Below are 57,671 nucleotides of genomic sequence, written 5' to 3'. Positions count from 1 at the left end.
CCAGCAGAACGCGAGCTCTCTGAACTAATTGGCGTTACTCGCACAACATTACGAGAAGTCTTACAGCGTTTAGCCCGTGATGGTTGGCTGACAATCCAACATGGTAAACCAACGCGCGTAAACCAGTTTATGGAGACGTCGGGCCTGCATATCCTTGATACGTTGATGACACTCGATGCAGACAATGCGACATCTATTGTTGAAGATTTACTTGCAGCACGCACTAACATCAGCCCGATTTTTATGCGCTATGCATTCAAAGCGAATAAAGAAAACTCTGAGAAAACCATTACTAATGTGATTAGTTCATGTGAATCCTTGATTACAGCAGATTCATGGGATGTGTTTATGGAGTCTTCTCCTTATGCAGAGAAGATTCGTCAACATATTAAAGATGACGGTGAGAAAGACGAGATCAAACGTCAATCGATCTTGATCGCAAAAACGTTCAACTTCTATGACTACATGTTGTTCCAACGTCTTGCATTCCACTCAGGCAACCAAATCTACGGTTTGATCTTTAATGGTCTGAAGAAACTTTATGATCGCGTAGGTAGTTACTACTTCTCTAACCCAGAAGCTCGTGAGTTAGCGCTGCAGTTTTACCGTGACTTACTTGAAGTGTGCGAGACTGGAAATCGCGAACAGATCCTGATTGTTGTTCGTCATTACGGTCTGCAGAGTGCGCAAATCTGGAACCAGATGAAAACCACGCTGCCAACCAACTTTACTGAAGACGACAGCTAATAAGCAGACATCTTTAATAAAAAAACCGCCATTTGGCGGTTTTTTTAGGTTTGCTGATCACGTTTAGTTTAGCAATCGGCAATTTCTTCTTCGCGACCACCGGCTTCTGCAAACCACTCGGCTAAGTGAGATTTGAGGTCTTTCAGCTCGTCAGGGCCAATCAGAGCGAGGCCAAGGTCTTCTGCGCGGGTAATATCATTGTGACGCAATGGGCGGAAGCTAACCAGCATAGCGCGCGCTTGTAGGCCACCTAGAAGGTCGCGTAGAGATTCCAGCTTGTAAAGCGTATCATCTCCGTCGTCACGCATCCCTTTCGTCTTACATTCGATGATATGCAGCTTATTGTTTACCACTGAAGCGACGTCTAGTTCATTACGCACTTCTCTATCACCCAGTTGACGGTAGACTTGAACGTTGAGCGAACGGTCTTGAATGGTTGGCATATCTTGTTGGATCTGCCTTACTGTGCTGTGCACTAGAGTCTCTAGCCACTCACCATTAGAAAAACGGCGCGCGTCTTCGTTGGCAAAGGTCAGTACTCCATTCTCGTAGGTTGCGATGTCCGCTTCGACTAAGTCGGTCAGCAGCATATTCAACTCACGATAGCCTTGCTGTTTCTCAGAAAGCTCCACATCGAGTCTTTGCTCTTTACGGCAAGTGGTCGCAAGATAGTTTAGCGTTGCCAGACCAGGGCCAAGTTCCAATGCATTACTTGCCCAGCGTTCCCCAAGCTCATATAGTTTTTGGTCAAGTTGCGGTGGTAATTCGTGTTCGTTAAATTCACCACGAGCCCCAAACACAGTGAGATAATCATCGATAGTGATACGGTCTTCGACTTGAGTATCTTCTTTGCCATCTGGGTAGAGCCAGCACAAACGGTCACTATTGGGCTCGACAACGAAAATCGGCCAGTGATAAGTACGAAATACTTCGTAAACGGACAGCAGTCGATGACGCAGACCACAACTGGCGTTGAGTTTTACCTCTTCACCTCTAGCGGTGAGGTCTTCAGCCAATGTGATAATTGCTTGTTTAATTTTTGAAGTATTCGCGACATTCGGGATTTGAAAAAATTCTGAAGTGATGTTTCTTTTGCTCAATACACTATGAAGGCGAAGGTACATACCTTCTTGGGATTCCACCCCGATGAAAACGATATGATCGCTAATCGTGCGATTATCTAATAATGGGGTAACTAGGCGTATTGGGTCTTGATCAATAATGCCAACATGAACGGCCATAACAATTCCTCATGTTCGGCTTGCAAAAAAAGAGTAAGAAAAGTGGGGGCAAGCCTATTAAATCATATAATGACACGGACCTTAAAAAACAAGGGCGACTATAGAAAATAGTCGCCCAAACTCAATTAATTACCGTTTTCTGACTTAACTACAACTTAAAGCGATGCACTAAATCACCTTGTTGATTAGCAAGAGAAGAGAGGTTAGAGCTGGTTTGAGCTATCTGTGCCATCGCTTGATAACTGGCATCGGCAATCAGGTTAATTTCTTCAATATTTCGTGCAATCTCACTGGTTGTTTCGCTTTGTTCAGCAGCGGCTTGAGAAATGTAACCACTCATTTGGCTGATTTCCATGATTAGCCCCTGAATCTCTTCCATAGCGCTGTTGGCACTTGACGCTTGCGAAACTGACAGCTCCATATCGTCCTTACAGCTTTGGATGACCTTGTTGGCCGAGCTCGAACTGCTCTGAAGATTACTGATCATATTTTCAATTTCTGACGTTGACTCAGTAGTGCGTTGTGCAAGTACGCGGACTTCATCAGCAACGACCGCGAATCCTCGACCTTGTTCACCAGCGCGCGCTGCCTCAATTGCGGCGTTAAGTGCTAGAAGGTTGGTCTGTTCAGCAATATTACGGATAACGTCTAAGATACTGCCGATTTGACTGCTCATCGCTTGGAGGTCTTTTACTGCATCTACCGATTGATTTAGTCGCGTTTCGAGCTGATTGATGGTCGAAATGTTGGTGCCCATGATCTGTCGACCCGACTCCGATGCAATTTCGACTTTCTCTACCATAGTCTGAGAATTCTGCGCACTTTGCGCGACTTCTTGTACTGAGTGAGCCATTTCGGTCATCGCCGTCGCTACGTTAGCGGTCTGCTCACGTTGTTGGCTTAATTGCGATTGAGCCTGCGATGAGGTGGACTGGTTGGTTGTCGCAGTATTGGTCAGATTGTCTGAGGCATCGTTGAGCTCAACCAAAATTCCGTGCAAGTTGTCGGCCAGTGAGTTGATATGATGACTCACACGGCTGAATTCGTTGTTGTAACGAATGTCGATACGCTGCGTCATATCCCCTTCAGTGAGCGATTCAAGAGTACGAAGAATACGAGTTAAAGGTTCACGTACACTTTGAGCAATATGGTAACCGATCGCGAGCGCCATAAAGATCACAATCGCACCAATAGAAACAGAGCGAATGACACCTTGCTCGTACACTTCGCCGGCTTCGCTTAGCGAGGCGTTGAGACCTTGCTGAGCAAAAGCACTGAATGACGCGAGCAGTTCGCTGGTCGCGTCAACTTGCTGGGTTAGGTTCGCGATATTGGCATAGAGTGCGTCTTTTGCTTGTAGGTAGGCGCTATGTTGGTCTAGCACGCCGCCTTTTTTACCAACGTCTATCGTAAACTGTTGAACTGATTCATCGAACGCCTTTTTGATCTCAGGCATCTGGCTGGTTAAGCCGCGGTAAGCATAGTTGAGGTGAGTCACCGCTTTCTTGTTTTTGGCCACAGCTTTAGCGACGAACTCAGTGTCACTGCTTGCTAGTGCATCAGAGGTGATCATTTCAGCATCTTTTAGCTTAATGAAATAGCTTTTTGCCATTACTTTCACAGAAATGCTGCTTTGATCATCGACATACTCTTTCATGCCTAAGCTCAATTCAGAGTGCAGTCGCTGGAATTGACGAGTGGATTTTTGCACTTGAGCCTGTGCGACAAACATCGCGCGGTAGTTGTCCATCGCTTGCGTTGCTTCAGTGAAGTAATTTACTTCCATCTCTTTAAGCTGAACAATCGACTCGGCTAGCTCAGGTTGACTTGTACTGACTTGCTCTAACTTTAATAGCTGTTGATTATAGGCTTGTTTAACTTCTTCAAATTGGCCAGACAGTTGGTCCATGCGTTCGAAGCTTTGTGTAGTCAAAAAGTCTTTAAATAGTTTATCGGCAGAAAGTAGCGCTACACTCGTTTGGTTAGATTGTGAAACCAGTGGTAGTGAAGTGTTAGATACACCTTCGAAGTTTTGGTGTATCTGCTGCATTCCTCGCATCATCATCAACGTAGTGATGACGAACATTATTATGATCAATGCAAAGCCAGCGTACATACGCTTAATCACTGAGCCCTTCATGGATCTCTCCCTTATATTTATCATTTCTTAGAAAATTAACAAAAAGATGCCCATTGTATTGACAACGAGACACGCATTTTATGACGCACAATACATATTTAGCTAACCGCCTATGACCGTATGCTGTTTAAATTAAACGAACACTGTTTTTTATTGTGATTTTGCGAAGCTTGGCGCATACTCGAATCAATTCAACTAATAAAACCGTATCGATGGAGCGCTTCATGGCTGAAGAAACCATTTTCAGTAAAATCATTCGTAAAGAAATTCCGGCAGATGTTGTTTATCAAGATGACCTAGTTACTGCATTTCGAGATATCAACCCACGCGCGCCAAGTCACATTTTGATCATCCCAAATAAGCTTATCCCGACGGTTAATGAGATCGAAGAAGAAGACGAGCTAGTTATGGGACGCATGTTTACGGTCGCACGAAAGCTAGCGAAAGAAGAGGGTATCGACGAAGATGGCTACCGTCTGATCGTGAACTGTAACTCTCACGGTGGCCAAGAGGTTTACCATATTCATATGCACCTTGTTGGCGGCCGTCCATTAGGTCCAATGTTAATGAGCTAGCTCTTAGCTAAGACATATCGAACAAATTCGCTCTCGTGTTGTCTTAAGCAAGGATAAATTTAGAGCGTAGCGAGTCTAACTGCGCTCTTACTGACAACTATGGAATACCAAGTGCATAAACACATTCGACTGGCATTCGTCATCGGCAGTTCATTCGTGCTTTCTGCATGCGCCAACTTATCTGCAGGCAATCTGTTTAGCCACTACAGCGCACAAAATAACGAGCTGCATCAAAAGGTGAGAAGCGGAGATTATCAACAAGCAGAGACATTACTACCTGAACAAGTTGCGGGAGATATTCTAGATAACTTTGAAAAAGGTCGAGTCTATTTACTCAATCAGCAATACGCTGAGAGTAAATCTGCGTTTGACGATAGTGACCGAGCTGTGCGAATTCAGCAAGACCAAGCAACGGTCTCGCTTTCTGAAAGTGCGATGAGCGTGGGTGCTTTAGCCGTTAATGACAATTTAAAAAACTATCACCCTGCTGATTATGAACTGGGCTTCTTGCATCTTTACCTAGGGCTTAATTACCTTAAAGACAACGATCTTGAAGGCGCGTTAATTGAGATGCGTAGAGCAAACCAAGTTCAAGAACAAGCACGTAAAGATAGAGAGAAAGAGCTAGAGTCCGCTCAAAACCAAATGGAGCAGCAGGGTCTGACGCCAAATTTAGGTAGCATCTTGTCGAACTATCCAGATGCGGGTCAAAAATTGCAGGCCGTTCAAAATGGTTACTTACTCTATTTGTCGGCGTTGCTATATGAAGCGGATAGGGATTTAAACAGTGCTTATGTGGATTATCGACGCGCGTTAGCGGTCATGCCTGATAACCAACAAGTTATCGAAGGCACTAAGCGTGTTGCTAAGCGTTTAGGTATGCGAGAAGACCTAGCAAAACTGGAAAAACGTTACGGCAAAGCCAGCTATCTTACGCAAGGCAAAAGCCGCGTTATTGTGATCGATGAGCGTGGTGTTGTTGAAGCGATGCAAGGGTGGAAACAAGCTTTACCTCTATATGACAGTAGAGGAAATGGGGCTTGGTACAGTATTTCGTTACCCTACTATCCAGAAAAGCGTGAGCAGAGTTTTGGCGCATTGTCTCTTAATAGCCAATCGCTTTCTGCGGATATGTTGAGTGATGTGAATTTAATGGCGAAACAAGATCTCTCTGAGCGAATGCCTAACATCATCATTAGACAAGGCTTAAGAGTCTGGGCTAAAGACCGATTGAGAAAAGAAGCTGCGCAGGGCGATGATGTCGGCAATTTGCTTTTCAACGTTTGGAATACATTGACCGAACAACCGGATACACGCAGTTGGCTGACGCTCCCAAGCGAGATTTACAGTTCGAGCGAGGTTGTTAAACCGGGTGAGCAGAGCATATTGCTCAACGGACAACCATATACATTTAACGTGGAGGCCGGGCGAACAGTGTTAGTTTGGCTCTCACGGCAAGGAAACAATGCCACGATTTGGCATAAACAGTTAGGAAACATACGATGAAAAAATGGCTTATTTCATTAGTGACAGTATTGGCCATCGTTGGCTGTGCAGACAATACCGCAGGGCTACGTATTGATGGCGCATCTCAAACGGTCATTTTTGGTGACAACGTATTAGCCGGGCGTTTGAAGATCGACGACATTTCTACGACTGAAGTTGATGGCAGAGCGCGTGGTGTAGTAAGACTTGTGAGCCAATATACGGGTGATCAGCACGTACAATATCGTTTCTATTGGTATGACGACCAAGGCTTAGAAGTGAACAACAAGCTAAGTCCATGGAGACAAGCGATTGTTCGAGGTACCGAAGAAATCTCAATTTCAGAAGTGTCGATCAATCCAAATGGAACTCAGTTCCGTGTTCAGATTCGTCAGCTAGATAACTAATTAAGTAGTAACAAAGGATAATTTTAAGGAACCGACAATGAAAAAAAGTGTAATTGCATTACTTGGTTTAGCGGTTGTATTGGGTGGTTGTTCAAACCAAGTGAGCTACGGGGACGCTCAAGCCGTTGAAACAACGACAATCGACTTTGGTTCAACAGACTTGCAAAAAATTGCCGGTGAAATGGTTGATAGCATGATGATGTCTGGCTCTGTAGCGGCCATCACGCGCGATTCTCGTCCAATTGTGTTTGTAGAACGAATCAAGAACAAGACCAGTGAGCACATTGATACTGAATCTATTACCGACAGTATCAGCACTAAAATGCTGAACTCTGGTAAGTTCCGTTTTGTAGATATGGACCGTGTCGAGTCTGTTCGTGAACAACTGAACTTCCAAAACAATGACGAGCTTGTAAATCAGAGCACAGCAATTCAGTTTGGTAAGATGGTTGGTGCGCAGTACATGCTTTACGGCAACCTATCAAGCATTGCCAAGAACGCAGGTAGTGACAAAGACGTTTACTACAAGATGACAATGCGCTTAATGGATCTAGAAACAGGTCTTATTGAGTGGGCGGACGAGACTGAAATTCGCAAGCAAGAGTCTAAGAGCTTCTTAGGCCTATAATGAGTTAGAGAAGGAGTGAGTTATGGCGAGGATGTCTTGGAACGAAGCTTGTCATCTTGATCGTTCGTTATTGTCGTTAGACCACTTTTTCTCTATTCCTCCGGATTATGCACAGACGCTGACCGGAGGGCTCACAAATCGTTGCTGGAAAATCGTCACGACAGACAATAAGTCTTATGTGTGGCGCCCAGCAACGCACATCACCAAAGCGTTTTCCATTTCACGCTTTCAAGAATATCAAATCCTTTCGGCTATTGAGCCAAGTCATCTCGCTCCCACAGCTATTCATATTAATGACCAAGGTCTACTTGTCGACTGGATAGAAGGAACACCCCTGACGGATAGTTTGAGTTTTGATTCGTTACTTAACACCATGATTAGAATTCATGATTTAGATACTCAGCGTCTTCCTCTTGCGCCATTTAACTATACGGCCCGAGTGGATCATTATTGGATGTTATTATCTGATGAACTCAAAGTGGCTGAATACGCAGAAATCTATAATCGTTGGCGTACCGCTCCTAATTTGGCCGACGTGGGTTTATCTCTATGCCACTTTGACTTAGCAGGCTATAACATGGTGAAGACTGAGCAGGGCAACAAAGTCATCGATTGGGAATACGCTGCATTGGCTGACCCACGCCTAGATCTCACTCTTAGCATCGATGTGATGGATGAGAAACCTTTGGAATCCGTATATCGATACTGTCAATTACGTGGTATTGAAGGCGTTGATGATTGGGTCGAGGGTGTGCTGGCTTGGAAACCAAGAGCGACCATGATGGCGATGTTATGGTACTTACTGGCCTATCAGCTATGGGGAGATGAACAATATTTAACCCAAGCCGAAAAGCTTCAACAAGCATTTTGTAGCTAAGATCACTGTTTGATGCATCGGTAGAGGTTATCTCTAGTCCGTTGCTTTTAAACCTTATTTTTCGTGGTAGATTAAGCTCACAAGGATCGGGGGATTATACGATGATTATTTATTTACACGGTTTTGATTCAACCAGCCCAGGCAATCACGAAAAAGTGCTTCAACTGCAGTTTATTGATGATGATGTGCGTTTTATCAACTACAGCACACTTCATCCTAAGCACGATATGCAGCACCTACTTAAAGAAGTGCATAAAGTGATTGAGCAATCAGACGACAAAGCGCCGATCATCTGTGGGGTAGGGCTTGGCGGTTACTGGTCCGAAAGAATTGGTTTTTTATGCGGTATTAAGCAGGTTGTCTTCAACCCTAACTTGCACCCAGCGCGTAATATGGAAGGTCGTATTGACCGTCCAGAAGAGTACGAAGATATCGCGACCAAATGTGTTTCTGAGTTCCGCATCAAAAATAAAGGCCGCTGTTTAGTGATCCTTTCCAAAGACGATGAGATTCACGATAACAGCAAAACAGCCGCTGAATTAGAAGATTACTACGACATCATTTGGGATGAGACCCAGACTCACAAGTTTAAAAAAATCTCCCAACATCTTCAGACAATGAAGGCATTCAAAAACGCGTAGTGGGTGTTATCTCCGAATAGAATAGTGAAAGCGACGTTATTTATTAACGTCGCTTTTTTATTGTTCAATCCAGTCAAAATCCTTACAACTTTAAATGAGATTGGCGCATTCTTTAGTTGCGAAGCGCATTTTGCCCTATATAATGAGTTCACTATAAATTTTTTGATAAATATCAAAAAAAATTGAGAGTGAGTGAAAAGCTTACCCATTATTAACTGATCTTGTTGCAGATTAGTGCTTAGCCATAAGGCTTTATTATCCAATAAGCGTGTCGTATTTCGAACAACACCTCTACCAGTGTGTGCTCTCTATAGATAGAAGCTGACTGAATAAAAAAGAACCAAATTTTATCGATGTGGTTTAGACCATGTCGAAACACATTTATTAACTTTTTTGAGGAATGTAGCTGTGACACGAATTATCGTAGTAGGCGGCGGCGCAGGCGGCCTTGAGCTTGTGACTAAACTTGGCCGTACTTTGGGCCGTAAAGGTCGTGCAAAGGTGACTTTGGTTGACCGCAAGGCGAGTCACCTTTGGAAGCCACTTTTGCACGAAGTAGCAACAGGTTCACTTGATGAAGGTGTGGATGCTTTAAGCTACCGCGCTCATGCTAAAAACCACCACTTCGACTTCCAAATGGGTAGCCTTGAAGACATCGACCGTGAGCGCAAAGTGATTAAGCTGCGTGAACTGAAAGATGAACATGGCGAGCTGCTCATGCCTAGTCGTGAACTCGATTACGACATTTTGGTGATGTCTATCGGTTCCACGTCAAATGACTTTAATACTCCAGGTGTTCGCGAGAACTGTATCTTCCTAGATAGCCCTGAGCAGGCTCATCGCTTCCGCACTGAAATGAACAATCAGTTCCTTAAACTGCACGCTAAAAATGGTAATGGTACAGTAGATATCGCTATTGTGGGTGCTGGTGCGACTGGTGTAGAGCTTTCCGCTGAACTGCACAATGCGGTGAAAGAGCTGCGTACCTATGGCTTTGGCGATCTTGATTCAAGCAAACTAAACGTAAACCTTGTTGAAGCGGGTGAACGTATTCTTCCAGCACTGCCACCACGTATTTCTGGTGCAGCGCACCAAGAGCTAACTAAGCTTGGCGTTAATGTTCGCACAGCCACTATGGTGACACAGGCGGATAAAGATGGCTTGGTGACTAAAGATGGTGAGAAGATCCCTGCACAAATAATGGTGTGGGCAGCGGGCATCAAGGCTCCAGACTTTATTAAAGATATTGCCGGCCTTGAGACTAACCGCATTAACCAGTTGGTCGTGAAAGATACGCTGCAAACCACTCGTGATGACGATATTTTCGTGATTGGTGATTTGGCTCAGTGTACTCAAGCAGACGGCTCATTCGTACCACCACGCGCTCAAGCGGCACACCAGATGTCTAGCTGCGCATTTTCGAATATCGTTGCTAAGCTAAACGGTCGTGACATGAAACCTTATGTCTACAAGGATAAGGGTTCATTGGTCTCTCTAAGCCGTTTCTCTACGGTAGGTAGCCTAATGGGTAACCTAACTAAGGGGTCAATGATGGTTGAAGGTCGTATCGCACGCGTGGTGTATATCTCGCTGTACCGCCTACACCAGATGGCTTTGCATGGTATGTTCAAAACGGGTTTGATTATCCTGATGGGACGCATCAACCGTGTACTTCGTCCTAACCTAAAGTTGCACTAATACTGGTTTGAATCGAAGACAAAAAAGAGCGCTAAGGCGCTCTTTTTTATTGTGGCTCTTTTCATTTAGGAATGATGGAGTAAACCAAGCCTGTTTTGGGTTTACCATTGTAGAGAAAGCGGTTTTCCGCGCGTGATTCAAACTTTCCTCCACATCGTTCAATCAATTTCTGGCTCGCCTGATTATTGGGATCGCAGACAATCTCGATGCGGGTAAGTTTTAGCACGTCAAAGCAAAACTCAACTAAGGCGTTAACGGCTTTACTGCCGTGTCCCTGTCCTTGGAAGGCATCACCTATCCAGTAGCCAATACTTGCCATGTTGAAGGTGTGGTATATCTCATTAATCGCAACCATTCCGAGCAATTGACCTGAATGACGGCAAAACACGCCAAAACCGTACGCTTGCGCTTTAACCCAATTAAGTCGGGTAGCAAGGATGAACCGTTCCGCATCGTCGGTTGAGAAGTCAGGTTGGCACCAATCAATCCATTGGTGGAGGCTAGGTGAGTTGCACACGCAATCGCGTAAGACCTCTGCCTCTTCGCTATCAATTAAGCGTAAGTTAAGATCTTTTGTGATGATTTGATAGTTAGGCGTCATAAAAAGAGAGCCCTCAAATGAGGGCTCAGGCCTTTATTGATTAACTCGGCGTACTTGAATGATCATGCCAAGAAGTGGGTGATCTAAGTAGTGAGTTTCTGTACTGCGCATACGACGCTTTTGGTCTAGGCGGTAGCTTTTTAGGAACTCTTCTGCACGCACAGTTGGTGTGACATCTTCCATTAAGCCGACTTGTACCACTTGGTCGTCGCCGCTGAGTTCTTGATCAAGTACTTCCGGTTTGTTTTCCTCGATAATTACCTCACGAACGCTCGGTGCTTTAAGGTCTAGCTCAACGTCTGCATACAAATAATGCTCAACGTAGATCTGCAATTTACCATCTAGCTGGTAAAGCGCCTTAGGAATCGACTCTTCTTGAATCCCTTCTAGTGCTTGAGTACCGCTGTTGCTGCCAATCATTGAGCCGTCTTGATTAAATTTGTTTGAAAAATCTTTGCCTGCTTGGATATGAAACGTTGGTGCACTAAAGCGGCCTTGATCGCCTTGACGCCAAGCTTTGTGCATTAAAACTTGAAAGCCAGCATGACGTCTTAGCTTTTCAACCTCACCATTTAGCTTATACGCAGAGTAAGGCAGCATTTGGACTCCCTTCTTCGAACGGTAATTGGTGTCCGAAAAAGAGCCAGCTCGTTCAAGATCGATTTTAGGTAAGTCATTTGGCCATGACTCAGCTGTTTTCTCTGCGTCGACGGCACGCTTAAAAATGATCACTTCGATATCGAATTGGCGCTGCGCCATAGAGGGCATGGCAACTAACATTAGCAACAGCGGGATCAGTTTTTTCATTACAACTCCATCAAGAGGCACTTGGTGCCTCAAATTAAATATTTTGAACAATCAGGCTTTTGGTAATAGATTTTGCTGGAACTCGCCCAGTATGTCATTAACAAATTGTATGCGTTTGCGTCTATCAACCAATGGTATCGTAAACTTGAACTTAGTTGGTCCATCCATTGCGAATTTTTGTGGCTGAGATTGCAATAGTTTAACCAAATACATAGGGTTAATGTCAGCATCTGGATAGAATTCGATAAAGCCACCCTTGTCATGCGCTTCAATCTTTTTCACTTTCAGTGCAGCGGCTTCTAATTTTAACTGAGCGACGGAAAGCAAATTCTTCGTAGCGTCAGGTAACAAGCCGAATCGGTCAATCAGCTCAATCTTCAGCTCACCCAGCTCTTGTTCACTGCTGACGCTAGCAATCTGTTTATACATAGATAAGCGCGTATTGATATCTGGGATATAGTCATCAGGTAATAGAGCAGGTAGGCGCATCTCGACTTCGGTTTGGTCACGCAGTAGCTCATCCAGTGAAGGCTCTTTACCTTCTTTCAGTGCTTCTACTGCTTGCTCTAACATTTCCATATATAGAGTAAAGCCGACCGATTGAATCTGACCACTTTGCTCGTCACCCAACAATTCACCTGCACCACGAATCTCTAAATCATGGGTTGCCAAGGTAAAGCCCGCGCCTAAGTCCTCTAATGAGGCGATTGCATCGAGACGTTTAATCGCATCTTTAGTCATAGCCTTTGGATGCGGTGTCATCAAGTAAGCGTATGCTTGGTGGTGTGAACGACCCACGCGGCCACGAAGTTGGTGCAACTGCGCCAAGCCTAAGTTATCCGCGCGATCCATGATGATGGTGTTAGCGGTTGGAACGTCGATACCCGTTTCGATAATAGTGGTACAAACCAATAGATTAAATCGCTGGTGGTAGAAATCGTTCATGATGCGTTCAAGCTCACGCTCACGCATTTGACCATGGGCGACGGTAACGCGGGCTTCAGGCACGAGCTTTTCCAGATCCGCCGCGACTTTTTCGATGGTCTCAACTTGGTTGTGCAGGAAGTAGACCTGACCACCACGCATGATTTCACGCAATACCGCTTCGCGAACTACAGCGTCATCACTCTGGCGAACAAAAGTCTTAATGGCTAAGCGTCTTGCTGGTGGCGTTGCGATAATCGATAAGTCTCGCATACCACTCATCGCCATATTCAAGGTTCTAGGAATAGGCGTTGCGGTTAAAGTTAAGATATCGACGTCGGCGCGCATGGCTTTCATCTTCTCTTTTTGACGAACTCCGAAGCGGTGTTCTTCATCGACAATCAGTAGACCCAAATCTTTGAACTTGATGTCATTCGACAGTAGCTTGTGGGTACCAACGACTAAATCGACTTTACCTTCTTCGATATCTTGTAAGACTTGCTTTTGTTCTTTGGCGGTTTTAAAGCGTGACAGTACTTCGACTCGGATAGGTAAGTTAGCGAATCTATCACGGAAGTTTTCAAAGTGTTGTTGGGCCAGCAGGGTTGTCGGTACTAACACAGCCACTTGCTTACCGTTGTCGGTGGCAACAAACGCAGCGCGCATTGCCACTTCGGTTTTACCAAAGCCCACATCACCACATACCAGACGATCCATTGCTTTCGCTTGGCACATATCCGACATAACAGCGTTGATCGCCATCGATTGATCATCAGTTTCTTCGAATGGGAAGCCCGCTTTGAACGTCGCGTATTGGCCACGATCCAACTCGAATTTGTAACCGGGCTTGAGCTCTCTCTTGGCATACACGTCAAGCAGCTCTGCCGCGACATCTCGCACTTTTTCCGCAGCTTTACGGCGCGCTTTAGCCCAAGCTTCACCGCCAAGTTTATGGATCGGAGCGCCATCTTCAGCGCCGCCAGAGTAACGGCTGATAAGGTTTAAAGAGGCAACAGGTACATACAGTTTGGCTTCATTTTGATACTCAAGCGTCACGTATTCTGTGATCATGCCGCCTGCTTCTAGCGTTTGCAGACCAGTATAGCGACCAATGCCGTGGTCGATATGCACCACAGGCTGACCTGGCTGAAGTTCGGCAAGGTTGCGAATAACGGCATCGCTATTGGTTGCTTTGCGATCTTTTCGTCTGCGCTGGATGACGCGGTCACCAAGGATATCGCTTTCACAGATAAAGGCGACTTGATCGCTGCCAAAGATAAAACCATGTTCTGCTGCGCCAAGCACGAGACTAAACTTATTGGCGCTATTTAAGGCTTGATCCAAACAGCCAAATTCTTCTGGGCGTAATTTGATTCTTTGCAGTAGTTCAAGAAGCGCTTCACGGCGTCCCTCAGATTCTACGGAAAAGACAATTTTGCCAGAGAATGATTCACTGAATTGGCGCAGTGCCGCCATCGGCTCTTTGTTTTGATGCTGGACGGCCAAATCAGGTAGCGGCGATAAGTCAGGGTTACTGCGACCTTGCTTTTCTGTTACTGGTTCAACAAACAACTGCACCTGAGGTAGGTGTTTAAAGTAGCTGAATAGTTGATCTTTCTTTAGCCATAGCTCTTCTGGCGGTAACAGCGGACGTAAAGGATCGACCTTACGCTGGTCGTAGCGGTAGTCGACGTCCGTTAAGAAGGTATCGATAGACTCTTCGATATTCCCAACCGTCAGCAACTGGCTGTCTTCAGGAATGTAATCAAATAAGGTTTCTGTTTGTTCAAAAAACAGCGGCTGCCAGTATTCAATACCCGCTGGCCATGTGCCTTTAGATACTTGCATGTATACTGATTCTGGCTCTCTACGTGCTTCGAAGCGCTGACGCCAACGGATGCGGAAGTCTTCAATAGCACTTTCTGACGTCGGGAATTCGTGTGCAGGAAGCAGTCGAATTTCTTTCGTGTCCTCAATAGAGCGCTGATTCTCAGGGTCAAACGTGCGGATGGTATCAATCTCGTCATCGAAGAAATCAATACGGAATGGGTCTTTCGAGCCCATTGGGAACAAATCAAGAATCGAGCCGCGGCTTGCATACTCACCGGGACCAAATACTTGATCAACATGACGATAGCCTGACTTTTCAAGTTGAATGCGCAGCTTCTCAAGTGAGAAAAGGTCGCCCACTTTAACCATCAGCGTATGCTGCATTAAGTAGTCACGCGGGGATTGACGCTGAAGTAGCGTGCCCACTGGAACGATAGTAATGCCACTGGTTTGCGTTGGCAGTTGATACAGGCGTGAAATACGGTCAGAGATAATCTCTTGGTGTGGAGAAAAACTGTCGTAAGGCAGCGTTTCCCAATCAGGAAACAGTGACACTTCTTGAGTGGTAAACTGTTCGATTTCCTGTAATAGCTTTAAGGCTGTTTGAGGGTCGGGAACTGCGAGTAGAGTGTGTGCACCATGGTTTGCAGCAAGCTCTGAAATAGCGATAGCTAAGCTGGACCCATGCAGGTTTCCGATCTGTTTCTTGTCTCCAGCACCTTGGGCACCGGCGAGATTAAATAAAGATGTGTTAGGCATAGTATTTGATTATTTCTCGCGGTTAAGCGAACGCTGACGTAATAACTTTTGTTGCTGGAAAAGAGCGGCTTTGATAAGTAGGTCTTGGTCGAGATCTCTGAGTAAATCGTATTTAACCGTAATTAGCTTTTTATCGCTTTGGTCTTCGATGTGGGCAATGTGCCCGTAGCAATAAATTGCCGCCGCAGGGTGCTCCAAAAACAGTTTAACTCGAACTTTTGTCTCAATATCGATAGCGATAGCGTGCTGGCTGTAGTAACTGAATTGGCTTGCACCAAACGAATGAGTCTGGTGGCGCAGTGATGGATCATCTTGCTGCGAAAGCATAAATGTTAGCAGTAGGTTGAGCTTAGAGTTTTGCGTATCAAGCAGTTGAATTACGTGCTTGAAATCGTTGTTTTTCAGCTCGGCGCGCGCACTATCATTAAGCATGTCTAAGTGGCTAAATTCACTTGCGACGATGAACGGCGCAGGGATTTCACCTTCAAAATTGTCGTAGCTTGGAAAGTGTTCACCTTCCGCTAATGGCTCAACATTCACCGTCATCGTGTGGTTCACGGTGAAAAATTCTTGGTCTGACATGCTCGATTCCTTCTTTATATAGTTTTGATTATCGTTATACCTGACAAGGAATCAAGGTATCCCTTTGTTTATTACATAATTTAACGACTAATTGGCAATTAAACACTACACCCAAGGCGATTTAATCGGTAGAGTAACCTCATTAATTAGGTCTTAAGACTCTAACTTTGGTTTCTACTATGTTTCATCCAGTCTCTACCTTTATTGGGTTGCGCTACTTGCGAGGGCGATCCGGTGATAGGTTTAGTCGTTTTGTCTCTTATATGTCGACAGCGGGTATCACGATCGGTGTGATGTCTTTAGTTACTGTTTTGTCCGTCATGAATGGCTTTGAAGCTCAGCTTAAAGGCCGAATCTTGGGTGTTCTGCCACAAGCGATTGTGTCTCAAATCGATGGCAAGACAGAGCGCTTAGAACAAGCCCCAGAGTTTATTCGCCAACTGTCTGATGCAGCGCACCCTGAACCGATAGTTCAAAGCGAAGCGGTATTACAAAGCGCAAGTCAATTAAGTGCAGGGTTACTAATTGGCATTAAACCGTCAGAACATGATCCTATTGAACAGCACCTCATTGCTGGTAGGTTAGAGAATCTACAAGCGGGCAAGTACCAGATTTTCATTGGTCACACCTTGGCGCGTTCTTTGGATGTCTCTATTGGAGATAAAGTCCGTCTAATGGTGACCAGTGCGAGTCAGTTTACCCCTCTTGGTCGTATACCAAGTCAGCGATTATTTACCGTTGCAGGCATCTACAATACCGGTTCGGATGTCGATGGACAGTTAATGCTGACGCACATTCAAGACGCTGGAAAACTGATGCGATTGAAGCCAGACACCATGACAGGTTGGCGCTTGTTCTTTAATGACCCATTTGTGGTGGCTGATTTAAGTGAACAACCTTTACCTCAGGGTTGGAAGTGGCAAGATTGGCGCGACCAACGCGGCGAGCTGTTTCAAGCTGTGCGAATGGAAAAGAACATGATGGGCCTTATGCTTGGTCTGATCATTGGCGTTGCGGCTTTCAACATCATCTCGGCACTGATTATGGTGGTGATGGAAAAACAGTCGGAAGTCGCTATCTTGAAAACGCAGGGTATGAGTGACAGACAAGTGCTGGCTATTTTTATGGTGCAAGGTGCCAGCAGCGGAGTGATCGGTGCTTTTATTGGTGGGGCCCTTGGCGTAGCTCTAGCAAGTAACTTAAATGCCATTTTAGAAGCAGCTGGTGTCGCGCTGTTTTCTGTGGGTGGAGAACTGCCCGTGTTGATTAACCCAATTCAAATTACGATTGTTGTGGTTATGGCGATTGCGCTGAGCCTGATTGCAACGCTACTCCCGTCTTACCGCGCATCTTCTGTAAAACCAGCCGAGGCTTTGAGATATGAGTAACCTTCTACAGTGTTATAACGTTTGTAAAACGTATCGAGAGGGTGCGTTTGATACTCAAGTATTAAAGGGTGTGAGTTTTGGACTTCAGCGTGCTGAGCTGGCCTCAATTATTGGTAGCTCTGGCTCAGGTAAAAGTACTTTATTGCATATTCTTGGGGCGCTCGATGAAGCGACAGAAGGGCATGTGACGTTTCTCGATCAAGACTTATCTAAATTGAGTTCAAACAAGCAAGCCAAATTACGCAATCAGCATTTAGGCTTCGTTTATCAGTTCCACCATTTGTTATCTGACTTTAGTGCAGTTGAAAACGTGGCGATGCCGCTTCTGATTGGTGGCACCAAAGTCGCGGCGGCGAAACAGGCTGCAAAGGCACTGCTTGATAAAGTCGGGCTGACTCATCGTTTGGACCACCGTCCATCAGAGTTGTCTGGTGGTGAACGTCAACGTGTGGCGATCGCGCGTGCGTTAGTGAATAACCCGGCACTGGTACTGGCCGATGAGCCGACAGGTAATTTGGACCATAAGACAGCATTGGCGATTTATGACCTGATGCGTGAATTAAACCAAGAATCGCAAACTGCCTTTCTTGTCGTAACGCATGATGGTGAGTTGGCAGCGAAAATGGATCGCCAACTGCACATGCAAGATGGCTTACTGCTGAATATTGAGGGGGCATAAGTGTTCTCTTCACTATCTCACTTTATTGCTCGCCGCTTTAGCCGTGGCAAACAGCGCAACAAAATGGTGTCGTTTATTTCGATGTCATCAACCATTGGTATTGCTGTAGGTGTCGCGGTGATCATTATTGGCTTATCAGCAATGAATGGTTTCGAGCGCGAACTGAATAATCGAGTATTGTCGGTCATCTCCCATGGTGAGTTCGAAGGTGTGAGAGGGCCACTTGTTGAATGGCAACAGGTTGTCACACAAGCGGAAAAACACCCTAAGATCGAAGCGGCTGCCCCATACGTTAAGCTCACGGCTTTGGCTGAAAAAGGCGCGCAACTTAAAGCGATTGAAGTTCGAGGCATCGACCCTGATCAAGAAGGGCGTGTATCGAGTTTAAGTGACTTTATTGACCCAAGTGTATGGGCATCCTTTAAGCCAGGTGATCAGCAAGCTATTTTAGGTAAAGGTGTTGCTGACTTGCTTGGTGTAAAAAAAGGCGATTACCTGACGCTGATGATTCCTACTGGCGGTGCGACAACAAAAGTTCAAGCGCCTAAGCGTGTACGAGTAAAAGTTGCGGGCTTATTAACATTGAATGGGCAGATTGATCATAACTTAGCCTTGATTCCTCTGGCTGATGCGCAGAACTATGCCAAGTTAGGGCAAGGCGTAAGTGGCGTAGCAGTTAAAGTCACGGACGTATTAGAAGCAACACAGATTGTAAGGGAAGCAGGCAATACCCTAAGTGTGTATGTCTACTTGCGCAGTTGGCAGCAGAAGTATGGCTTCCTTTATCGTGATATTCAGCTAGTGCGAACCATTATGTATTTAGTGATGGTACTGGTAATTGGTGTTGCGAGCTTTAATATCGTTTCTACGCTTATGATGGCGGTAAAAGATCGCGCAGCTGAGATCGCCATTCTGCGTACGATGGGGGCAAGCGATGGTCTTGTTAAGCGTATCTTTGTTTGGCAAGGCGTCTTCTCTGGTGCTTTCGGTAGTATTGCCGGCAGTATCATTGGTGTGCTTGTTGCGCTTAATTTGACCCCGATGATTTCTGCACTAGAAAACCTTATAGGTCATAAGTTTCTATCCGGTGATATCTACTTTGTCGATTTTTTACCGTCGCAAATTGAGCCATTAGATGTCGTGGTGGTGTCAATCACAGCCATTGTGCTTAGCTTGTTAGCAACCTGGTACCCTGCTTCTCGTGCGAGTAAGCTCAACCCAGCAGCGGTGTTAAGTTCTAAATAACACGGGCTTACAAATACAAAAAAAGGACCGGCAGGTCCTTTTTTCATTTCTGTCTTACAGTGTTGTTTCATCAATGCGTTAGTTTCGCTGTGACAACACCATCGCCATTTTACTTCTTCAGTAGGCCTCTTATTCTGATCTGACGTTTTTGCCAGCTACGCACAACGGAATAACGCCACAGAGCTTTTATTCCAAAGTAACCAAGCATTGCCGATACTACGCCGCAGATTAAGCATCCCAATAGGAATGGAGGCCCAATAGCACTCATCTGATGCAGGATAAATTCCCAAGATAGCTCAAAGTGGAAATGCTGCGGCGGGACATTCATTGCCCAAGCTCCCACTTTGTAGGCGAAATAGAAAAGGACAGGCATGGTCACAGGGTTACTCACCCACACTAGGGCAACAGATAGCGGCAAGTTAACCCCACAGGCAATTGCAAGCCCTGCGGACATGATCATCTGGCTAGGCAGTGGAACAAAAGCCATGAATAGGCCTACGGCGAAAGCACCCGCTGCTGAGCGTCGGTTAAGGCACCACAAGTTTGGGTTATAAAGCACGTTGCCAAAAATCTTTAGTGCCTTTTGACGCTTAATCACTTCGTGGTCAGGCATAAAGCGTTGGATGAATTTTCTTGGCATAAGGAAATATGACTCTCTACTTAAATTATTGGTCGCTGATTTCGTTTTCGTTGTTGATCGTCACTAGCCCATATTGGCCAATCATGCCCGATTGGAAATATCTAATCATTCCTTGCATCTTGATAGCCGTATCCATCAAGTATAGGCAAGTGAGATATTGTGTTGGAGCAGCATTCGCGTGCATTGTCATATTTATGCATGGCAACTTGCTGCAACAGCAAACAGAAAAACTTTTTAAAGCAGGTCAGGATATTACCATAATCGCTGACGTTGACAGCCTTTTTAAACCAATAAACCGAGGCTTTCAAGGCAGAGTTATAGTTAGATCAATCAATGGCCAATCCTTGAGCACTTTTCTACAACCTAAGATTACGCTCAAAGCCCCGATATTATTTCAACTAGGTGATACCGTAACGGCTAAAGTATCACTCAAACCAATCACAGGTTTACTCAATGGGGTCGGTTTTGACGCTGAAACCTACGCTTTATCGCAATCTGTAGTGGGTCATGGCACCATCAAAAGCCGTGAGAGTTTTTACCTAGTCAGTAACGGCTCGGTTAGAGGGGCGGCACTAGATAAATTTAACCGCCACATCGTCCAATTAGAAAACCGCGATCTATTGCTCGCCTTAATGTTCGGTGTACGAGATGAACTGGATGCCGAGCGCTGGAGAAAATTACAACAGAGCGGACTCAGCCATTTAATCGCTATTTCTGGTTTGCATATTGGTATCGCATTTGGAATTGGGTGGTTCTTGGGAAGAGGGTTTCTAAGAGCCCACTGGACGATGACGTACGCTCCGATGTTATGTGGATTGGCATTTGCTATGGGCTACGCCTGGTTAGCAGGTTTTTCGATTCCTACGCAGCGCGCGATGTTAATGTGCATCGTCTTATGCCTAGTACAACAGTTTTCTGGTCACCTCTCTTATCGGTACAAGTGGCTATTGGTCCTCTCAGTGCTACTCGTCATCGAACCTTTTTGGGTGGTGAGCAGCAGCTTATGGTTATCGATGGCCGCAGTCGGAGTTGTTTTTCTATTTCTCTCAATCACGAAAAGATCACAACCGACATGGCTGAAGGCAATTAAGCTTCAGGCCTTGATTGTATTGCTTATGCTCCCAGTAACGGCTCTTCTTTTCTATGGCGTGAGTGTCAGTGCCTTTGTTTATAACCTGATATTTGTGCCTTGGTTTACCTTGATTGTTGTCCCGTTACTCTTTTGTGCTTTCAGTGTTAGCTATCTCAATATCAATACAGAGGCGCTATGGTCAATAGCGGACTTAAGTTTAACTCCCGTCACATGGGCAATAGATTATGCGCAGTGGGGCTGGCTTGACCTGTCATATTTTGAAGTTAAATGGTTAGGTGTATTGGTTGTCGTGCTGGTGGTTTACCAAGTGTTCAACCGTTATGGGAGCGCGGCGCTGTTAGTTGTATTTGTTGTGTGTGACACTCGATGGCAGAAGCTACCACTATGGGAGATGAGCGTATTTGATGTTGGCCATGGATTAGCCGTCGCGATAAGACAAAACAAGCGCGTTATGCTCTATGACACAGGGGCTGCGTGGGGAGCGTCGAGTATTGCTGAGCAAATCATTTCTCCTTACTTAATTAAATCGGGAGCAAACAAAGTCGACTATTTGTTACTCAGTCATATGGACAACGATCATGCTGGTGGCTGGCAGTGGTTGGTCGATAGGTGGCAGCCTGAATCTATCATCACCAGTCAAGTCGATGTAGGTGGAGTCGGGTGTGTTAAAGGGCAACGCTTTACTTGGTATGATCTTACGCTAGAAGTGCTATGGCCGATGAAGCAGGTAACTAGGGCTTATAACCCGCACTCTTGTGTCGTGAGCGTCACCCATCAGCTTGCCCCACATAAAGTGTTACTCACTGGAGATATAGAAAATATTGCTGAATGGATGTTAATTCGCGATGAAGACAAGCTTGATTCGGACGTTGTCATTGTTCCTCATCATGGTAGTAGAACCTCTTCTATTGCGAATTTTGTTGAACGGGTGAGCCCGTCACTGGCGATCGCCTCTACCGCGAAAGGTGGTCGATGGGATTTACCTAATCCAGAGGTGGTCGAGCGATACCGAAATCAAGGTGCGGAGTGGGCCGATACGGGCAGCTCAGGGCAAATAACGGTGAAGTTTTATTCAGATAGTTTCAAAGTGGCGCGACTACGAGATATCAAAGGCGGGAGTTGGTATAGGCATATGCTGCGTAAGGGAGTAGAATAGCCGCAATATTGTAAAAGAAAAATAAGCACTTCTATGTCATTGAATCAAGACGAAACGACTTGGCAAACGTTCAAGCGCCTGTGGACTTATATCCGTTTATACAAAGCAGGTCTGGCGGTTGCAGTTGTTGCACTGATTGTTAACGCGATTGCTGACACTTACATGGTTTCACTACTAAAGCCGCTTCTAGATGAAGGTTTTGGTAATGCTGAATCCAACTTTCTTCGAGTTCTTCCTATCATCATTTTCGGTATGATGATTGTCCGCGGACTGAGCGGATTTGTCTCAACCTACTGCTTAAGCTGGGTATCTGGCAACGTTGTTATGCAGATGAGACGAGCTATCTTTAACCAGTTTATGCATATGCCAGTCTCTTATTTTGATAAAGAGTCTGCTGGTGGTCTTCTTTCTCGAATTACTTACGATTCTGAACAAGTGGCTGGCGCGACAAGTCGTGCGTTAGTGAGTATCGTGCGTGAAGGTGCAAGTATTATCGGCCTGTTGGTGTTGATGTTCTGGAACAGCTGGCAGTTATCTATTGTACTATTCGTTATTGCTCCGCTAGTAGCTTGGGGTATCAGTGTTGTTTCTAAGCGATTCCGTAAAATCTCTAAGAATATGCAAGAAGCGATGGGCCATGTGACGTCATCAGCGGAGCAAATGCTGAAAGGGCATAAAGTCGTCTTGAGCTACGGCGGTCAGAATGTGGAACGTGAACGTTTTGACAGTGTAAGCAATCAAATGCGTCAGCAATCAATGAAGTTAGTCGCGGCTCAAGCTATCGCTAACCCAGTGATTCAGGTGATTGCTTCGATTGCACTAGTGGCAGTGCTATTTTTAGCGAGCGTGGACTCTATCCGCGCTGAGCTAACTCCAGGTACTTTCACGGTTGTTTTCTCGGCAATGTTTGGTTTGATGCGCCCGCTTAAAGCCCTAACCAATGTTACTTCTGACTTCCAACGTGGTATGGCGGCGAGCCAAACGCTGTTTGCGCTGATGGATCTGGAAACAGAGCAAGACAACGGCAAACTTGAAGCTGATAAAGTTCGTGGTGAGATCGCGGTTAAGAACGTGACGTTCACTTACCAAGGCAAAGAAAAACCTGCATTAAGTGAGATCAGCTTTAATATTCCGCAAGGCAAAACAGTCGCTCTTGTTGGCCGTTCAGGCTCAGGTAAGAGTACCATTGCAAACCTGTTTACCCGTTTCTACGATGTCGATTCCGGCTCAATTTGTTTAGATGATGCTGACGTAAGAGATTACACACTAGGTAACTTGCGTACGCATTTCGCACTTGTTTCGCAAAACGTCCACTTATTTAACGATACCATTGCCAACAACATCGCTTATGCTGCGACAGAGCAGTTTAGTCGTGAACAGATTGAACATGCAGCGCGCTTAGCTCATGCAATGGACTTTGTTGACAATATGGATGATGGGCTAGATACCGTGATTGGTGAAAATGGCGCAAGTCTATCTGGTGGTCAACGTCAACGTATCGCCATTGCGCGTGCACTATTGCGTGATGCACCTGTGCTGATTCTAGATGAAGCAACGTCGGCTCTTGATACTGAATCAGAGAAAGCGATCCAAGCCGCATTGGATGAGTTGCAGAAAGACAAGACGGTACTGGTTATCGCACACCGCTTATCGACGATTGAAAATGCCGATGAAATTTTGGTTGTGGATGACGGTGAAATCGTTGAGCGTGGCAATCATGCGGAGCTAATCAAGCAAGATGGCGCCTATGCTCAGCTGCATCGAATTCAATTTGGTGCTTAGCCTTGATTGAGAAAATTTGGTTTGAAAACCACCCAATCAAATACCTACTGTGGCCGCTATTATGGCCACTGAGTGTTCTGTTTGGTTGGGTGAGTAGAAACCGTCGCCATCAATATCAAACAGGTAAGAAAGCGTCATATCGCCCACCTGTCCCTGTCATCGTTGTCGGTAATATTACCGCGGGTGGCAATGGTAAAACGCCTGTGGTGATTTGGTTGGTCGAGAAACTGCAACAGCTCGGCTATAAACCAGGTGTAGTATCACGAGGCTACGGTGCTAAAGCACCTTCTTACCCATTGACGGTCGAAGCTGATACATCACCAAAACATTGCGGCGATGAGCCTAAACTGATTTATAAGCGCACTGGCGCTCCAGTATCAGTCTCACCTGTTCGCAGTGATGCCGTTAAGGCGCTGCTGAAGCAGGATGTGGATATTATTATCACCGACGATGGTCTCCAGCATTATGCATTGGAGCGAGATATTGAGATTGTGGTGATTGATGGCAAGCGTCGATTTGGCAATGAGTGCTTAATTCCATTGGGCCCACTTAGAGAATCGGTAGAACGTCTCTCAGAGGTTGACTTGCTGATCACCAACGGTGGTCAAGCGCTTGATAACGAAGCCAGCATGTCATTGGTACCCACACATGCAGTGAATCTATTGACTGGTGAGCGAGTGGCAGTGACAGAGCTGAAAGAGAGCTTGGTTGCGATGGCTGGTATTGGCCATCCACCTCGATTCTTCAATACTCTGACTCAGCTTGGTGCGACTCCAGTTGTTGCTCAAGGTTTTGCTGACCATAAAGATTTTGAACCGTCACAGTTAGAAGCGTTAGCCACGCAAGGTAAGCATCTAATTATGACTGAAAAAGACGCAGTAAAATGTGCACATTACGCCAAAGAGAATTGGTGGTATCTGCCGGTGAATGCCGAGTTTAGTGCTACTGACGAAGTGCGTATTTTAGATAAGATTAAAGAGGTTAAGGAAAAGTATGGATCACCGTCTACTTGAGATTGTTGCCTGTCCAGTATGTAAAGGAAAGCTAACCTTTGATAAGGACAAGCAAGAGCTAGTTTGTAAGTTTGATCGTTTAGCTTATCCGATCAAAGAAGGTATCCCTGTATTGTTAGAGCCAGAAGCTCGCAAAATCAGCATGGACGAGGGTAGATAATGTCATTCACTGTTGTTATTCCTGCGCGTTACCAGTCGACTCGACTGCCGGGTAAACCTCTTGCGGATATTGGTGGTAAACCAATGATTCAATGGGTTTACGAGCAAGCCATTCAAGCAGGAGCTGACCAAGTTATCATCGCGACGGATGACAATCGTGTAGAACAAGCCGTTAAAGCGTTTGGCGGTCAAGTTTGTATGACTTCACCTGATCACGAATCAGGTACCGAGCGACTAGCTGAAGTTGTTGAGAAAATGGCTATTGCTGATGATCATATTATCGTTAATGTCCAAGGCGATGAGCCGTTAATTCCACCTTCAATCATTACTCAAGTCGCTGAAAACTTGGCAAATAGCCAAGCACCAATGGCGACATTAGCGGTAGAAATTAGTGATGAAGCGGAAGTCTTTAATCCAAATGCGGTTAAAGTACTTACCGATAAAGATGGCTATGCGATGTATTTCAGCCGTGCAACTATCCCTTGGGATCGAGACAACTTCGCCCAGCAAGATAAAAAGATTGCGCAGCCATTAATGCGTCATATTGGTATCTACGCTTATCGTGCAGGTTTTATTAATACTTACATTAACTGGCAGCCGACTGCGCTTGAGAAAATTGAGTGTTTAGAGCAGTTGCGAGTGCTTTGGTATGGTGAAAAGATCCATGTCGAAGTAGCGAAACAGGCACCAGCCGCTGGTGTTGATACGCCGGAAGACTTAGAGATCGTTCGTAGTATCATCGCTAAGCGATAAATGAATAAAAAGGCCCTCTGAGGGCCTTTTTTGTTTAGCTATCGGGTTAAATCTTCGCGTCATAATCGCCGCGTTTTGGGCAAGTGGTTAAGATTTCCCGTCTTCCGGTCTCCTTGACCTCCTCAAGAATGACATCAAAACCCCATAAACGATAAAGGTGTTTCAACACTTCATCGTAGCTTTCGTCGAGAGGAATACGATCATGAGGAACATATTGCAGGGTTAGCGAGCGATCGCCGCGGACATCGACGTTGAACACCTGAATGTTCGGTTCTAAATTACTTAAATTGTACTGCGCCGCTAACTTTTCTCTAATCGCTCGATAGCCACTCTCATCATGAATTGCACTGACTTCGATATAATTTTTTCGATCATCATCGACGATGGAAAACAGCTTAAAATCACGCATCAACTTCGGTGACAAGTATTGGCTGATGAAGCTCTCATCTTTGAAGTTTTTCATCGCAAAATGCACCGCTTCTAACCAGTCAGTGCCAGCGAGGTCAGGGAACCATTCTCTGTCTTCATCGGTAGGCTCCTCACAAATACGTCTGATATCGCGGAACATTGCAAAGCCCAATGCATAAGGGTTAATACCGCTGAAGTAAGGGCTGTTATAAGCAGGTTGTGCGACGACGCCTGTGTGGCTGTGTAGAAACTCAAGAATAAACCGGTCGGTGACTAGCCCTTCGTCATATAAGTGGTTAAGAATGGTGTAGTGCCAGTAAGTCGCCCAACCTTCGTTCATCACCTGAGTCTGTTTTTGCGGATAAAAGTATTGGCTAATTTTACGCACGATACGCACGATTTCACGTTGCCATGACTCCAGTAATGGGGCATGTTTTTCGATGAAATAGAGAATGTTTTCTTGTGGCTCGGATGGAAAGCGCACCTTTTGATTTTCCGGTTCAACCTTAGATTTTGGAACGGTTCGCCATAGGTCATTTACCTGTGACTGTAAGTAAGCCTCACGCTCTTCTTGTCTCGATTTCTCTTCTGCAATTGAGATTTTCTCTGGTCGCTTGTAGCGGTCGACACCAAAATTCATTAAAGCGTGGCAAGAGTCGAGTAAGTTTTCGACTTCTTGGACGCCATATTTTTGTTCGCATTCAGCGATGTAGTTCTTGGCAAACAATAGATAGTCAATAATGGAACTAGCGTCTGTCCATGTTTGGAATAGGTAATTGCCCTTAAAGAATGAGTTGTGACCATAGCAAGCGTGTGCCATTACCAATGCTTGCATAGTGACTGTGTTCTCTTCCATTAAGTAAGCGATACATGGGTCAGAGTTAATCACAATCTCATACGCTAGGCCCATCTGACCGTGTTTGTAGCCTTGTTCAGTTTGAATAAATTTCTTACCAAATGACCAGTGGTTGTAGTTAATCGGCATACCAATACTTGAATAGGCGTCCATCATTTGTTCAGACGTGATGACTTCTATCTGGTTGGGGTAAGCGTCCAATTTATAGTGTTCAGCGACTCGTTTGATTTCAACGTGGTAGCGCTCTAGCAGATCGAATGTCCAATCTGGTCCGTCAGGTAGTGCTTTGGATTTGGTTGGCTTTTTGGTTTTTGTTGTCATATCGGCCCCCTAAGCGGTTTCCTTTTTGAAAAGCTCTCTGAATACAGGGAAGATATCTTCAACACTGCGAATGTTTTTCATCGCGAAGTTGGGAAATCCACCCTCTAGCTTTTCATACTCATGCCATAAGGTTTGGTGAGAACGACGAGTGATCTCTATGTACGAATAGTACTGACAGTTTGGCAGTAGATGCTTGGTTAATAGCTCTCGACAGCGAGGAGAGTCATCGGCCCAGTTATCGCCATCTGACGCTTGTGCCGCGTATATGTTCCATTCACCGACAGGGTAGCGATCAGCAACGATCTCATTCATTAGCTTAAGTGCACTTGAAACAATGGTTCCCCCGGTTTCTTGTGAATAGAAAAACTCGTGCTCGTCGACCTCTTTTGCTTGAGTGTGGTGGCGTATGAAAACCACTTCGACATTTTCATAGGTTCGCGTCAGGAATAGATAAAGTAAGACGTAGAAACGCTTGGCGATGTCTTTCGTTGCTTGGTCCATTGAGCCAGAGACATCCATTAAACAGAACATCACAGCCTGGCTGGATGGGATAGGGCGGCGCTCATAGTTTTTAAAGCGTAAATCGAAGGTATCGATGAACGGCACGCTATCTATTTTTCTGCGTAAACTTTTGATCTCGTCATGTAAGCGTTTCTCTTCTAGCATTTGCGCAGGTTCGCTCATTTTTACTTGGTCGAGCTCCTCTTCGAGTTCACGAAGCATGCGCTTTTTGCCCGCTGTCATCGCTGTACGGCGTGCTAAAGATTGCTGTAGTGATTTGACGATGGCGATATTGGCTGGCACACCTGCAGTTTGGTAACCGGCTCGGTGCGTTTTCCATTCGGTGATCTTGTTAATTTGATTCTTTTCTAGATTAGGCAGCTCTAAATCTTCGAATAGAATATCTAGGTATTCATCTTTGGAGATCTGAAATACGAAATCATCTTGGCCTTCACCGTCGGCGCTAGCATCACCTTGACCAGAACCTCCGCCTTGGCCTCCACCTTTAGGGCGTTCAATTTTGTCACCAGTGATAAATTGGTCGTTACCCGGGTGAACACGCTCTTTGAGCCCACCTTTGCCTTGGTGAAACACGGGTTCTTTTATGTCTTTATGAGGAATAGAGACATCTTCGCCCGTCTCAGTATTGGTTATTGAACGGCGATTCACCGCGTCAGCAACAGATTCTTTAATCTGATCTTTATGGCGGCGTAAAAAGCGCTGGCGGTTTACAGCACTCTTATTTTTGCCGTTCAGTCGTCGGTCAATAAATTGCGCCATGAGTCACCCCTTATCTCATACACGCCCCACATGAAGGGGCAGGCCATTCTTGCATCCTGTCTCCTACCAGAGCACTCAACTCTGGTAGGTTAGTCATGGGCTAAAACACTGCTATTACGACGATTTACGTACGCGTAGATACCATTCCGAAAGTAGGCGAACTTGTTTCTCTGTATAGCCTTTTTCCATCATGCGTGCGACAAAATCGTCATGCTTCTTCTGATCTTCAGAGGAGGTTTTAGTGTTAAATGAGATAACAGGTAGCAACTCTTCAGTATTTGAGAACATTTTCTTCTCAATCACGGTGCGGAGTTTCTCGTAACTGGTCCACACAGGGTTGGTGCCATTATTGTTAGCTCGTGCACGGAGTACAAAGTTAACGATTTCGTTACGGAAGTCTTTCGGGTTGCTAATGCCCGCCGTTTTTTCGATTTTTTCTAGTTCATTGTTGAGCGCAGAGCGATCAAACAGTTGGCCAGTTTCAGGGTCACGATATTCTTGATCCTGAATCCAGAAGTCAGCATAAGTGACGTAGCGGTCAAAGATGTTTTGCCCGTATTCAGAATAAGACTCTAAGTAAGCGGTCTGAATTTCTTTACCAATAAATTCTACGTAGCGAGGGACTAGGTAACCTTTCAGGAACTCTAGGTACTTCTCTGCGGTTTCTTGTGGGAACTGTTCGCGCTCGATTTGCTGCTCAATGACATAGAACAGGTGCACTGGGTTAGCGGCGACTTCGGTTTGGTCAAAGTTAAACACCCGCGATAGGATCTTAAACGCAAAACGAGTCGACAGACCGGACATTCCTTCATCAACACCAGCAAAATCGCGGTATTCTTGATAGCTTTTCGCTTTCGGATCGGTATCTTTTAATGTCTCGCCATCGTAGACACGCATTTTAGAGAAGATCGACGAATTTTCTGGCTCTTTCAGACGAGAAAGAATACTGAACTGAGAGAGTAGTTCTAATGTGCTTGGTGAGCACGGCGCTTTTGATAGCTCCGAGTGATCAAGCAGTTTCTGGTAGATCTTCACTTCTTCCGCTACACGGAGACAATATGGCACTTTAACAATGTAGACACGGTCAAGGAATGCCTCATTGTTCTTATTGTTACGGAAGGTTTGCCATTCTGATTCATTGGAGTGAGCGAGGATCATGCCGTCAAATGGTAGAGCGGATAGCCCTTCCGTACCGTTATAGTTGCCTTCTTGGGTTGCGGTAAGTAGTGGATGCAGCACTTTGATCGGTGCTTTAAACATCTCAACAAATTCCATCAAACCTTGGTTAGCTCGACATAGCGCACCAGAATAGCTGTAGGCATCTGGGTCGTCTTGTGAGTAGTGCTCTAATTGGCGAATGTCGACTTTACCCACCAAGGACGAGATATCTTGGTTGTTTTCATCACCAGGCTCTGTTTTCGCGATCGCCAGTTGGTCAAGAATAGAAGGGCGAACCTTAACAACTTTGAATTTAGAAATATCACCACCAAATTCGTGTAGTCGCTTGGCAGCCCAAGGTGACATGATTGAGCGTAAATAGCGTTTTTCGATGCCGTACTCTTGCTTCAATAAGTCACCGTCTTCACTGACATCAAATAGGCAGAAAGGGTGATCGTTGACAGGGCTACGCTCACCGTTAGCAGATAGTACGTATACTGGTACTTGTTGCATAAGTGCTTTGAGTTTTTCAGCTAAAGAAGATTTACCACCACCTACAGGGCCTAACAGGTAAAGGATCTGTTTACGTTCTTCTAAACCTTGAGCGGCGTGTTTTAGGTACGAAACGATCTGTTCAATCGCATCTTCCATACCATAGAAGTCTTTGAATGTGTCGTAACGAGAAATCACGCGATTGGAGAAAATACGACTTAGTTGTGGATCCTGTGCAGTATCAATGACCTCTGGCTCACCGATGGCCATCAGTAATCGCTCTGCTGCATTGGCGTATGCACTTTTGTCGTCTTTACATAAACCAAGGAAGTCCTGTAGGGATAGTTCCTCATCCTTTGAGGCTTCGTAGCGTGCTTGGAAATGGTCGAAAATACTCATAATGAATTCCCCTCTGAACCTGTCAAACTGACAATAAACCCGCATAGAAAAGCTAATCCTTTCTTATTTAAGCCTAGTTGGTTTTTAGAATTCTGCTTAAAAAATATGTGTTTAATTGCAATGTGTGACGAAACACTACATATCCGACCACTAATTGGCTAACCGCAGGGAATTTGGTATTTGCTTGCCAAATTAAACCAAAGGATTGGATTCATTTTTTCATGATATTTATTGCATTTACGTTACTGCTTAATCCTAGTAAGGATCCATTGGGAAAGGTTTAGATATGCGAGAAGAACACAAATTGACCATTGAATTTTGGAATGCTGTTCCATATAATTGCGCCGTCTATTTGTAATACTGATAATGTCGATAGGAATTATGTTGAAATCTTTTGTTCTGAAAAGCGTACTGATGGCTTCTGTACTAACAGCACCACTAGTGAATGCGAAAATATCTCAGTGGTCACTAGGTGTCGCTGCGTCTTATTCTCCTGCGGTATATAAAGATACGCCTTCAAACAAGACTGTGATTCCAGTGATTGGCTATGAAGGTGAGCATCTTTTCCTCAGAGGCTTTAGCGCGGGCTATCGTTTATTCCCGGTTGGGTCGCCACAAAACATTGTTTTTCGTGCCGTTTACGATCCACGTACTTTGAAGCCTGAAGATTCGGATAATTTCGCGATTCAGCAGATGGATGAGCGTAAATCGACAATTCTTGGTGGCGTTAGTTATCAATTGATTACCTTAGTTGGGATGTTTGAAGCGACAGCGGGCAGTGACTTAGGGCGAACTCACAATGGTATTTATGCAGAGGCAGCATGGCGCTTGCCAATCAGAAGAAATGGTTGGGGGATCACGCCATCGATGGGTTATGCATACAATAGTGAAAGGTTAAATAATCACCTGTATGGCGTTAGTGCAGAGGAAGCGGCAAGAGCAGGTGATCCTAGTTTGGAGTTTGACGCGGATTGGGATGGTCAGTTCTTTCTAGGTGCGTCAGCGTATATGCACTTAACCCCTAGCATTCGTCTTACAGGCGGTATCCGCTACACAAACCTTGAAGGCGATATTGAAGCAAGTCCACTGATTGAAAGCGGTGTTCACACTGCAGCTAACATTGGTGTTGCATACGTTTTCTAATCTGCCGTTCTTTAAGTGAACTGAATTAAAAAGGGGTGGCTAACAAAGCCACCCCTTTTTCAAATTTGAGGGCTTCTTAAGCGTTGAAAATTTGCTTCAATTCGTTGGCGCATAAATGGTACTGACGTGGACAGTTTTTCCATGTCGTCAGCATGCGACGGTATTTATCTAACATTGGCATTTGTGCGTTAAAATGATGCTCACCTTTGTCGAATTGAGGGTAAAGACCTTCAGAACCCGTTAAGAAGCGGACATAGTTAACTAGCTGAGCTTCTGCTGCGATATCAAAACCAAGGAAGATTAGGCGGCGTTGATCAACATCTTTTTGCTCACCTTCAGAGAGCATGTTATTTGACTCTTGCATCGCATGGTACATTTCCATGATATCGATAACTTCACGACATTCCGCTTCTACTAAGCAGCCAAAGTCTTTGTTTAACTCGCTCATTTGAAGCTCATAGCCACGTTCTACGATGGTTTGTAGGCGTTGGTATTTTGCCGCGTTTTCTGGGTTCATTTGCGACATTAGGTAATATTGATTTGATAGGATCAAACGTTGAGCGTTTGTCATTTCCATGGTGGCCTCACTAAATAATCTAATACATTTTTAATGTGCTTAGGTTATCTGTTCCTTGCGGGGTGAAACATGATCTCAACACATATTTAATATGAAAAATACAAAGAATCCGTGAGAATTTTTGTCACTATTTATGGTAGTGGTTATAGATATAGTCACGGTCGGAAAAGACTCTTAGTAATTCAGGTTTAAACACGCTCAACATGGCGAGAGTCATTCCATTGAGCAGACCTTCAGGAAAGGCGAGTAGAGGGGTAAAAACGAGGTAGTTGTCGAATATGGTTTGCCAGTCATAATCAGTGATAGCCAATAAATAGCCAGCATTCATAACCAAATGCACACTTCCGGTAATGCCGCCATTTAAGAATCCCGCGACAAAGATAAACACAAAGATATTGCGCGGAAGGTAATGATAACTTAGCAAGAAGACGCAGTAGCTTGTGGCAATAGGAATTAAAGCAGAGAAGAGTATGTGCTCTGGCAGTTGGAAGAAGGTAATTTCGCCAGAAAGTGCGATCAAAAAATAGATAACAACGGAGAGAATGAACGCGCTGCGCCATCCATACATCAAGGTTAATGCTGTAATCGCCAAAAAGTGAATCGATAGACCTTCTTTTACGCCAGCGTCCACTGACCAGAGAACAAACAGGGCGAAGACCACTCCGAAGGTAATATGCTGAAATGAACGCTCTTGTTTGAGCTTGGGCAGCAACACGTCGCGCGCATCACGCCAAGCTAGCGGAATTACACATAATATAATCAGAAGAGCGCAGAGCTCGTTTAATCCCACGTAAACCTCAAAAAAATACCAACCTGACTAGGTTGGTATTTTTTACGAATCTTGGCGAACTTGGTATCAGTATTTTACGTTAGAGTGATACTGCTCAAGAATTGATACGATAGAGTCCATGACTTCTTTCGAAGGAGGGTTGGTACCCTCTAATGGATATTCAAGGCCTAATGCTTCCCATTTATGAGCACCTAACTTGTGGTAAGGAAGCAGTTCTACTTTTTCAATATTGTCCATATCCTTAATGAACTCACCAAGCATATGTGCGGCTTCTGGATCGTCTGTGTAACCCGGAACCACAACGTAACGAATCCACGTTTTCTGGCCAATCTTTTGTAAGTAGCGGGCAAAGTCGAGCGTACGCTTGTTAGAAACACCAATAAAATCATGGTGGATCTCATCTTTCATGTGCTTGAGGTCTAGCATCACTAGATCGGTTGCTTCGAGCACTTCATCTACCACATCAGTGTGTTTACGAATGTAGCCGTTGGTGTCTAGACAAGTGTGAATACCTTCGTTGCGTGCAGCGCGGAAGAAGTCACGGACAAATTCAGGTTGAAGCATGGCTTCGCCACCAGAACAAGTCACACCACCACCTGAGGCGTTCATGAAATGGCGGTACGACTTCGCTTCATTGATGATCTCTTCAACGGTAACTTCTTTGCCATCGTGCGTGTCCCAAGTGTCACGGTTGTGGCAATACTTACAACGCATTAGACAGCCTTGCAAAAAGACAATAAAACGGATACCAGGACCGTCTACGGTTCCACACGACTCAAAAGAATGAATACGACCAGTAGTTGACATGAGCTCATCTCGTATTAGTTATTTGTGCGTTATTTTATTACAAATTGTGGGGACAAAATAGGTTTTCTCAGTGTTCTCAACGAGAAAAGCTGAATTAAGAAAAAATGCGCATATTTGCTAAAATTTATGTTATAAAATTGTTTCATTGATATAAAAAACAATAACAATAACTTACAACAGTATGGCAAGGTTTTTTACATCTAATTGATGCAAAGGAACTTTTTATGGATATGCTTGCGTTCTCTCAAAAACAAAAGGTGACACTGTTTTTGATTATTTTGACGATAGGATTTGTTTCTCTCGCCACATTCACGTCTAGTCGATTGTCACATATGAAAGATCAGTATCACAGCAGTGGTGATATTGCTAAGGGCTCCTTGTCTATTTATCAAACTCAAAGTGAGATTCTCACTTTAGGCGGAGAGCTCGATACGATGACGGGGTCACGTGTCGCTGAAACGAAAAACGTTATTGAGGACGTAGTAAAAGCGATTGAACAAGACTCTCAGTTTCTCACTAAAGTTGGTTTAAACCAGCAAGCTCAAAGCCTTAATGAAAGCGTCATGAGCTTTCGTAGTTCGGTTATGCCTTGGCTAACGTTAAAGCAAGAGATGGGCTTTAATATTGATGAAGGCAAACTTGGCCAATTAAAACAGCTCGCGACAGTGATTGAACAAAAGATCATTGAAACCGGTATGGTTACGCTCAATTCTGACTTCCAAGCCATGGTCAAGTCGCAACAAAACTATTTGCTGCAACCGACCGAAGACAACTTAAAGCTATTTAATCGTGCGATGGGCAGTTTTGAGAGTATGTCTAATGTGTATGCGATGCTCGAGTTATATGAAAAGGAAATAGAGCAATATAAGCAGACCTTTACTCGGGTTGCAGAGCTTTCGCAGCAGTTAGGCGTTGTAGAGCAGCAACTTGAAGTGTCTAAGAATGAAATGACCCAACTGATTGGTAATATTACCTCTGATTTAGGGGGGATTAGTGAAAACTATCAACAAGTTGCAGAAAAAGCCTCGACCCAGACTATGTGGTCGATCATGGTAGCCTGTGTTGTATTAGCCGTGTTTACCATTTCAATCTCTGGTATGCAGAGTGCGTCGATGTCTCGTTCTTTGAATCGCACCAAGGAAGTTCTTCATAGCTTGTCTCTGGGGGATCTTTCTCAGCGTATGACACCGGCAAAAAATCCGAATGATGAATTCAATCAGCTCGCGACTAGCATTAACCAAAGTTGTGAAAATTTAGGTGAGTTGGTATCGGGCGTACAATTAAGCAGCCAAGAACTTTCGGGCAATGCAGCTGAGCTTAATCAAGGGTTAGATATGCTGGTTCATCACCAGTCTGAAGTCTTAGGTCAGACTCAACTGCTTGCTTCTGCAACCGAAGAGGTGAGTGTGACCACTCAAGAAGTCTCTAATTCACTTGAGTTTGTGGCAGAAATAAGCCGCTCTTCAACTCACGCAGCGGAAGAGGGGGCAAAGGTGATTGGCTCCGCGATTGGCTCTTTAGAAGAGGTCGGCGCGATCATGACCTCTGCGGCTGGGCATATTAAGCAGTTAGAAGAAGCGTCGTCAAAAGTTGACTCTGTTATGGAGATCATCAACGGGATTGCTGAACAAACTAACTTACTTGCTTTGAATGCGGCTATTGAAGCAGCGAGAGCAGGGGAGCAAGGGCGAGGTTTTGCCGTCGTTGCCGATGAGGTGCGTAGCCTTGCAGTACGTACCGTTGATGCTGTTACCGAAATCTCAGGAACCATCGATACCATGAAGAAAGAGAGTGCAGAGGTGATTCAATACATTGGTCAGTCCGAATCTTCAATGACTGCAGGCCGCGAGAAAGGTCACGAAGCTATGGATGCACTTAAACTGATCACTGAAAAGGCAGATGAAGCATCGCATCAAACAGAAGTCATTTTTACCTCAATTAAAGAGCTTGCGACCACTAGTCAGTCAATGGCAGATAACATGACACAGATATCCTCGGCGATGAAAGAGCTTGAAGAGAATAACGCGCAGTTGAAGAGTGTCAGTGGAGCGGTAGAGCAGAGAGCTGGCAGCCTCAATCAAGACTGCCAGAAATTTACGATTTAGAAGAAAGCGTAAAAAGTGATAGCGCCTGTGCCGTATACGGATTCAGGCGCGTCTTTGTAATCCGGCGTCTTTACGGTTGCCGTTAATGTGGCACCGAACATTTGGTTGTACCAAGCAAAACCAGTCACACCCGTCGCTTGGACATTTTCTAATTCAACATCATAGATACTAGGATCTTCGCCATTAGCAATCGCATATTCATCAACACCAGGGCGGTCACCTTCGATAGTAATATCATTGAAGCGATAGCGTGCTTCTGCACCAGCGAAGAAGAACCAACCGCCTTTTGAAGCGCCTAGCATGCCCGCTCTAAACGGATTCTCGTTGTCGATGTTAGCAGCACCCATACTACCGCCTAGATCGGCACCCCAACGGAACATTAAACCAGTGGATACATCGCTGCGGAAGTTACCGACATTAATCTCAGATACGTTTGATACTTCCCAATCGGTATTGGCAACAGAACGCTGACGAATCAAGTTGAAGTGGCTTAAGTAGCCAATACTACCGACCACTTCATTGTCGATTTGATAGCCCCAGCCATTTGGCTCATCTGACTTGGTGATTGAATGGACTAACTTTTGCGCCTCTTCCGAAAGGGAGTTCTCACCCGTTGTACCAATGGTTAGATTGAATCGCTGTGCTTGTTGAGGGTGCAAACTGATGTAATTGAACTCACCATGTAAGTAACCCGCATAAGGACGATCATTGATCATTGGCTCGGTCGCTTCGATATCCGAAGGCGTATACATTTTGTGGCCTAAAGTGAACTCAAACTTATCTAATGACGCACCACCCCAATAAGAAAGACTCAATGGACTAAAGAGTGAATAAGGCGTAATGGCTCCACTGGTATAACTCAGGAAAATACCATTGGTATAGTCTTGGTCAACGCCAAAAACCCCATCATTATCAAGCGAAAATTGGATGGTTGATTTTTCCGAGGCAAAAGATGCCGTAGAGGCCAATACAAGTGGCAGCAGCAGTGCGTGGTTTAACTTCATTTGATTGTGCTTCACAAAATAATTGAGCTGATAGTACAGGATAAATTGATACAAATGGTAGCAATAAATGGGCCAGCTGAAGGGAAGTGTGTGCGAAATCGCTGAAAGCGGGAAATTTGATAATTTGAAATAATAAAGCCCCGCGTTTGCGGGGCTTTAGTCAATCATTTAACTGAGATTATAGAGACTCAGTAAATGTACGTGCGATTACGTCTTTTTGCTGCTCAACAGTTAGAGAGTTGAAACGAACTGCGTAACCTGATACACGGATTGTTAGCTGAGGGTAGTTCTCAGGGTGCTTAACTGCGTCTTCTAGAGTTTCACGGTTAAGAACGTTAACGTTCAGGTGTTGGCCGCCTTCGATGCCTTGCTCATGGTGGAAGTAACCATCCATAAGACCAGCAAGGTTAGCGCGCTGTGAACCTTCTTCTTTACCTAGTGCATTTGGCACGATAGAGAATGTGTAAGAGATACCATCTTTTGCATCAGCAAACGGTAGTTTACCTACAGAAGTCAGTGAAGCTACAGCACCTTTCTCATCGCGACCGTGCATTGGGTTAGCACCTGGAGCAAATGGAGCACCTGCTTTACGACCGTCTGGCGTAGTACCAGTCTTCTTACCGTATACCACGTTTGAAGTGATAGTTAAGATAGACTGAGTTGGAACTGCATCGCGGTAAGTCTTAAGCTTACGGATTTTACCCATGAAGTTAGAAACAAGTTCACAAGCCATGTCATCAACACGTGCGTCGTTGTTACCAAATTTAGGGTAGTCGCCTTCGATTTCGAAGTCGATTGCGATGCCATCTTCGTCACGGATAGGCTTAACCTTACCGTATTTGATTGCAGATAGAGAGTCAGCTGCAACAGATAGACCAGCGATACCACAAGCCATAGTACGACGAACGTCACGGTCATGAAGAGCCATTAGAGCTGCTTCGTAGCTGTATTTGTCGTGTGAGTAGTGGATTGCGTTTAGCGCAGTCACGTATTGCTTAGCTAGCCAATCCATTAGGTTGTCTAGACCAGCCCAAACTTTGTCGAAGTCTAGAACTTCGTCAGTCATTGCTTCAGCCTTAGGACCTACTTGGATCTTAAGCTTCTCATCTACACCGCCGTTGATAACGTAAAGTAGAGTCTTAGCTAGGTTTGCACGAGCACCGAAGAATTGCATGTGCTTACCAATAACCATTGGAGATACACAACAAGCGATAGCGTAGTCATCGTTGTCGAAATCTGGACGCATTAGGTCATCGTTTTCGTACTGGATAGAAGAAGTATCGATAGATACTTTCGCACAGAACTTCTTGAAGCCGTCAGGTAGCTGCTCAGACCAAAGTACAGTGATGTTTGGCTCTGGAGAAGGGCCCATAGTGTATAGCGTGTTTAGGAAACGGAAGTTAGTACGTGTAACTAGCGTACGACCGTCAACACCCATACCACCCATAGATTCTGTTGCCCAGATTGGGTCGCCAGAGAATAGCTCATCATACTCAGGAGTACGTAGGAAACGAACCATACGTAGTTTCATTACGAAGTGGTCGATCATTTCCTGAGCTTGTTCTTCAGTGATGATGCCAGCTGCGATGTCACGCTCAACGTATACGTCAAGGAAAGTCGAAGTACGACCTAGAGACATTGCTGCGCCGTTTTGAGATTTAACCGCTGCTAGGTAACCAAAGTAAGTCCACTGGATAGCTTCTTGAGCTGTCGTCGCAGGACCAGAAATGTCGTAGCCGTAAGATGCTGCCATTTCTTTCATTTGACCTAGTGCACGGTGCTGCTCTTGAATCTCTTCACGAAGTTGCATCGTCATTTGTAGATCGTCGCCAGACTCTAGCTTCTCTTGAGTAGAGTGGAATTGAGCTACTTTGTCTTTGATTAGGAAATCTACACCGTATAGTGCGACACGACGGTAGTCACCGATGATACGACCACGACCGTATGCATCTGGAAGACCAGTTAGAACACCAGACTTACGACATTTTAGGATGTCTGGAGAGTAAACATCGAAAACACCTTGGTTGTGTGTTTTACGGTACTCAGAGTAGATTTTAGAAACTTGTGGATCAAGCGTACGACCGTATGCTTTACAAGAACCTTCGATCATACGTACGCCGCCGTTAGGCATGATTGCACGCTTAAGCGGAGCTTCAGTTTGTAGACCTACGATAGTTTCTAGGTCTTTGTTAATGTAACCAGCATCATGTGAAGTGATGGTAGAGATAACAGAAGTATCGAAATCAACAGGTGCGTGAGTCGCGTTTTCCTGCTTGATGCCTTCCATTACTTTAGCCCAAAGCGCGTTAGTTGCTTCAGTACCTTCAGAAACAAGGAAAGACTCGTCGCCTTCATATGGTGTGTAGTTCTTCTGAATGAAGTCGCGAACGTTTACTTCGTTTTGCCAATCACCGTTAGCAAAACCTTCCCAAGCTTTAGCAAATTGCTCTGCCATGACATACCTACCTTTTTAGTAGAAAAAACACGTACCTTGCTAACTGTTGAGCCAGCTAGTTTCCCATTGCTGGGGCGGTACACTCTTATGAATAACAATATGTATAGTCTTTAAAATCGATCAGTCAAATTCGTGTAAAACTATAGATATTGCCACTGCTATTTAAATGGTTACTGATTAACTTACTTTCAAGAGTATGCTAAAAAAATTTTGCAAACCTTAAACTAAATCAATAAATGGCCAATTTATTAAATTATTTTTTAAAATAAATCTTGTTATTCAAAAAAAGTTGAGAGCCCAATGAGGCTCTCAACACCTTTCTGCTTATAGGAACGCAGGGATTCCGTACTGACCTTCTAGCATACCAACTGCTAGCATAGCAACTAGACAGATAACAAGTACACCTACAGGGATAACGATCTTATCGACGAATGATAGGCGTGCTGCACGCTCTTTATCACCGATTAGACCGTTGTTATCTAGTAGCATTGTTAATGCCCAAGCGAGTACAGGGTTCACGACTGCAGAGCCAAAGATACAGATACCTGCAGCTTGTGAATCTTTGCTGTCTTTAACCATCTGCATACCCGCTTCAAGTAATGGTAAAGATACACCTACAAGAAGAGCAACACGCATTACTGGTGGCCATACCGCGATATCCATTGGGAAGCCAAGAATAGCAACGATGATACATAGTGAACCAAGTAGAATCGCACCAGCTGGGATTGGACGTTTAGCAATCGCCGCTGGGATCATGTACGTACCCCAAGATGAAGTGATGTTACCACCGCCCACTGCTGTACCAACCATTTGGCGAACAGAACACATAGTCATAGTGTCATCAACGTCCATCAGTACTTTTTCAGACTTTTTAGGGTAGTTCAGTTCTTGGAAAATACGGTGACCAAGGAAATCAGGTGACCACATCGCAACCGCTAAGATAGCGAATGGAAGAGACGCAATGAAGTGCTGAACATTTGGTAGGCCAAGCATCCAACCTTCTTCTGTACTGCCCCACCAGTACACTGGGTTTAGGTTAGGAAGACCAGTTTCTGTTACGAATTTGATATCGAAACCTGCGCCTAGCACAAGAGCAATAGTAAGACCTGTGAATGCACACACTGGGATTGCTAGCCAACGCTTATTCACTTTTGCTAGGAATGCGTATAGGGCAATTGTTACGGCTAGAACGATTAGACCAACATAACCCATGCTACCTGCGGCTACTGTGTCTGATTGCAGACCAACAGCCCAAGTTTGGATTGAGTTGATTTGGCTCATTGTACCGGTCAAACCAAGGAAGATAAGCAAGCCACCCGCTGTCCCTTGTGAGGTAAGGTTAACCAGCTTCGAACCACCTTTAAGCAGACTCAGGATTAACCCGAATACACCAATTAGAATTGCCAATGCAAGAGGGTGTGCACCCGCTAGAGCGATTGTGCCGATAAGAGGGATCATTGGCCCGTGGTTACCTGCTAGGTTAGCTTTAGGGTTAATAAAGCCAGAAGCAAGCACACAGAAAAGGAGTGCAGGGATAAGCATTTCTACACGCGCAACTTCAATCGCAAAATCTTTGCCTAAGTTAACGTGATCCCATGCAGCGGTAAGGCCTTCAGCCCAAGACATCATTACCGCAGAGTACATTGCGATAATGCCGATAGTACCAGCAAGAGCAGGAACTAAGTCTTCTAGTTCGAAACGGAAGTCACGACCTGGAAGGTTCAAACCGAAGCGGCGTGGCTTCATGATTTGTAGTTCGTGATCTAGGTAATCTGAACGGCTTTCAAATTCAGAAGCTGGACGGTGCAGCTCTTTATAGCTCTTGTTTTCGATATCCGAATCAGAGTGCGGCTTATTTACTGCGTCTGACATAGATTCCTCATATTCAAAAATGGTTAATAATTCTTCAATATACGACCCGATTATTATTCTATGACGGTCGTACTATATAAAACCTGGCTTAGCTTCCTGCAATTGAACCCTGGTCACCTTAGCTGTAGCACAATGTTAGTGAGCTTAGCGTAGAGGATTTAAAAGATAAAAAATATGCCTATTGAGGCTTTTATCTTTGAGGCGAGTGTAACGTGCTAACCCTTAAGAGTGATTGATTTAGATCACTTTATGAAAGGTTGTGAAAGAAAACTACACAACTGCGAATCTAATGCGCGATTACTGCCAATTTCAGTGAAATATAATTTCATAACTTGAGCGAAATTAACGGCTTAAACGGGAGGATAATCGGCACGATTATTAGAAATGAGACGATTAAGTGAGTTGGATCTTGTTTTTATAAAATTGTTAATTGGCTATAAGTTGGTCTTAATGTGTGTTTGAGTGGTTTTATGCGTTAAATGAAGTTTATTTATCTGTATTGAGCATTTTTACTCATATAAAGTGACTGTATATCTTAACTTTGTAGGTTAATAATTTGTTGCAACTTCAGCGGGGTAGTGCTAATTTGTATCGCAATGTGGGTGGAACCCAGCAGTCAACCAATCGTTTTCAGAACTGGAAGCGGCTGGTCATAATAAAGACAGGGAGTAATAGCGCATGAATGATGTACCAGCGCTGGACATAAAAGAACTGCACAAAACATTTGGACAAAATGAAGTATTAAAGGGCATCTCATTGGAAGCCCACAAAGGGGACGTAATCTCTATTATCGGTTCATCAGGTTCCGGTAAAAGTACCTTTCTCAGATGTATTAACCTTTTAGAAACGCCGACTGCGGGCGAGATTTGGGTAAACGGCGAGTTAATCCAAATGAAAAATAATCGTCAAGGTGAAGCAGTTCCAGCCAACGAAAAACAAGTTCAACGTATTCGATCTCGCTTAGCGATGGTTTTCCAAGGCTTTAACCTATGGTCGCATATGACGGTTCTTGAAAACGTCATTGAAGCGCCGATTCATGTGCTTGGTGTACCAAAAGCTCAAGCCATCGAAAACGCTGAAATGTTGTTGAAGAAAGTTGGCTTATACGAGCGCAAAGATTACTACCCAGGTCACCTTTCTGGTGGTCAACAGCAACGTGCCGCTATTGCGCGTGCCTTAGCGGTTGACCCTGAAGTAATGCTATTCGATGAACCTACCTCAGCTCTTGACCCTGAGTTAGTCGGAGAAGTGCTAGGGGTTATGAGAGATTTGGCAGAAGAGGGACGTACCATGTTAGTGGTTACCCACGAAATGGCTTTCGCCCGCGATGTGTCTAATCACGTTATGTTCTTACATCAAGGATTAGTTGAAGAACAAGGTAACCCATCTAAACTATTTACGAACCCGGACTCTGAGAGATTGCAGCAGTTCATTTCGTCAATTTACTAATCGCCGTACAACGGCAAACACAACAAGTACGTTTAAAATAAAAATCACAATATCAGGAGTATGGAAATGAAAAAGTGGTTATTAGCAGCAACATTAGCAGCTACCGCAGTTACAGGTGTGGCACAAGCAAAGGATTGGAAAACAGTTCGTTTCGGAATTGAAGGCGCATACCCTCCTTTTAGCTGGACAGAAGCCGATGGCTCACTGAAAGGCTTTGATGTCGATATGGCAAACGCACTTTGTGCAGAGATGCAGGTGAAATGTAAGATCGTACCTCAAGACTGGGATGGCATTATTCCTTCGCTGCTTGCGCGTAAGTACGACGCAATCATTGCGGCAATGTCTATTACTGAAGAGCGTAAAAAGAAAATCGATTTCACTGGTAAATACGCGCTTATCCCAAATAAATTTATCGCTAAGAAAGGCGCTGGTTTAGATTTCGATAACCTAGACGGTCAGAAAATCGCTGTACAGCGTGCAACAACGCACGATAAGTACCTAACTGATAACTACGGTGACAAAGTATCAATCGTTCGTTACGGTTCATTCGATGAAGCTTACCTAGATCTTGCTAACGGTCGTGTTGCAGCAGTACTGGGTGATGCATCTGCGCTTGAAGAAGGTGTACTAAACAAAGCGGGTGGCGAAGCGTACGAATTCGTTGGTCCATCACTGACTGACCCTAAATGGTTCGGTGAAGGTTTTGGTATCGCTGTTCGTAAGCAAGACAAAGATCTAACTAAGAAGCTAGACGCAGCTATCCTATCTCTACGTGACAAGGGTGTTTACCAAGAGATTGCAGCGAAATACTTCAACTACGACGTTTACGGTCAGTAAACGTTGAGTAATGGCCGTCCGTTTTTGTTCCTAGGAGTATAACTGACGGCCTTTTTAAAGTTTAGGGATCAGGAACAGACCTATGCTGGATTTACAAGGATATGAAGCCTCTATTTTAAAAGGGGCCGTAGTGACCATTGAGGTTGCTTTGTTGTCACTGCTGGTGGCGATGATTTTAGGCATGCTTGGTGCTCTCGCAAAAATGGCACCCTATCGCTGGGCAAGAGCTATTGCGACACTTTATACCACCGTTATTCGTGGCATTCCGGACTTAGTTCTGATGATGCTGATCTTCTTTGGTGGACAAATTCTTCTCAACAACAGCCTTTACTCAATCAATGAATGGCTCAACGAGTGGTTTGCATCAAGCAACCCTGAGCATGAGTGGACATCCTATTTACCGGATTACATTGACGTGAGCCCGTTTGTGGCTGGTGTATTGACTATTGGCTTTATCTTTGGCGCCTATATGGCTGAAACCTTCCGTGGCGCGATTATGGCCGTTGACCGTGGTGAGCTAGAAGCTGCAAAAGCGTATGGTATGAGCTCATTCCTAGCGTTCCGCCGTATTCTTCTACCGCAAATGATTCGTCATGCATTACCGGGTTTTGGTAACAACTGGTTAGTCCTGTTAAAGACCACGGCACTTGTTTCTATCATTGGCTTAGAAGATATGGTCCGCGTGAGTGCATTGGCCGCAGGCTCGACGAAAATGCCATTTACCTTCTATATGGCCGTTGCCTTGATTTTCTTATTCTTTACCAGTGTCTCGACAGGGTTCTTGAAGATGGTAGAGCGCAAATTTAGTATTCATGCGAGGTAAGAAATGGATTTCTCTTTGATTATCGATAGCCTACCGATTTATTTGGACGGTCTTTGGACAACGGCGTGGCTAGTTGGCGCCGCACTGATCATCGGTTTGATTGTGGCAATTCCATTAGGTGTTGCTCGTAATAGCTCGAACTATTTATTTAATGGGCCAAGTTGGGCGTTTATCTACTTCTTCCGTGGAACGCCGTTGCTTGTTCAACTTTACTTAATCTACTACGGTATGGACCAGTTTTTCCCAGTGAAAGATACCTTGTGGGAGAATGCATGGTTCTGTGCGCTGGTGGCATTTGTACTTAATACCTCTGCTTACACTGCTGAAATCATTCGCGGTGCGATTAACGGTTTACCAAAAGGTGAAGTTGAAGCAGCGAAAGCGTACGGCATGAGTACCTTTAAAACCTACCGACGCATCATATTACCAAGTGCACTCCGCCGTGCGTTACCTGCCTACAGTAATGAAGTGATCTTTATGCTGCATGGCAGTGCGGTTGCCGGTATTGTCACTATTGTCGACCTGACAGGTGCTGCTCGCCTAGTCAACTCACGCTACTATGCACCATTTGAGTCATTCTTAACTGCTGGCCTATTCTATATGGCATTGACGTTCATCATTCTTGGTTGCTTCAAGTTTGCCGAGAAACGATTCTTAGCTTACATGAGACCATTAAGCTAACTCTTTTAGGGTGTTTGAATGAAAAAAGGCTTCCGATTTGGAAGCCTTTTTTGTTTCTGAATAGAGAGTTCAAACACTAACTCAATATGATCAGGACAGTACCTGCCAGCGTCATTAATATATTGGCTATCGCGTAAGTACCCGCATAACCTAACGCTGGAATCGTCGATTTAGCGTAGTCGTTAACAATATCCATCGCAGGAGCACAGGTGCGCGCGCCAATGATGGCACCAAACAGTAAAGCTCGGTTCATCTTGAGTATGTAAGCGCCGACCAAGTACGCCAGCACGACAGGCACAACGCTGACCAAAAACGCGAGGCCAATAACTTGCGGACCCACTTGTGATAGGTGTTCAAACATCTTACCACCGGCACTTAAACCGATCCCGACCATAAAGAACATCAGACCAAGATCTTTGACCATATTTAGCGCACCTTGAGGTACATAGCCAAAAGTAGGGTGGTTTGCTCTTAAGAAGCCCAGAGTGATACCTGATAGCAGGAGACCTACCGCATTACCTAGTCCGAATGAGACTTGGCCGAATGTCATGGTGATCAAACCAAACATAATACCTAAGATGAAGAAGCTACAAAAAGCGAGTAGATCTGCCATCTGACTATGAATCGAGATGAAACCGATTTTTTCAGCTAGACCGTGAACACGACTTTTCTCACCACTCACCTGTAGGACGTCACCTTTAGCAAGAACGATATCAAGGTCCATCGGCATTTCGATCTGTGCTCTGACAACTCGGTTTAGGAAACAGCCGTACTCAGATAAGTTTAAATCTGATAAGCGTTTACCTGCGATAGAGTCACTTTTTACTACTATTTCTTCTTCAACAATGCGAAGGTCGAGTAGGTTGCGGTCGAATACTTCTTTACCGTTTCGGAAACTTGGATCCAGTCGAGCGTGGCTATCAGGGAAGCCTACTAGGGCAATCTCATCGCCTTGTTGTAGAATCGCGTCACCATCTGGGTGCGCGAGAATGCCGTTACGACGAATACGCTCGATGTAACAGCCCGTCTGGCGATAGATGCCTAACTCACGTAGGTTTTTGCCATCAATCCAGTCAATAAGCTCTTGACCTACACGGTAAGCGCGGATAATCGGCAAATAGACCTTACGTTGACCTGAACTGCCTAAGCCGCGTTCTTGAGCGATTTGTTGAGCAGAATCAGAGAGGTTTTGCTTTTGCAGCTTCGGCAGTAACTTAGCAAACATGATCATGCTAATCAGACCCACCAAGTAAGCCATAGCATAACCTACAGATAAGTTTTCGATTACCTGGGCAAAATCCATGTTTCTTGGTGTAGTCGCTAAACCGGAATTTAGTGCATCTTGCGCACCTACCAGCACAGGCGTCGAAGTAAGAGCACCCGCCATCATACCGGCAGAAAGACCGAAATCGAGACCAAAGTGGTGGCTAGCAAAGTAAGTAATACATAGTGCAGTCGTAAGTACGACCATACTTAATATGAAGTAGTGCTTGCCGTCTCTGAAGAAGATACCAAAGAAGTTTGGACCTGCTTCGATACCAACGCAGTAAATAAACAGCATAAAGCCAATGGTTAAAGCATCAGCATTGAAGGTGAAACCTAGGTGGCCCATAACTAGCGAGGTAATTAATACGCCAATTGAGTTACCGAGTTGTAAGTTGCCAAAGCGCACTTTTCCGATACCAAGGCCGATAGCCAAGACAACGAAGATCAATAGGATTGGGTTTTGTTCTAACAGGAGTACGACGTCTATGTTCACGGGCAATACTTGTTTGTGCCGAGGGGATTAATTAAGTGTGCGAATTGTATCTGATTATTGCAAAAAGATAAGTGAAATATTTTATAATTGACTATTAGTTTACTTAGTCAATTCAGTGCACACGAGTGAAGTGAATCAACTGAGCTGCGGGCATAAAAAAAGCCGCGTTAAGCGGCTTTTTTCGAAAAATCGATTACTCAGCGAATAGGCCTAGGTGCTCTTTCGCGTATGCTTCGAAATCATCACAGCCACCGATGTGCTCTTGATCAACGAAGATTTGAGGAACAGTTTCAACAGGCTTACCTACAGTCTTTTCTAGGTCAGCTTTAGAGATACCTTCTGCGTGGATATCTACGTAGCGGTAGTTGAAATCATCGCGTTGTGCTTTAAGTGTTTCAGCGTGCTCTTTTGCACGAACACAGAAAGGACAAGCTGGGCGACCAAAGATAACAACGAACATATTTCTTTCTCCTTTAATTTGATACCTGCAACTATGCACGAATCATAGCGGGAAATAAAGTGGCATTTGCCTGTTGTTTCGATAGGTGAAATCTATCGAACAAATTTTAAGCCTTATAATGCTTTTTCGCCGTATTTTGACGTGCGTTAGGTCGATAAAGCATACAAAAATAGAGGTTATTTCTAACAAGTTGCAGTGCATCAAGTTAATTTTGATTGCGAGAGTGCAAGCTTAATCTACGACTTAGAAAAGGGGTGAATAGCATGTTTCAATTTATGACCTCCACACGCATTATCTTCGGAGAGGGCGCTCTGAATTCTTCACTGTCAGTCATAAATCAGTACGGTTATAGCGTTCTTCTCGTGACAGGCAAAAGTTTAGAGCGCGCCACACCAATTATACGCTACTTGAAATCCCAAGGAATGCGCTACCAGCATGTTTCTATTCATGGGGAGCCCAATATCACCATGATTGAAGAGACGGCATTAGCGGGTCGAAAATTTAAGCCAGATATGGTGGTTGCGATCGGCGGTGGAAGTGTCCTTGATATGGGCAAAGCACTAGCAGCAGTGATCCCCAACCAAGGGGATGTGTACGACTATGTTGAGGTCGTTGGTCGTAATGTGCCACTGAAATCTAAGCCGTTACCTTATATTGCCATTCCCACTACAGCCAGTACTGGCTCCGAAGTAACCAAAAACGCAGTGCTGCGCTCCGGGCAAGACCAAGTCAAGGTGAGTCTGCGTAGTCCCGATATGCTGGCCGATGTAGCCATTGTCGACCCAACGTTAACCTACGGCACTGATAAGTATTTGTCAGGGCGGGGTGCAATGGATGCATTTACCCACTTAATGGAAGCCTATGTATGCGGAGAGCCAAACCCGCTTACCGATATGATTTGCGAAGAAGGGCTTCGTCGCTTGGCGCAATCGATGGTTGCCGGTTGCCTGCAAGATGACCACCGAGCTCGCTCAGATATATCTTTCGCTGCCATGTTGGGCGGGATGGCCATTTCTAATGCCAAGTTAGGTGCGGCTCAGGGTCTTGCGTCTGCTCTCGGAGGTAAGCTAGATGCTCCCCATAGCGTGATTACCGCTCGGTTAGCCCCTTACGTGATGTCGGAAAACATAAAGGCCGCTCTTATAGCAGGACGTAGCGATGTGCTTAGTCGCTATACCAAGCTCGCACAAATACTAACGGGGCGAGTTAATGCTCATCGAGATGATGCAATCTTGTGGGTGAATATGATGTTAGAAAAACTCAGCATTCCCACCTTAGATACGTTTGGCGTCTGCACGACATCGTTTGAAATGGTCGCAGATGACGCGATGAAAACGGTGGCAATCAAAGGCAACCCTCTACCACTTACTAAAGAGCGTTTACGCTATATTCTTGAACATGTTTGTAAATGTGGTGGCGCGTGTGAAGAAGACTCTGCAATCGCTTCAACTATGGCAGCAGGGATATTGAAAATTAGTGTGGCTGAAGATGAAAGTCGCTATTCGAAAAGCTAACAGTATTATCAGATAGAAATGAAAAAGCGGAGCATGATGCTCCGCTTTTTTAGAACTGTGACAGCTTGTCGTAACGCGAGTCTTTTAAGACATCTTTAACGCGCTTAAGGTTTTCTCTAAAACCAGAACCGCGACGCAGCGTAAAGCCGGTTGCAAGAACATCAATGACAGTCATCTGCACGACTCGACTCGCCATCGGCATGTAAACATCCGTATCTTCTGGCACATCAAGTGAAATAGACAGAGAGCTGGCTTTATCAAGTGGCGAGTCTTTTGCGGTGATAGCAATAACAGTCGCGCCATTCTCACGTGCAAGGTTCGCAATCTCAACTTGGCTCTTAGTACGACCAGTATGTGAAATCAATACGATCACATCGTTGTCTGTACAGTTGATGCAGCTCATACGTTGCATCACAATGTCTTCGAAACAAGTGATTGGGATATTAAAGCGAATAAACTTGTTTTGCGCGTCTTTTGCAACGGCAGATGACGCACCTAAACCAAAGAATGAAATGCGTTTCGCCTGAGTCAGTAGATCAACCGCTCGGTTAACTTGCATTGCATCTAAGCTGTTTTTTGCCACATCCAGACAAGCCATCGTAGATTCGAAAATCTTATGCGTGTACGCATCTGGGCCATCATCTTCTTCGACATTACGGTTCACATAAGGTGTACCGTTAGCCAGACTTTGTGCTAAGTGAAGTTTGAAGTCCGGGAAACCTTTGGTATCCAAACGGCGGCAAAAACGGTTAACAGTTGGCTCACTCACATCAGCCATTTTAGCCAGTGTAGCAATACTAGAATGGATAGCAGTCTGAGGCGATGCCATAATAACTTCAGCAACTTTGCGCTCTGACTTACTAAAATTTTCTAGGTTCTTTTGAATTTTTTCTAATGTGTTCATAGTGTTCACGAGGGTATAGAGAACAACTCACTGGATATACCCGAAATTATTGATAGGAAACAAACTGTTCCCTAAAAGAGTAAATGCAATCCAGCGCCATGGAGCCAGTATAAACCTAAGCAAAAGGTTTGCGGCAACTTTTCTACTAGGGAATTGGCCAATATATGACAAGCCTCAAACTAAATTTTGGCTAAACTACAGAATTCAATAGTGTATCGCTAAAATTTTAAACGTTGAGGCTATCATTGATAGAGAAATTACACTTTTCTAGAAAGAAAATTTCAGTTTTAGCTCTGTGAATGATTGATGACATCAACCAATCGTTCAATTTTCTCCATAAGCTTGGGAGCTTGCTTTGCAATTTCTCGTTGCTCTTTGAGAACGGAACCCAAAATGTCACAACCTGTGAGTGGGTTAGCAAGAACAACTCGGAATACGATGGTATTCAATCGTCCCCAACGTTCTGGGTTTAAGCGTGTGCGTGAGACAAAGGATTTACCAGTTTCACGCTGACGTTTTTGAATAAACTTAGTCAACTCATTAAGCAGGTCATTGAGCTCTTGTCTCTGCTGAACTGAAGAGCGTTCAAGCGCGGCTTGAATGTGACTTGGTACATAGCGATAGGTGAGTAAGCAAAGCTCAGGCTCAGAAACCAGTTCGAAATCATCTTGCTGTTCGATGTGGCCTGCGAAGAACTTCGCTTTTTCAATGCTTTGGTCGATAAGCAGTTCATAGCCTGGGCGGCTGATAATATGCATTGCAGCATAAACCAACATCGCCATTCCTGAGCGAGAACCCTCAAGCGTATGACTACCTAAGTCTTTTGAACCTTTACGTAAAATATACTGAGCGTGGTGCTCGATTGATTTCATCGCATCAGGATTTTTAAACAGTACCATTCCGGCACCCATAGGGATGTACAACTGTTTATGAGCATCGATGGTGACGGAATCAGCTAGCTCAACACCATCAAGAAGGTGGCGGTAGTTGTTCGACATCAGTGTCGCACCGCCCCATGCAGCATCAACATGGAAATGGCAATCTTCTTGTTGGCAGATCTGCGCAATAGATTTAAGCGGGTCAATGCTACCGGTTTCTGTTGTACCAGCAACACCAATCACGGCGAACGGCTTAATGTTTTGTGCTTTTAGCTCGACGATTTTTTCATGTAGAGCATCAGGGCAAATTCGATTGTTATTGTCTGTTTTGACCGCGACAAGGCCTTCTTGGCCAATACCTAATACATCGGCTGCTTTTTTCAGCGAATAGTGGCCGCGTTCAGAGACAAGTACCGCAAGACCTTCATAGCCATAATGTTTCATGGCTTTAAACAGACCTTCTTTTTCGACGCCTTTGAAGTTTCCTTGAGCACGTAAAGCATTGTTACGAGCTACCCAGAGCGCAGTAATGTTAGCGATGGTACCACCGGAGCAGAATGCCCCTAATGAGTGGTTTGCACTGTGCATCCATTGACTATAAAACTTGTCGTCTTGACCGTAAATGAGTCGATGTAGCATGCCAAGAACTTGGCGCTCTAAAGGAGTGAAAGCTTTGGAAGTCTCGATTTTAACCAAGTTTTGGTTAAGCGCGATCATAATCTTAGACAGCGGCATTAAGAAATAGGGTAGTGCCGACGTCATATGACCAATAAAGCTTGGCGCAGAAGTATGAACCGAATGCGAGACTAAAGAATCTAGCAAATGCTGAGTATGCTCTGAAACAAATTCGGGTTGCTCAGGAATTGAGGCATTAGAAAAGTCTTTCTCTATCTCTAGCAGTGGTTTTTCTTCTGCGACGATGTGTTCGCGCAGAAACTTGTTCAAGTTGCGCGATAACTTTTCTTCAATTCTTGTTAGCGTTGAGTCTGGCCCTTCAGGTACTGTGAAAATTCGGAGTAAACTCTCGAAGCTCACATCAGCCGTTTTATGTTCCGATACCATACAGCTTACATTGCTCTAATCTTTTTTATTGCAGCGCGACAATCTAAACGAAAACGGGACCAAAGTCCCGTCTTAATTAACGAATCTTAGATTTTGTAATGCACCCGTCGCAGAACTCTGTTAAAGACCCTACGATTAATGGTACTACTCACATTTGATCGATTCTAGCTGCTTAATTGAAGAATTGTAACGCTGAAGCGCGCTATCAATTTTTGTTGGGTGGCTAAGTAAATCAGCGAACGCAGAGCGAAGCTCATAGTTCTTTTCGTGCGGTTTTGCTTGGCGATCACCAAAGGTCACTTTGGCTAGTTGACCCAGTTCATCGCTACGAGAGGCAAGTACTTTAATGTCTTTCTGTTCTAATTGCAGCCAAGCCTCGACCGGTTGCTCAGTGGCTACTTTGGTTTGGTCTTCTGTTAAGTAATAATGAACCGCAGCACGATTTAGCTCGAAGTGATGTTTGCGGCCTTCTAGGAACCAATCGCTTACTTCTGTTAGCTCTGGGTATTGCTCAGAGGTCAAACTTGCTAAATCTTCATACCAGTGGAGTGAAGCGTCGATGTACGCGTCATATTTTTTTGCTAGACAAGTGTTATCTGCCGCAGCAGCGAATGTAGAGGTAGTGCCTAGCAGCAATGCAACGAGCATGCGTTTCATAATGATTCCTTTTGAAGTTTTATCTTATTATTTTTCTGTTTAGATCACTCTAAACAACTTGGGCTGACTAATAAGGGCCAATAATAGAAAAATTACCGATTGATTCCTGCGATCTAGCCTGCAAGTGAGACAAAGAACAACATCATTACTGGTACAAGTAGGCTGAGTATGAAGCCACTAACGATTGCGATAGGGACACATCTCACCCCTCCGGTTGTTTGAATCACAGGCAGAGTAAAGTCCATTGCTGTTGCCCCGGCATAACCGATCGAAGTACATGGCTTAGTACGAATGAATAGCGGGATCAGAATTAGAGCGACTAGTTCGCGCAGTAATTCAATCATAAATGATGCACCGCCGTAGACTGGACCAAATGCATCACCCATCAAAATACCCGCCAAAGAGTACCAACCGAAACCGGAAGCCATCGCTAGCCCTCGGTAGATATCGATATCAAGGATCAGAGCAGAGACGATGCCACCCACCATCGAGCTAACAATAATGACTAGCGCAATAACCATACCGTGCTTATTGAGGAGGATCTGTCGCAGGGTGAGTCCGCTGTTGCGAAGCTGAATACCAATAAAAAATAGCAACAGGAATAGAATCCATTCGCTCGCAGTATCGACCCAGCTAAGATCGAAAGGCAGTGCCAATCCGACAATCAAACCACTACCGACGACTAAAATGAGTTTGGCAGACTCCATCGCCATCGAAGAAAGGGGCAGTTTCTTGTTGCTGACATCGGTTTTAATAGGCATCAACTTGTCAACAAATGGCAGTACTGCCAAATTCGCTAGGCTCAAGCAAATGAAGAAAACTGCAGTGGTCTTTAGAATCAGTTGCAGGTTTTGGCCAAGGTTATCCAACCCCGCCAAACTGAGGCCCATTAACGACAAAATAACGTAGATAAGGTTAGAAGTAGTAACGTTTATTGTGTCGAGAGTTGATTTTTTGGATATAGAAATTAGATACCCCACCACCAATGGGGCAAAGATAAATATCATCCCTGAAAACATGGTACATCCTGTCTAGTGGTTATAAGCCACTTGCACTAATAAGTTCATCAATCTGTGTGTTGAACTCACTATCACTTAAATTACTGAGTTTGTACAGTATATCCGCGCCGGTGACATCGATTTCGACAGTATGTTCGTCTATTGCGTCATCTTTACGACGATACATCAATATATGATTAGCGATGCGCGCGATATCTAAATAAGTGATCAGATGTTCTGCTGGTTGGAGAGTTTGGTTAGAGGCAACTTCGAGGAAGTCATTGTCAAATCCCCAGCTATCGAGGACAAGCTTACTCGCCTTCGAGCATTGTCTATCAAAAATTTGGAATGCGATATCTTCGTCAAGGTAATTCCCTTGCTCAAGATAGTTATGGTATTCGTTGACGATACAGAACAGACCAATATCGGCGAGAAGGCCGCACAAGAGCGCTTTATCGGTTTCAATATGACGATATTGTGCTTGTTGACTCTCTTTGAACCCACGAGCGACCAACACCATAGTCGCCGCAAGCTCACGGGATGTCGTTGCACTTTCTATGAGGATGTTGTTACACGAGTGGCTGAGATTAATGGAATGCTTGAGCTGTTCGATTGCTTGGGCTGTTACGATGTCGCGTACGCGCAAAATACCAAGTCGAGAAACAGCGGTAACGAGATCGGTGCAAGTGATATTGCGGCGATTAAAAATGACAGAGTTTGCCACGCGGATAACAATTGCGGCAAGGCCAGGGTCTTCAAGTAATAAGTCTGCGACGTCTGAAATCGTCGTTGATTCTTGAGTGCATTGTTGCTGAATCTTGAGAACAACATCAGGAATAGGAGGAAGAGATATTTTCCTAGAGCTAATTGAGTGCTCAATCAGACTAAAAAACTCAGATTCGATGCCTTTAAGCAACAGATCGCCGTTTTCTGGCAACCAGTAAAAAGATAGGTGATTCATATAAACTTTAGAATTATGCCACTGTTTACAGTGTAACGTTTCTAGGCGCATATTAGCAAATGATTGATCACTATTATTGATATTTTTCGTAGCATTTTATTGGTGAATTACTGACGCCTTTTATAAATGCCAAAAGTATTAAGGTGTGATTTACTTCCCAATAAACCGCTAATTATCTCTGTTTGATGTGATTCATGCACAGACTTATTTCGTTTCGTTAACTATCATTTACCTTACTTGTTATCGCTTAAGTTAAACAATAAAAAACAATGTAACTTAAGTGAGTTTTAAATTTTTCGCTTATAACTGCTGCTATCTGGTGATCATAACTAATCGGGGTTTTAGATTAAGGATCAATGGATATGACAGAGCAACAATTTATTCAGTACGTGACAAAATTCGGTGACTTCCAAAAGCGTTCGATGTTTGGCGGTACAGGTTTGTTTAGAGAAGAAGCAATGTTCGCACTGTTAAGTGCAGACAAAATATTTATTCGTGGTGGTGAGAAACTCGATCAGCAACTAAATCAGCTTGGCTGTGAGAAATACCGCCATGTTAAGAAACAAACGACAGCGACAGTAAACTATTACGATATCACCGAGCTGTTCACTACAAAGCATGAAGACTTAGCTGAACTGGTTGAGCAGTCTATCTCTTTTTCAGTCTCTCAACGTGAGTTTAAGCGCTCTTCAGCGAACCGACGCTTACGTGATTTACCAAATATGCAATTAACTCTTGAGCGTATGGTGAAGAAGGCGGGCGTAGACGATGTGGAAACCTTCCTAGAACTCGGTGCGCCAGCAGTATTTTCGCGAGTGAAGCAAGCGTACGGTAGTGATGTCGACGTGAAGTTATTATGGAAGTTTGCTGGTGCGATCGAAGGTATTCACTGGAAACTGATTCAAGAACCGCGTAAGCGTCAACTATTGGCGAATTGTCACTAATTTAGCCGACAAAAATGCTCAGATGCAAAAGGATTTGCATTAAAAAAGCCGAGGTATCAACCTCGGCTTTTTAGTATCGGTAACGCTTAGAACTTAAAGCGTGTAGTGAACATGAACTGATCACCATAGTAGTCGTTGATGCGCAGTTCACCACCTAGAGAGAATAGCTCTGTAGAGTGGAATCGTACGTATGCTGAACCAATCCAATCATCATTGTCATCGATTGATACGTAACCACCTTTACCACCCACTTCAAGTTGTGGACCTAACCACTGGCGAACACCTAGGTTCAGTTCCATACCTGTGTCAGTACCTTTTGCTGCGCCGTCATCGACTAGGCGGAAAAGCATTTCACCAGTAAGGTCTGCCCAGTTGTTGATTGGGGCGTGGAAACCGAACCCCGCTGCTGCATCGTAATCGCCTTCGAACTCAGAGTCGATACGGCCGATTAGGTGTGCATTTGGGTGTACGGATTTGCTCATTGCGGCACCAAAAGTAACCGGGCTTGCGCCGATACGAGCTTCTAGGTAGTCATAACTAAAGTTGCTCATTACCGCCGGGCTGTTTGGGTCGGTTTGAGCAAAAGATTGACCAGATGCTAGCACGAGTGCTGCAGCTAAGATTGTTTTACGCATATTGACGATAAACCTATATCTTGTGAATTTCCTTGGTCTTTAGCGACGGGCGCCATGACGTTTAATACGACATGATAATGCATCATAGCGACTGCCACTATAGAAATGTCATTGTTTTGTCGTTATTTATATAAGAAAGCAATACACGTGCCAAGCTTTGTTCGATTATTCACCATAGTTGATTCGATTTTGTGCGACGGCCTCGAATATTTTCTCAGTGTCTAGCGCTGCGGCCCAAGGAATTAGGTCTTGTTCGTTATCGATGATGTAAGTCGTTAACTGCTGTTTCACCGCTTGACGGAGTTCATCTCCTCGCCACGGTTTAGCTATGTAAAAGTCTAGGCTGGAATGATTGACGGCTTCGACTGTATCTTCTAAGCCCGCTTGTCCGGTGAGTAATAGCTTTCGAGTGGTGGCCGTATCCGGTTGCTCATTTAATTCAATCAAGAATTGGATCCCAGTTTGGTCAGGCATGATGTGATCACAAACAATAAGCGCCAATTTTATGTCTTGCTGGTTACATTCATCAATCAATTGTTTGGCTTCTTGAACGGATTCTGCCGCTTCTAATAAAAAGTATTCTTCAAAACAATCTAAGTCTTGAATGACGCTGTCTAATACTTCACGTTCGTCATCAACACATAAAATGAGGTATTTGTTCATTCATGGCTCCTTGCTGTTAACTGAGGTTGGCTAACCGGTAGCCAAACTGACATTTGGGTAAACTGGTCCCGACATGACTCGACGAATATTTTTCCGCCATGTTGATGGATGATTTGTTGGCAGATAGACAGGCCGATGCCTAATCCAAAATTACCTTCTTTCTTGGTGGTAAAGTTTAAAGAGAAAATATTGTCGATAATTTCTTCAGGGATACCGCAGCCGTTATCCGTAAATGAAATAACCGCCCATTGTTGATCGTCTTGTTCGGCAAGCTCGGTACGTACTGTCAGCATGCCTTTGTCTGGAAAAGCATCAATCGCATTGGAAATTAGGTTGGTCCACACTTGTTGCAATGCGATAGGTAAACAAGGCAGTTGAGGGAGCTCGTGATAGTCTCGCTCAACGGTATGGAATTTGAGTTTGTTTTCAAAGATCACCAAAGTATCTTCGATACCCTCATGAATATCGGTGACATGAAAACGCTCATCATTCGGTCGCGCATAGCCTTTTAAACTTTTGACCATATCGGCGATTCGCCCTGCGCACACTCCAATCGACCTAAGCGTACTGCCTGCGAGGTAATATTCTTCTAGCCGTTCTAAGCGTTCTAAAGTGGCTTCTGGAGATTGCTTGGATTGGTCGAACCAACGATTTTGCTGTTCAAGCCCTAGTTTGACGAGCTTTTTGGCGATACGTCTATTATCGACATGTTGATTGACTTGATTGGCCAAATCGCGTTCGGCGGCGGTTGATTTTGGCCTTTGAGTTAACCCAAGTTGAAGGACAGCAATGCCATCATCCCCAACTTGATCAATAGCTCGGGCGTCAATTAGGGTTTGAATTTTATTGGTTAGCGTTTCAGTGCCCCTTAAGATCGCCGCAATCGGGTTATTCAGTTCGTGTGCTACACCAGAGACTAGCTGACCGA

The 57,671-nt window shown here is 44.7% G+C and carries 50 protein-coding genes (2 of these 50 only partly in view); 24 read left to right on the top strand and 26 right to left on the bottom strand.

Annotation, left to right across the window (positions count from 1 at the left end; genetic code table 11):
• Positions 1-747: the 3' portion of a fatty acid metabolism transcriptional regulator FadR gene (gene fadR / locus ACHUFZ_RS02855; protein WP_394125786.1), read on the top strand. It extends 93 nt beyond the left edge of the window; only the last 747 of its 840 coding nucleotides appear in the window; the start codon falls outside the window, past its left edge; its stop codon occupies positions 745-747.
• 68 nt (positions 748-815) lie between these two features.
• Here fadR and ACHUFZ_RS02850 read toward each other — a convergent pair whose 3' ends face one another.
• Positions 816-1,988 (bottom strand): DUF1887 family protein, encoded by a 1,173-nt coding sequence (locus ACHUFZ_RS02850; RefSeq protein WP_394125785.1) that lies wholly within the window; start codon positions 1,986-1,988, stop codon positions 816-818.
• A gap of 148 nt (positions 1,989-2,136) precedes the next feature.
• Positions 2,137-4,128, bottom strand: a complete 1,992-nt coding sequence (locus tag ACHUFZ_RS02845; protein ID WP_394125784.1) for a methyl-accepting chemotaxis protein — start codon at positions 4,126-4,128, stop codon at positions 2,137-2,139.
• 224 nt (positions 4,129-4,352) lie between these two features.
• Here ACHUFZ_RS02845 and hinT point away from each other — a divergent pair, with 224 nt between their 5' ends.
• The 7 genes from hinT to ACHUFZ_RS02810 all read left to right on the top strand — a co-directional run bounded on the left by hinT (position 4,353) and on the right by ACHUFZ_RS02810 (position 10,439).
• Positions 4,353-4,703 (top strand): purine nucleoside phosphoramidase, encoded by a 351-nt coding sequence (hinT, locus tag ACHUFZ_RS02840; RefSeq protein ID WP_004414476.1) that lies wholly within the window; start codon positions 4,353-4,355, stop codon positions 4,701-4,703.
• 111 nt (positions 4,704-4,814) lie between these two features.
• Complete coding sequence (locus ACHUFZ_RS02835; RefSeq protein WP_394125783.1) at positions 4,815-6,209, top strand: COG3014 family protein; 1,395 nt, start codon at positions 4,815-4,817, stop codon at positions 6,207-6,209.
• Entirely contained in the window at positions 6,206-6,595 is a 390-nt protein-coding gene (locus ACHUFZ_RS02830) for a YcfL family putative periplasmic lipoprotein (RefSeq protein ID WP_134833813.1), read from the top strand. The genes ACHUFZ_RS02835 and ACHUFZ_RS02830 overlap by 4 nt, the downstream gene beginning before the upstream one ends.
• A gap of 37 nt (positions 6,596-6,632) precedes the next feature.
• Positions 6,633-7,223: a penicillin-binding protein activator LpoB gene (gene lpoB / locus ACHUFZ_RS02825; RefSeq protein WP_006878798.1), complete on the top strand. Its 591-nt coding sequence runs from the start codon at positions 6,633-6,635 to the stop codon at positions 7,221-7,223.
• 22 nt (positions 7,224-7,245) lie between these two features.
• A complete protein-coding gene (locus tag ACHUFZ_RS02820; RefSeq protein ID WP_394125782.1) occupies positions 7,246-8,100 on the top strand; it encodes a phosphotransferase in 855 nt (284 codons plus the stop codon).
• A 101-nt stretch (positions 8,101-8,201) separates the two neighbouring features.
• On the top strand, positions 8,202-8,741 hold the full coding sequence (gene ycfP / locus ACHUFZ_RS02815; RefSeq protein ID WP_394125781.1) for an alpha/beta hydrolase YcfP: 540 nt from the start codon (positions 8,202-8,204) through the stop codon (positions 8,739-8,741).
• Positions 8,742-9,149: 408 nt separating this feature from the next.
• Positions 9,150-10,439 carry an NAD(P)/FAD-dependent oxidoreductase gene (locus ACHUFZ_RS02810; RefSeq protein WP_394125780.1) on the top strand — a complete coding sequence of 430 codons (1,290 nt, stop codon included), beginning with the start codon at positions 9,150-9,152 and terminating at the stop codon, positions 10,437-10,439.
• Between the two features lie 61 nt (positions 10,440-10,500).
• Here ACHUFZ_RS02810 and ACHUFZ_RS02805 read toward each other — a convergent pair whose 3' ends face one another.
• Genes ACHUFZ_RS02805 through ACHUFZ_RS02790 form a run of 4 tightly spaced genes read right to left on the bottom strand, consistent with a single transcriptional unit; the run spans position 10,501 to position 15,942 of the window.
• Entirely contained in the window at positions 10,501-11,040 is a 540-nt protein-coding gene (locus tag ACHUFZ_RS02805) for a GNAT family N-acetyltransferase (RefSeq protein ID WP_394125779.1), read from the bottom strand.
• A gap of 33 nt (positions 11,041-11,073) precedes the next feature.
• Positions 11,074-11,847, bottom strand: a complete 774-nt coding sequence (locus ACHUFZ_RS02800; protein ID WP_394125778.1) for a peptidoglycan binding protein CsiV — start codon at positions 11,845-11,847, stop codon at positions 11,074-11,076.
• A 51-nt stretch (positions 11,848-11,898) separates the two neighbouring features.
• On the bottom strand, positions 11,899-15,360 hold the full coding sequence (gene mfd, locus ACHUFZ_RS02795) for a transcription-repair coupling factor (RefSeq protein ID WP_394125777.1): 3,462 nt from the start codon (positions 15,358-15,360) through the stop codon (positions 11,899-11,901).
• 9 nt (positions 15,361-15,369) lie between these two features.
• The gene (locus ACHUFZ_RS02790; protein ID WP_394125776.1) at positions 15,370-15,942 is read right to left on the bottom strand and encodes a PilZ domain-containing protein; all 573 of its coding nucleotides are present in this window, start codon (positions 15,940-15,942) and stop codon (positions 15,370-15,372) included.
• 179 nt (positions 15,943-16,121) lie between these two features.
• Here ACHUFZ_RS02790 and lolC point away from each other — a divergent pair, with 179 nt between their 5' ends.
• Genes lolC through lolE form a run of 3 tightly spaced genes read left to right on the top strand, consistent with a single transcriptional unit; the run spans position 16,122 to position 19,254 of the window.
• Positions 16,122-17,330, top strand: coding sequence for a lipoprotein-releasing ABC transporter permease subunit LolC (gene lolC, locus ACHUFZ_RS02785; RefSeq protein WP_394125775.1), 1,209 nt, complete (start codon positions 16,122-16,124; stop codon positions 17,328-17,330).
• Positions 17,323-18,009, top strand: a complete 687-nt coding sequence (gene lolD, locus ACHUFZ_RS02780) for a lipoprotein-releasing ABC transporter ATP-binding protein LolD (protein ID WP_394125774.1) — start codon at positions 17,323-17,325, stop codon at positions 18,007-18,009. Before lolC ends, lolD begins: the two co-directional genes overlap by 8 nt.
• Positions 18,010-19,254, top strand: coding sequence for a lipoprotein-releasing ABC transporter permease subunit LolE (lolE, locus tag ACHUFZ_RS02775; RefSeq protein ID WP_394125773.1), 1,245 nt, complete (start codon positions 18,010-18,012; stop codon positions 19,252-19,254).
• A gap of 109 nt (positions 19,255-19,363) precedes the next feature.
• Here the strand turns inward: lolE and ACHUFZ_RS02770 are convergent, their stop codons facing one another.
• Positions 19,364-19,894, bottom strand: coding sequence for a DUF2062 domain-containing protein (locus tag ACHUFZ_RS02770; protein WP_134833802.1), 531 nt, complete (start codon positions 19,892-19,894; stop codon positions 19,364-19,366).
• Between the two features lie 8 nt (positions 19,895-19,902).
• On the opposite strand from ACHUFZ_RS02770, the gene ACHUFZ_RS02765 reads away from it, so the two are divergent.
• From ACHUFZ_RS02765 to kdsB, 5 genes are read left to right on the top strand one after another with little or no spacing between them, the layout of a single operon-like run.
• Positions 19,903-22,143, top strand: a complete 2,241-nt coding sequence (locus ACHUFZ_RS02765; RefSeq protein ID WP_394125772.1) for a DNA internalization-related competence protein ComEC/Rec2 — start codon at positions 19,903-19,905, stop codon at positions 22,141-22,143.
• A gap of 33 nt (positions 22,144-22,176) precedes the next feature.
• On the top strand, positions 22,177-23,925 hold the full coding sequence (msbA, locus tag ACHUFZ_RS02760; RefSeq protein ID WP_394125771.1) for a lipid A ABC transporter ATP-binding protein/permease MsbA: 1,749 nt from the start codon (positions 22,177-22,179) through the stop codon (positions 23,923-23,925).
• 2 nt (positions 23,926-23,927) lie between these two features.
• Complete coding sequence (gene lpxK / locus ACHUFZ_RS02755) at positions 23,928-24,938, top strand: tetraacyldisaccharide 4'-kinase (RefSeq protein ID WP_394125770.1); 1,011 nt, start codon at positions 23,928-23,930, stop codon at positions 24,936-24,938.
• Positions 24,919-25,098, top strand: coding sequence for a Trm112 family protein (locus tag ACHUFZ_RS02750; RefSeq protein ID WP_004414444.1), 180 nt, complete (start codon positions 24,919-24,921; stop codon positions 25,096-25,098). The genes lpxK and ACHUFZ_RS02750 overlap by 20 nt, the downstream gene beginning before the upstream one ends.
• The gene (kdsB, locus tag ACHUFZ_RS02745; protein ID WP_394125769.1) at positions 25,098-25,850 is read left to right on the top strand and encodes a 3-deoxy-manno-octulosonate cytidylyltransferase; all 753 of its coding nucleotides are present in this window, start codon (positions 25,098-25,100) and stop codon (positions 25,848-25,850) included. The genes ACHUFZ_RS02750 and kdsB overlap by 1 nt, the downstream gene beginning before the upstream one ends.
• A 46-nt stretch (positions 25,851-25,896) precedes the next feature.
• Here the strand turns inward: kdsB and ACHUFZ_RS02740 are convergent, their stop codons facing one another.
• The 3 genes from ACHUFZ_RS02740 to ACHUFZ_RS02730 form a co-directional block, all read right to left on the bottom strand.
• A complete protein-coding gene (locus tag ACHUFZ_RS02740) occupies positions 25,897-27,435 on the bottom strand; it encodes a SpoVR family protein (RefSeq protein ID WP_394125768.1) in 1,539 nt (512 codons plus the stop codon).
• 9 nt (positions 27,436-27,444) lie between these two features.
• The gene (locus ACHUFZ_RS02735) at positions 27,445-28,716 is read right to left on the bottom strand and encodes a YeaH/YhbH family protein (protein WP_394125767.1); all 1,272 of its coding nucleotides are present in this window, start codon (positions 28,714-28,716) and stop codon (positions 27,445-27,447) included.
• 114 nt (positions 28,717-28,830) lie between these two features.
• Positions 28,831-30,765, bottom strand: a complete 1,935-nt coding sequence (locus ACHUFZ_RS02730) for a PrkA family serine protein kinase (RefSeq protein WP_394125766.1) — start codon at positions 30,763-30,765, stop codon at positions 28,831-28,833.
• 414 nt (positions 30,766-31,179) lie between these two features.
• On the opposite strand from ACHUFZ_RS02730, the gene ACHUFZ_RS02725 reads away from it, so the two are divergent.
• Positions 31,180-31,908 (top strand): MipA/OmpV family protein, encoded by a 729-nt coding sequence (locus tag ACHUFZ_RS02725; protein WP_394125765.1) that lies wholly within the window; start codon positions 31,180-31,182, stop codon positions 31,906-31,908.
• A 76-nt stretch (positions 31,909-31,984) separates the two neighbouring features.
• Here ACHUFZ_RS02725 and ACHUFZ_RS02720 read toward each other — a convergent pair whose 3' ends face one another.
• The 3 genes from ACHUFZ_RS02720 to pflA form a co-directional block, all read right to left on the bottom strand.
• Entirely contained in the window at positions 31,985-32,485 is a 501-nt protein-coding gene (locus ACHUFZ_RS02720) for a YfbU family protein (RefSeq protein WP_053438184.1), read from the bottom strand.
• A 127-nt stretch (positions 32,486-32,612) separates the two neighbouring features.
• Complete coding sequence (locus tag ACHUFZ_RS02715; protein ID WP_394125764.1) at positions 32,613-33,275, bottom strand: energy-coupling factor ABC transporter permease; 663 nt, start codon at positions 33,273-33,275, stop codon at positions 32,613-32,615.
• Between the two features lie 66 nt (positions 33,276-33,341).
• Positions 33,342-34,082: a pyruvate formate lyase 1-activating protein gene (pflA, locus tag ACHUFZ_RS02710; RefSeq protein ID WP_394125763.1), complete on the bottom strand. Its 741-nt coding sequence runs from the start codon at positions 34,080-34,082 to the stop codon at positions 33,342-33,344.
• 224 nt (positions 34,083-34,306) lie between these two features.
• On the opposite strand from pflA, the gene ACHUFZ_RS02705 reads away from it, so the two are divergent.
• The gene (locus ACHUFZ_RS02705; protein WP_394125762.1) at positions 34,307-36,187 is read left to right on the top strand and encodes a methyl-accepting chemotaxis protein; all 1,881 of its coding nucleotides are present in this window, start codon (positions 34,307-34,309) and stop codon (positions 36,185-36,187) included.
• On the opposite strand, the gene ACHUFZ_RS02700 is transcribed toward ACHUFZ_RS02705, so the two are convergent.
• From ACHUFZ_RS02700 to ACHUFZ_RS02690, 3 genes are all read right to left on the bottom strand, one after another.
• Positions 36,184-37,191: a lipid A deacylase LpxR family protein gene (locus ACHUFZ_RS02700; RefSeq protein ID WP_394125761.1), complete on the bottom strand. Its 1,008-nt coding sequence runs from the start codon at positions 37,189-37,191 to the stop codon at positions 36,184-36,186. The genes ACHUFZ_RS02705 and ACHUFZ_RS02700 overlap by 4 nt on opposite strands.
• 178 nt (positions 37,192-37,369) lie before the next feature.
• A complete protein-coding gene (gene pflB, locus ACHUFZ_RS02695) occupies positions 37,370-39,646 on the bottom strand; it encodes a formate C-acetyltransferase (protein WP_394125760.1) in 2,277 nt (758 codons plus the stop codon).
• 324 nt (positions 39,647-39,970) lie between these two features.
• Positions 39,971-41,518: a DUF3360 family protein gene (locus ACHUFZ_RS02690; RefSeq protein WP_394125759.1), complete on the bottom strand. Its 1,548-nt coding sequence runs from the start codon at positions 41,516-41,518 to the stop codon at positions 39,971-39,973.
• A gap of 678 nt (positions 41,519-42,196) precedes the next feature.
• On the opposite strand from ACHUFZ_RS02690, the gene ACHUFZ_RS02685 reads away from it, so the two are divergent.
• The 4 genes from ACHUFZ_RS02685 (at position 42,197) to ACHUFZ_RS02670 (ending at position 45,308) form a co-directional block, all read left to right on the top strand.
• Complete coding sequence (locus ACHUFZ_RS02685) at positions 42,197-42,967, top strand: ABC transporter ATP-binding protein (RefSeq protein WP_053438177.1); 771 nt, start codon at positions 42,197-42,199, stop codon at positions 42,965-42,967.
• 66 nt (positions 42,968-43,033) lie between these two features.
• Positions 43,034-43,804, top strand: coding sequence for an ABC transporter substrate-binding protein (locus ACHUFZ_RS02680; RefSeq protein WP_167489172.1), 771 nt, complete (start codon positions 43,034-43,036; stop codon positions 43,802-43,804).
• A gap of 82 nt (positions 43,805-43,886) precedes the next feature.
• A complete protein-coding gene (locus ACHUFZ_RS02675; protein ID WP_126573418.1) occupies positions 43,887-44,627 on the top strand; it encodes an ABC transporter permease in 741 nt (246 codons plus the stop codon).
• 3 nt (positions 44,628-44,630) lie between these two features.
• On the top strand, positions 44,631-45,308 hold the full coding sequence (locus tag ACHUFZ_RS02670) for an ABC transporter permease (RefSeq protein ID WP_394125758.1): 678 nt from the start codon (positions 44,631-44,633) through the stop codon (positions 45,306-45,308).
• Positions 45,309-45,384: 76 nt separating this feature from the next.
• Here ACHUFZ_RS02670 and ACHUFZ_RS02665 read toward each other — a convergent pair whose 3' ends face one another.
• Together ACHUFZ_RS02665 and ACHUFZ_RS02660 are read right to left on the bottom strand one after the other, a co-directional pair.
• Positions 45,385-47,067: an aspartate:alanine antiporter gene (locus tag ACHUFZ_RS02665; RefSeq protein ID WP_053438175.1), complete on the bottom strand. Its 1,683-nt coding sequence runs from the start codon at positions 47,065-47,067 to the stop codon at positions 45,385-45,387.
• Positions 47,068-47,260: 193 nt separating this feature from the next.
• On the bottom strand, positions 47,261-47,527 hold the full coding sequence (locus tag ACHUFZ_RS02660) for a GrxA family glutaredoxin (RefSeq protein ID WP_004414426.1): 267 nt from the start codon (positions 47,525-47,527) through the stop codon (positions 47,261-47,263).
• 263 nt (positions 47,528-47,790) lie between these two features.
• On the opposite strand from ACHUFZ_RS02660, the gene ACHUFZ_RS02655 reads away from it, so the two are divergent.
• Positions 47,791-49,041, top strand: coding sequence for an iron-containing alcohol dehydrogenase (locus ACHUFZ_RS02655; protein ID WP_394125757.1), 1,251 nt, complete (start codon positions 47,791-47,793; stop codon positions 49,039-49,041).
• A 49-nt stretch (positions 49,042-49,090) separates the two neighbouring features.
• Here the strand turns inward: ACHUFZ_RS02655 and ACHUFZ_RS02650 are convergent, their stop codons facing one another.
• The 5 genes from ACHUFZ_RS02650 to ACHUFZ_RS02630 all read right to left on the bottom strand — a co-directional run bounded on the left by ACHUFZ_RS02650 (position 49,091) and on the right by ACHUFZ_RS02630 (position 54,501).
• The gene (locus ACHUFZ_RS02650; RefSeq protein ID WP_004414424.1) at positions 49,091-49,945 is read right to left on the bottom strand and encodes a MurR/RpiR family transcriptional regulator; all 855 of its coding nucleotides are present in this window, start codon (positions 49,943-49,945) and stop codon (positions 49,091-49,093) included.
• Positions 49,946-50,232: 287 nt separating this feature from the next.
• Positions 50,233-51,885, bottom strand: coding sequence for a pyridoxal-dependent aspartate 1-decarboxylase PanP (gene panP / locus ACHUFZ_RS02645; RefSeq protein ID WP_394125756.1), 1,653 nt, complete (start codon positions 51,883-51,885; stop codon positions 50,233-50,235).
• A 144-nt stretch (positions 51,886-52,029) separates the two neighbouring features.
• Positions 52,030-52,542, bottom strand: a complete 513-nt coding sequence (locus ACHUFZ_RS02640) for a hypothetical protein (RefSeq protein ID WP_394125755.1) — start codon at positions 52,540-52,542, stop codon at positions 52,030-52,032.
• 113 nt (positions 52,543-52,655) lie between these two features.
• Positions 52,656-53,561 carry a LysO family transporter gene (locus ACHUFZ_RS02635; RefSeq protein ID WP_394125754.1) on the bottom strand — a complete coding sequence of 302 codons (906 nt, stop codon included), beginning with the start codon at positions 53,559-53,561 and terminating at the stop codon, positions 52,656-52,658.
• Between the two features lie 19 nt (positions 53,562-53,580).
• Positions 53,581-54,501 carry an HDOD domain-containing protein gene (locus ACHUFZ_RS02630; protein ID WP_394125753.1) on the bottom strand — a complete coding sequence of 307 codons (921 nt, stop codon included), beginning with the start codon at positions 54,499-54,501 and terminating at the stop codon, positions 53,581-53,583.
• A 356-nt stretch (positions 54,502-54,857) separates the two neighbouring features.
• Between ACHUFZ_RS02630 and ACHUFZ_RS02625 the strand changes: the two genes are divergently transcribed.
• A complete protein-coding gene (locus ACHUFZ_RS02625) occupies positions 54,858-55,445 on the top strand; it encodes a TfoX/Sxy family DNA transformation protein (RefSeq protein ID WP_394125752.1) in 588 nt (195 codons plus the stop codon).
• 86 nt (positions 55,446-55,531) lie between these two features.
• On the opposite strand, the gene ACHUFZ_RS02620 is transcribed toward ACHUFZ_RS02625, so the two are convergent.
• From ACHUFZ_RS02620 to ACHUFZ_RS02610, 3 genes are all read right to left on the bottom strand, one after another.
• On the bottom strand, positions 55,532-56,080 hold the full coding sequence (locus ACHUFZ_RS02620; protein ID WP_134833779.1) for a hypothetical protein: 549 nt from the start codon (positions 56,078-56,080) through the stop codon (positions 55,532-55,534).
• A gap of 165 nt (positions 56,081-56,245) precedes the next feature.
• Positions 56,246-56,743: a response regulator gene (locus tag ACHUFZ_RS02615; protein ID WP_394125751.1), complete on the bottom strand. Its 498-nt coding sequence runs from the start codon at positions 56,741-56,743 to the stop codon at positions 56,246-56,248.
• On the bottom strand, positions 56,740-57,671 hold the 3' portion of the coding sequence (locus ACHUFZ_RS02610) for an ATP-binding protein (protein ID WP_394125750.1). It continues 1,021 nt past the right edge of the window; 932 of the gene's 1,953 nt are visible here — the last part of the coding sequence; its start codon lies beyond the right edge, outside the window; the stop codon is at positions 56,740-56,742. Before ACHUFZ_RS02610 ends, ACHUFZ_RS02615 begins: the two co-directional genes overlap by 4 nt.

It is taken from the genome of Vibrio hepatarius (genome assembly GCF_043642085.1).
In the GTDB taxonomy this organism is placed as follows: Bacteria; Pseudomonadota; Gammaproteobacteria; order Enterobacterales; family Vibrionaceae; genus Vibrio; species Vibrio hepatarius_C.
This window is presented reverse-complemented; position numbering and strand designations above follow the sequence as displayed.

Coding starts and splice junctions, on each gene's coding strand:
- ACHUFZ_RS02850 (WP_394125785.1), bottom strand. CDS start 1,988: ATGGCCGTTCATGTTGGCATTATTGATCAAGACCCAATACGCCTAGTT.
- ACHUFZ_RS02845 (WP_394125784.1), bottom strand. CDS start 4,128: ATGAAGGGCTCAGTGATTAAGCGTATGTACGCTGGCTTTGCATTGATC.
- hinT (WP_004414476.1), top strand. CDS start 4,353: ATGGCTGAAGAAACCATTTTCAGTAAAATCATTCGTAAAGAAATTCCG.
- ACHUFZ_RS02830 (WP_134833813.1), top strand. CDS start 6,206: ATGAAAAAATGGCTTATTTCATTAGTGACAGTATTGGCCATCGTTGGC.
- lpoB (WP_006878798.1), top strand. CDS start 6,633: ATGAAAAAAAGTGTAATTGCATTACTTGGTTTAGCGGTTGTATTGGGT.
- ACHUFZ_RS02820 (WP_394125782.1), top strand. CDS start 7,246: ATGGCGAGGATGTCTTGGAACGAAGCTTGTCATCTTGATCGTTCGTTA.
- ycfP (WP_394125781.1), top strand. CDS start 8,202: ATGATTATTTATTTACACGGTTTTGATTCAACCAGCCCAGGCAATCAC.
- ACHUFZ_RS02805 (WP_394125779.1), bottom strand. CDS start 11,040: ATGACGCCTAACTATCAAATCATCACAAAAGATCTTAACTTACGCTTA.
- ACHUFZ_RS02800 (WP_394125778.1), bottom strand. CDS start 11,847: ATGAAAAAACTGATCCCGCTGTTGCTAATGTTAGTTGCCATGCCCTCT.
- mfd (WP_394125777.1), bottom strand. CDS start 15,360: ATGCCTAACACATCTTTATTTAATCTCGCCGGTGCCCAAGGTGCTGGA.
- ACHUFZ_RS02790 (WP_394125776.1), bottom strand. CDS start 15,942: ATGTCAGACCAAGAATTTTTCACCGTGAACCACACGATGACGGTGAAT.
- lolC (WP_394125775.1), top strand. CDS start 16,122: ATGTTTCATCCAGTCTCTACCTTTATTGGGTTGCGCTACTTGCGAGGG.
- lolD (WP_394125774.1), top strand. CDS start 17,323: ATGAGTAACCTTCTACAGTGTTATAACGTTTGTAAAACGTATCGAGAG.
- ACHUFZ_RS02770 (WP_134833802.1), bottom strand. CDS start 19,894: ATGCCAAGAAAATTCATCCAACGCTTTATGCCTGACCACGAAGTGATT.
- ACHUFZ_RS02765 (WP_394125772.1), top strand. CDS start 19,903: ATGACTCTCTACTTAAATTATTGGTCGCTGATTTCGTTTTCGTTGTTG.
- msbA (WP_394125771.1), top strand. CDS start 22,177: ATGTCATTGAATCAAGACGAAACGACTTGGCAAACGTTCAAGCGCCTG.
- ACHUFZ_RS02750 (WP_004414444.1), top strand. CDS start 24,919: ATGGATCACCGTCTACTTGAGATTGTTGCCTGTCCAGTATGTAAAGGA.
- kdsB (WP_394125769.1), top strand. CDS start 25,098: ATGTCATTCACTGTTGTTATTCCTGCGCGTTACCAGTCGACTCGACTG.
- ACHUFZ_RS02740 (WP_394125768.1), bottom strand. CDS start 27,435: ATGACAACAAAAACCAAAAAGCCAACCAAATCCAAAGCACTACCTGAC.
- ACHUFZ_RS02735 (WP_394125767.1), bottom strand. CDS start 28,716: ATGGCGCAATTTATTGACCGACGACTGAACGGCAAAAATAAGAGTGCT.
- ACHUFZ_RS02730 (WP_394125766.1), bottom strand. CDS start 30,765: ATGAGTATTTTCGACCATTTCCAAGCACGCTACGAAGCCTCAAAGGAT.
- ACHUFZ_RS02725 (WP_394125765.1), top strand. CDS start 31,180: ATGGCTTCTGTACTAACAGCACCACTAGTGAATGCGAAAATATCTCAG.
- ACHUFZ_RS02720 (WP_053438184.1), bottom strand. CDS start 32,485: ATGGAAATGACAAACGCTCAACGTTTGATCCTATCAAATCAATATTAC.
- pflA (WP_394125763.1), bottom strand. CDS start 34,082: ATGTCAACTACTGGTCGTATTCATTCTTTTGAGTCGTGTGGAACCGTA.
- ACHUFZ_RS02705 (WP_394125762.1), top strand. CDS start 34,307: ATGGATATGCTTGCGTTCTCTCAAAAACAAAAGGTGACACTGTTTTTG.
- ACHUFZ_RS02700 (WP_394125761.1), bottom strand. CDS start 37,191: ATGAAGTTAAACCACGCACTGCTGCTGCCACTTGTATTGGCCTCTACG.
- pflB (WP_394125760.1), bottom strand. CDS start 39,646: ATGGCAGAGCAATTTGCTAAAGCTTGGGAAGGTTTTGCTAACGGTGAT.
- ACHUFZ_RS02690 (WP_394125759.1), bottom strand. CDS start 41,518: ATGTCAGACGCAGTAAATAAGCCGCACTCTGATTCGGATATCGAAAAC.
- ACHUFZ_RS02685 (WP_053438177.1), top strand. CDS start 42,197: ATGAATGATGTACCAGCGCTGGACATAAAAGAACTGCACAAAACATTT.
- ACHUFZ_RS02680 (WP_167489172.1), top strand. CDS start 43,034: ATGAAAAAGTGGTTATTAGCAGCAACATTAGCAGCTACCGCAGTTACA.
- ACHUFZ_RS02675 (WP_126573418.1), top strand. CDS start 43,887: ATGCTGGATTTACAAGGATATGAAGCCTCTATTTTAAAAGGGGCCGTA.
- ACHUFZ_RS02670 (WP_394125758.1), top strand. CDS start 44,631: ATGGATTTCTCTTTGATTATCGATAGCCTACCGATTTATTTGGACGGT.
- ACHUFZ_RS02660 (WP_004414426.1), bottom strand. CDS start 47,527: ATGTTCGTTGTTATCTTTGGTCGCCCAGCTTGTCCTTTCTGTGTTCGT.
- ACHUFZ_RS02655 (WP_394125757.1), top strand. CDS start 47,791: ATGTTTCAATTTATGACCTCCACACGCATTATCTTCGGAGAGGGCGCT.
- ACHUFZ_RS02650 (WP_004414424.1), bottom strand. CDS start 49,945: ATGAACACATTAGAAAAAATTCAAAAGAACCTAGAAAATTTTAGTAAG.
- panP (WP_394125756.1), bottom strand. CDS start 51,885: ATGGTATCGGAACATAAAACGGCTGATGTGAGCTTCGAGAGTTTACTC.
- ACHUFZ_RS02640 (WP_394125755.1), bottom strand. CDS start 52,542: ATGAAACGCATGCTCGTTGCATTGCTGCTAGGCACTACCTCTACATTC.
- ACHUFZ_RS02635 (WP_394125754.1), bottom strand. CDS start 53,561: ATGTTTTCAGGGATGATATTTATCTTTGCCCCATTGGTGGTGGGGTAT.
- ACHUFZ_RS02630 (WP_394125753.1), bottom strand. CDS start 54,501: ATGAATCACCTATCTTTTTACTGGTTGCCAGAAAACGGCGATCTGTTG.
- ACHUFZ_RS02625 (WP_394125752.1), top strand. CDS start 54,858: ATGGATATGACAGAGCAACAATTTATTCAGTACGTGACAAAATTCGGT.
- ACHUFZ_RS02620 (WP_134833779.1), bottom strand. CDS start 56,080: ATGCGTAAAACAATCTTAGCTGCAGCACTCGTGCTAGCATCTGGTCAA.
- ACHUFZ_RS02615 (WP_394125751.1), bottom strand. CDS start 56,743: ATGAACAAATACCTCATTTTATGTGTTGATGACGAACGTGAAGTATTA.